This is a genomic window from Thermomicrobiales bacterium (genome assembly GCA_041390825.1).
GTDB lineage: Bacteria > Chloroflexota > Chloroflexia > Thermomicrobiales > UBA6265 > JAMLHN01.
The window spans coordinates 55,921-102,532 of sequence record JAWKPF010000016.1 but is presented as its reverse complement, the minus strand read 5'-3'; the positions used below and the strand labels follow the sequence as shown (position 1 = coordinate 102,532).

The window sequence follows — 46,612 nt, the reverse complement described above, 5'->3', positions numbered from 1 at the left end:
GATCTGAATCGAGCGGTCGAAGAGAAAGAGCCCCACGCCAGACGCTGTACGGGCGAGATAGATGCCCCACCCCCGGCTGCGGTCATGCACGATCAGTCCCGGATTGGCGGTACGCAGGACCCTGCGCAATGCCTGGCGTCCCGGCTCGGGCCAGGGTGCGGAGTCGAGTGACTGTTCGATGCTGGCTGCCTGCTGAGCGATGCGGCGTTCTTTTTGTTCGGCGGTCGTGCGTGTGCCAACGAGCAGCCGGTAGTCTTCGAGCAGGTCGTCGCCATCCGGCAGCCCGATCAGGCATCCCTTGCGCACGCCGATGATGTCCCCGCCGATCTCGATGATGTCATCTTCCAGTTGGCGGATACGCTGGCCGGCCTGGAACTGCGCCAGGCTCTGCTGCAGCATGGTGCGCACACGTTCTCCATGCGGCGGATCCCAGAGATTGAGCACGGTGTTGTAACGAACCGCGAAGGCCGAACGCACCGGCTCAAGCGGCCCGGTGGCGATGGTGAGCATCTCGCGGAATGGCAGCCATGGCGAATAGGGCACGACCACATGGCCAAACGCATCCATCCCCCGGCGCCCCGCCCGGCCCGCCATCTGCTGGAATTCGTTCGGTTTCAGCACGCGACGCCGGCGTCCGTCCCACTTGCTCATTCGTCCGATGACCACCGAACGGGCGGGCATGTTGACCCCAAGCGCGAGCGTATCGGTCGCGAAAACGACCTGCATCAATCCGAGCCCGAAGAGCACCTCGACCAGCTGCTTGAGAACCGGCAGCAAGCCGGCGTGATGGAATCCAATCCCCCGCCGCGCCAGACGGGTGATGATCTTCACTTGTTCCAGTTCGTGGTCCTCGGGACGCAATGCCGCCAGCGTAGTCGCAAGCACCGACTCGATACGAGCTTCCAGCGCCTCGTCGACGAGATTCGGTCGGATGGCGGCCAGACGCTCGGCGAACACCTGGCAGTCGTTTCGGCTGAAAAGGAAATAGATCGCCGGGAGCATGTCGCGCGCGGCCAGCTCGTCCACGATCTCGTGCGCCAACGGTTCGTCCATGGTCGGGGAGTCCTGCTCGGACCGCCCACGCTGCGACGTCCGCCGTCCCACCTGACGGCGCGCCTCTCCACCGAGATTGTTGAACGTCTTGACGACCTCGCCCTGCGGATCGACCACCATATTGAGCTTGGAGTCGACGAAGTAGTAGAGCGACAGCGGAACCGCGCGATCGTAGTGCGTCACCAACCGGATCGGCCGGTGCGTGCGCCCAATCCACCCGGCAATCTCCTCGGCGTTGGAGACCGTGGCCGAGAGACAGACCAATTGCACATGCTCCGGGCAGAGGATGATCGACTCTTCCCACGTCGTGCCGCGCTCCGGATCGGCCAGAAAATGGATCTCGTCGAAGATCACCGTATCGACATCGTCGACATCCCACGGTGTCTGCAGAAGCATGTTGCGCAGCACTTCGGTGGTCATCACCACCACCTGGGCGCCCTTGTTCTCGGTGACGTCACCGGTCAGCAAGCCAACCTGGTCGCCATAGAGCTGACGCAAGTCCCGGAATTTCTGGTTCGAAAGCGCCTTGATCGGCGTGGTGTAGATCACGCGTCCCGTTCGGCGGAATGCGGAATAGACGGCATACTCCGCCACCACGGTCTTGCCAGTGCCAGTCGGAGCGGCCACCATGACCGAATCGCCGTCGATGAGCGCGGCAATCGCTTCCTGCTGGAAGGTGTCGAGTGGAAACGGGTACAACGCGGCAAACTGATCGAGCGCGACCTGCTGAGCTGGCGTCGGTACGAAACGCGAGAGAGGAACGTGGTCGTCGGCGGGAACGGGAACTTCGACCGCAGCCTCGACCTGGTCGACCGGTTTCTTGCGGCGCGCGCGTTTTGGTTTCGGTGCGGTAACGTCGGCGGTCAGGGTGTCCACTCCCGCAGGGGCGGCGAACTCGCGTCCGGGGAAGACGCGCAGGCAACTCGAGCAGCGGCGAGAATACCACCTCGGAGCCGGGAACGATTCGCGCCGGCCCTTGACGGGAACGCATATGCGTATCGGCATCAACGGATTGTTGCTTTCGAATCGGCTTGGATACCGGCAGTCGGGAATCGACCGCTACATACGCGGTCTGCTCTCGGTCCTTCCCGAGGCATTGCCGAACGACGAGTTGATCGTCTACACGAATCCCACCGCCATCGATGCTGGTGGAACTCTCTCCGTCCACACGGTTCCCTCCTTCACCGAAAACAAAGCCCTTCGGATCGTTTGGGAGCAGGTTGGATTGCCGCGCAGCATCCGCGCCGATCGCCTCGATCTCTTTCACGGAACAGCGTTCGCCCTACCATCACGGCTGACCGTCCTGGGCGTTGTCACGATTCACGACCTTGCCTTCCTGCGATGGCCAGATCAGGTGCCCAGAAGCAGGGCGAAGCATCTTCGCCGCGCGGTCGTTGCCGCGGCGAAGCAATCCACACGCCTCATCGCGGTGTCGGAGGCCACGAAACGCGACGTCGTCGAACTCTTGCAGGTCGATCCCGATCGGATCGATGTCACGCCGCTGGGCGTCGACCCAGCATTTCATCGTCCCGCGGGCGAGGCGATCGTCGAGTTTCGGCACGTCAACGAGCTCACGCGCCCGTTCATCCTTACCGTTGGCAACCGCGAGCCGCGCAAGAACCTGCCGGCAATGATCCGCGCTTTCGCGAAGGTCAAAGACGACATCCCGCACGATCTCGTCCATGCTGGCGGCGAAGGATGGAATGCAGACGAGCTCGAGCGCGCCGTCGCTGAAACGAAGCTGGGCGAGCGGTTGCGCTTCGTCGATTTCGTCCCGCATGCCGAACTGCCACTCTGGTACTCCGCGGCCGACTGCTTCGTGATGCCGTCACTCTACGAAGGGTTTGGACTGCCCCTGCTGGAGGCGATGGCCTGCGGGGCGCCCTCGATTGCCAGCAACCGGTCATCATTGCCGGAAGTGGCGGGCGATGCGGCATTTCTCTGCGATCCCGATGTCGATTCGCTTGCCACGGCCCTCGTCACCGTTCTGCACGATGGCGAACTTCGCTGCCGGCTCCACGAGGCTGGACCCAGACGAGCAAGCGGTTTCACCTGGAGGCGAACCGCGGAACTCACCGCCGATGCGTACCGAAAGGCGCTGACGCATGCCTGAGCACGTGCGCGACATCTCGGAATTCGCGCTCATCGAGCGATTGCGGGACGCTTTGCCCAGTGTGGCGCGGTCCAGCGACAGTGTTCCACTCGGCATTGGCGACGACGCCGCGCTCTGGATTCCACCCAACGGCGAATCGGTCTTGATCACAACCGATTCACTGATCGACACAGTCCACTTCCGCACCGATTGGACGAGCTGGCATGACCTCGGGTGGAAATCGCTGGCCGTGAACATTTCCGACATCGCCGCCATGGGCGGATCCCCACAGCTCGCAACTGTCTCGCTAGCATTGACCGGCAATGAACTGGTCGCCGACCTCATCGCGCTCTATCACGGGATGGGGGCGATCGCCGAGCGATACGGTGTGGTGTTGGCCGGCGGGGATATCGTGCGCGCGCCGCATGACTTCGGGATTCACGTCACGCTTCTGGGCGTCACACGCCACGGGAAGCACCTCACCCGAGGCGGAGCGCGGCCGGGAGATGCGATATGCGTCACCGGCACACTCGGGGCGGCCGCGGCTGGTGTTGCGCTCCTGCAATTGCCCGATGACGATCCCCGCCGAACCGCCGCGACGGCGCCGCTGCTGATCGCTGCGCACACCCGACCCGAGCCTCGTGTGGAAGCCGGACGCATCGCGCTCGAAGGCGGCGCCACCGCGGCCATGGACCTGAGCGACGGACTCTTTGGCGATCTGCCCAAGATACTGGCTGCCAGCGGGGTGGACGCGACCATCGATCTGGCCGCTATCCCGGTTGCCGCATCGATCGGCGCGCTCTTCCCGGATCAGCGACTCGAGCTGGCCACGCGCGGCGGAGAGGACTACGAGCTTCTGCTGACCATACCGCTCGATCGGGCGCATGGGCTGCGAAACGAGCTGGAACGGATCGGCCAGACAATGACGGTCATTGGCGGCATCGGCCCGAAATCGGACACGCCAACCCTGTTTGCGCGCACGCCGGACGGCCAAGCCTCTCCGGTCATCCCTGGCGCATTCGACCATTTCCGTTCCTCGACACCACCTGCAGAGTAGGCCGATCTTCGCTACCCTGCCGAGCATTGTTTCCAGCACACCGGATGGGATGGCCAGACCATGTCGAATCCGCGAGAACGCGAACTGGCGCTCGAACTCCTGCTTGGTCAGCGAGCCTTCGTCGATCTGCCAGACATTGATGAAGCGGAAGCGCGCGCGCTCATCCAACGTTACTTGTCCGAGAAGGCCGCTTACGGGCCGATGAATGTGCCAACGTCGGTCCGCGCCAGCGCGACGATCCTGCGTGACCAGCGTGGTGTACCGCACATCTCCGCCAGCGATCCCTACGATCTGTTCTTTGCGCACGGGTATGCCCAGGCACAAGACCGGCTCTGGCAGATGGACTACCTGCGACGCTGGGCCCATGGACGTCTCTCGGAGGTGCTTGGTCCCGAAAAGCTCACGGAGGACATCGTCGCGCGCACGCTCGGCATCACCGAGCTGAGCCAGGAACTGCTCGAGGGGTCGCACGCCGAAAGCCGCGACATGTTTCTCGCGTTCGCCGATGGCGTGAATGCCTGGATATCGGCGCTGCCGGCGGGATTGCCGATCGAATTCGAGCTCCTCGGATACGAACCCGATCCGTGGTCGGCCACCGATTCGGTTGCGATCTTGCGACGCTGGGCGTGGTACCTGACCGGCCGCCTGCCCGTCATCTCGACCCCGGAGGTCGTGCGCGCCACGATTGGTGACCGGGAAGCGGCGTTCTATCAGCCAGATGGTCCGCTCGTCTACATCGTCCCACCGGGATCGTACCTCCCCGAACCGCGCTGGCCGCACTTGCCGATGGCCGACGGACCCGATACCGCCTGGGGACCGCAGGAGCCGGGCGGAAGCAACAATTGGGCAATTGCCCCTGGGCTATCCGCGGGTGGGTTCGGCATGGTCGCCTCCGATCCGCACGTCTATTTCAATCTGCCCTCCGACCTGACCGAGGTGCATCTGCATGGTGCGGGATACGACGTGGTTGGATCGGCCTATGCGGGAGTCCCGATCCCACGGATCGGGCGGAACCGCGATCTCGCCTTTGGCATCACCAACAATATCTGCATGCAGCGCGATCTTTACGTCGAACGGCTGCATCCGGAAGACGAGAACCGCTACCTCGACGGGGACGAATGGCTCCCGATCGAGCATCGGACGTCCGAGATCGCGATTCGCAACCAACCTGCGCGGATGCTCGACATCCGCTTCGCCCATGGACGCCCAATCGTCGACCACATGGTTGCTGACGCAGCCCTCCCACGAAACATCTGGGAGCCAGAACGAGGCGCGCGCACCGCGCTTTCGCTGGCATGGGTCGGATTCGAGCGATCGGACGAACCGAAGGCGTTCATGGATCTCTGCCGGTCGCGCACCGTCTCAGACGGCCGCCAGGCGCTCTCCGGCATTCGTTGCGCCACCTGGAACTACGTGCTGGCCGACACCCACGGCGCGGTGGCCTATCAATGCACCGGTGCCCTCCCCCTCCGCGGGCGAGGCTGGCGCGGGTATCGGGACGCCAACGATCCGATCGACGCCTGGCAGGGATATATCCCGTTCGATGGTCTCCCCAAACTGGACAATCCGGCACGTGGCTGGGTCGCAAGCGCGAACAATCCGACCGCCCCGCCCGATTATCCCTATCCCCTCAACGGCGCCTGGACGGTGGAAGATCGCGCCGCGCGCGCCGAAACCCTGCTCGAAGAGCTGACGCCGCACACCGGCCAGTCCTTCGCCGCGATGCAGACCGACGTGCTCTCCGGTCGCGCCGTGCGAGGCATTCCGCCGCTACTCGAAGCGCTTGCGAACGGCAGCGATCCGCGATTTTCCCATGTAGCCCACATCCTGGAATCGTGGGATCGGAAACTGACCGTCGATGCGATTGGCGGTTCGCTCTACTTCGTCTTTTTCTGGCGATGGCATCAAAACGTCCTGCGCCAGCGGTTCCCGGAACACCTCGCGCCGCTCGTGCAGGATGCCGGTTGGGGCATGAGCGCGGCATTGCTGCACGACGACCCGGACGGCTGGTTCGCCTCTGATGAGTTGCGGCGTGAAACGATCCGGCTGGCGATGTCAGAAGCGCTCGACTGGCTTACAGAGCGGCTCGGGGACGATCCGGACAGCTGGGCCTGGGGACGCATTCACCGGCTCGGAGCGGTGCATCCCGCGGCCCGCACGCCACTCCAGCATGAGTTGCTCGACATCCCACCGAGCCCGACGCCAGGAGGGCCCGGCACCCTCAACAGTTCGCACTATCTCCCCGCCGGCACATTCGATACCCGCATCGGACCGATCTATCGCATCATCGCGACGCTCGATCCCGCGGTGCATACCAATGTCATCAGCTGGCCGGGGCAATCCGGCCACCCCGGGAGTCCGCACTATCGCGATCAGGCGCAAGCCCATATCGACGGCGAGTACTTCGCGATCCCGTTCTTGTGGGACGACGTTATCGCCCAGGCGACCAACGAGACGCAACTGGTTCCTGTGTAGCAGTTTCGCTCCCACTCGTCATCCTGAGCGGGTTGAGGGATCGCTCCGTCGTCTCTCGCTCAGGACGACCCGTGAATGCTGATGAAGGGTCGTTGCCTATCCCAACACCTCTTCCAGCGTCTTCCGGTCACGAGACGCTTGCTGGAAGATCAGACTGAGATCACTGTTGCAAACGATGAAGCGGCAGCCAAGACCGCCCCAGGTCTTGAACGACGCGGCATCGCGGCTCACCATGCCGACCGGTTTGCCGTGTTTCGCGCAGATCTGATTGATCCTTCCGATCGTTTCCTGGAACACTGGATTGTCGAACTGACCATGGATGCCCATGTTGACCGAAAGGTCCTGCGGCCCGACACAGATGACATCGACACCGTCGACCGAGCAGATCGCATCCAGCTCATCGATGGCGTTCGGATGCTCGATTTGCAGGATTACCATGGTTTCGGCATTGCCGTCTTCGACCGACTGCAACGCGGACTTCGACTCGTAGAAATTGCGCGCCATGCCTCCCGCGCCGCGTCGGCCGCGCGGGGGGTACTTGGCATAGGAGACCGCTTGCTCGGCCTGCTCGGCATTGTCGACACGCGGGATCACGATTCCCTGCGCGCCGGTATCGAGCGCCCGGGCAACCGCGGCATACGACAGGTCGGTCACGCGCACCAGCGGTGTCATACCGAACAGATGGGTGAGCTGGACCAGGTTGAGCAGGTTGTCCCAATCGTAGAAGTTGTGCTCCATGTCCCACCAGAGGAAATCGTGCCCGGCCAGCGCCAGCATCTTGACGCCGCCAACCGTGCGGATCTCCTCCACGATCGGTCCGCTAACCCACTTTCCCTCGGCCAGTTTTTGCTTCAGCGTGTTGGTTGCCATTGCCAGTACCCTCTCGCGCAGACGAATCTACTGGCGGCATTGTGGCAGACGAGCCGCCGAAATCAGGGAAAGGAATGCACGTGGACCCCTTGGACCCGCACGTATTGGCCGATCTGGCGCGCGCCAGCACCGCTACGATCACGACCCAGCTGTTTCAGCGCGGCTTCCGCAACACGTTCCTGAACGGCGTGCGCCCGCTCAATCCGAACGCGGCCCGCTTCGTCGGCGAAGCGGTGACCTTGCGCAGCATCCCCGCGCGCGAAGATCTCGACGTTGTCAGCGCGTTCCAGGATCCCAACCATCCGCAACGCAAGGCCATCGAAACGGTCGGACCGGGGCAGGTGCTCGTCATGGATTGCCGGGGCGATCTGCGCGCGGCGAATGGCGGCGGCATCTTGACGACGCGGGCGATGAAGCGCGGCGCCGTTGGGATCGTGAGCGATGGCGCGTTCCGCGACTCGCCGGAAATCGGGCGCATGAACTTCCCTGTCTTCGCGGCCGGAGCATCGGCCACGATCAGCCTCGCTGTGCACCATGCAGTGGACGTCAACGTCCCGATCGGCTGCGCCGGTGTCCCGGTCTTTCCGGGTGACATCCTGGTGGGAGACGAAGAAGGAGTCGTCGTCATCCCGCGCCATCTGGCGGCCGAAATTGCCGCGCCGGCTGCCGAACAGGAAGCCTTCGAGGCCTTCATCCTGAAAAAGATCGAGGCTGGCGCCGCGCTTCCTGGCACCTATCCCGCCAACGCTGAAACGAGGGCGGAGTACGAAGCGTACAAATCCGGCGAGGGCATGTCAGAACAGGAAGCGTATCGATTCGAGCAGTAACGTCCTGTCTCTCACGGTAACGAACCAGCGCCCTCCGTAGCCGCGGCCCTCTGTGGCCGCCGCACTACTCCCGATTTCGGCCATGGAAGACGGCGGCTACGCGGGGAAAAGCGCACGGACCGACCCGCCACACTCGTTCGGATCGGCACTCGCGCGTTACGCCTCGGCTTCGCCGACCTGGAAGTTGGCCAAATCCTCGTAAATGGTCACGAGAGAGGAATGATCCAGCCCTCCCCGGCCAGCCACGGCGAGCGCTTCGAAGAGTTGCTGCACGAGCGCGGTGACCGGCAACGGCACGCCGGTCGTCTTGCCGGCGTTCATGGCGATGTTGAGATCCTTGCGGTGCAGGTCGACCCGGAAGCCGGGGGCGAACTTGCGGGTGATCACATTCTGCCCCTTGAGCTCCATGACCCGCGAGTTCGCGAGTCCGCCGCCCAGCACTTGCAAGACTTTCGCGGGGTCGACACCCGCTTTGGCGCCGAGCACCAACGCTTCGCTCATGGCCGCATAGTTGATCGCGACCATTACCTGATTGCAGGCTTTCACGACCTGCCCCGCGCCGGATGCGCCGACATGCACGATGGTCTTGCCCATCTTCTCGAAGAGCGGCATGGCCCGATCCACATCCTCAGCCGCGCCACCGACCATGATGCTCAGCGCCGCATTGACCGCGCCCGCCTCGCCTCCCGAGACCGGCGCGTCGAGCGCGCGAGCGCCAACGCCAGCCAAGGCGGTCGAAACCTCGATCGCCGTCGCCGGAGCAATCGTGCTCATATCGATGTGCAACGACCCTTCGCCCATCGCTTCGATCAGGCCGTTGGTCCCCAACACCACTTCGTTCACCTGCGGCGAATCGGGCAGCATGGTGATGACGATTTGGGCTTTGCTCGCCACGTCTTTCGGAGACGACGCAGCGATGAACCTGTCCGACTCGCTGGTGAACGTCTTGATCGTTTCCCGATTCAGGGTGTGGATGACAACGTCGTAACCGGCATTAGCCAGATGCCGCGCCATCGGCTTGCCCATGATGCCGAGCCCAATGAATCCAACTGTTTCCGCCATGCGTTCCTCGTGCTTTCTGCCTGCTGCGCGCTGCCTGCCGACCGCTAAACGTCATACCCGAACCGCTTCAACCAGCCCAAGCTCGCTTCGGTGGTCGTCGACGGTTTGTACTCGAGTGATACCCAGCCACCGTAGCCGAGCTCATCGATCTTCTCGAACACGAAGTCATAGTTGATCTCGCCGGTGCCGGGTTCGTGCCGATCCGGGCTGTCCGCGATCTGAATATGCCCGATCTGGCCGATATGGTCGGCCAGAAACGCGACGAGGTTTCCTTCCATCCGTTGCTGGTGATAGAAGTCGTACTGCAGCCTCAGGTTCGGGTGGCCGATCTCTTCGATCAGGGCAAGCATCTGGGTCGAGGTCGGAATCATGTAGCCGGGATTGTCGATCCGGTTCAACGGCTCGACGCAAAGCAGTACCCCCTGGGACTCGCATCGGCTCGCCGCCCAGGCGTAGTTCGTCCTGGCGGTCTCGAACTGGTCAGCAATGGAAACATCAGGCAACTGCCGTCCGATAGTGCTGTTGAACCGTGTCGCTGGCAATGTCCGCTGCACGGAGAGCGCCAGATCGACCGCCGCGCGGTACTCTCCGACTCGCCGGGGGTCGTTCGCCATTCCCCGGTCGCCAGCGGCCTGATTGCCAGACGGCACGTTGAACAACACGAGCTCGAGATCGCGCGCCGCAAGGGCCGCGCGGATCGCTTCGACGTCCTCACCATAGGGATAGAGAATCTCGACACCCCGGAATCCGGCGGCCGCCGCGCGCTCGATCCGCTCCAGAAGCGGATACTCCTGATACAGCATGGTCAAATTGGCGGCAAACTTCGGCATCGAGCTCTCCCGCGGTGCGCCGGGCATCCCTGTCGCGCCATCCTAGGGGTGAGCGGCGGAATGGTCAAATCGAGTCCGGAGCGCAGGGTCCGGAGTTCTGAGTATGGGCGGGATGGCTCCCGCCTGTGGATACTCTCAGGGCTCCGGACTCAGAACTCCGGACCCAGCCTGAACGGAGTCATCGTTGATTCGATCGAGTCTGGCCACAACCCGGCTGCTGCGGGATCGCGGCGTCCGCTATGCGTTCGGTGTCCCCGGGGAGAGTTTTCTTGGATTGCTGGACGCGCTATACGACACGCCGGAGATCGACCTGGTCACCTGCCGGCACGAGGGCGGCGCGGCGTTCATGGCCGATGCGGCGGCCAAGCTGATCGGGCAACCCTCGATCTGCATGGGCACCCGTGGAGTCGGCACCGCCAACCTGGCGATCGGCATCCATACCGCGTATCAGGACTCGACTCCGATGCTCGCGATGGTCGGACAGGTCGAAACCCCGTTTCGGCACAGGGAAGCGCTGCAGGAAGTCGAGCTGGCGCCCTTCCTGGGAGAGATCACCAAATGGTCGGTCGAACCGCCGAGCGCATCTGAGCTTCCTCGCCTGGTCAGCGAAGCGTATCGCTTGAGCATGAGCGGACGGCCGGGACCGGTCGGCATCGTGCTGCGCGGCGACATTCTCGAGGAGGACGTGCCCGAACCCGACCTGCCGATCACCGCTCCGATCGAAACCGCGGTCAGCGCCAGGGTGGCGCGTCAGGTCGTCGAGTTATTGAAGAACGCCCGGCAGCCGGTCATCATCGCCGGTGGCGGAGTGTTGCGCGCGGGTGCGGTACCGGCGCTGGTGGAACTGGCCGAACGAACCGGCATTCCGGTCGCCACCGCATTCCGGCGGCTCGATGCCTTTCCAACCGATCACCCGCTCTCCCTCGGGTCGCTTTCCTTTGGCACACCGAAACTCATCAAGGACCGTTTGGCCGCGGCGGATGTCGTCCTGGCAATCGGCACCCGCCTGACAGAGACGACCACGCTCGGCTATGCGATCCCGACACCAGGGGCCGCGCTCATCCACATCGATATCGACCCGGAGGAAGTCGGCAAGACCTTTCCGGCAACGATCGGCATTGCCGCGGACGCGCGGACCGCGCTCGGGGCACTCGGCAACGCGGCGCAGGAAATCTCCTGGCCGGACCGCGCGTCTGAGCAGGCGGCGCTGAGAGCCGAGCTCACCAAACTGCTCGACGCCCCGACCGTGAGCACGGACAAGGGTGTCGATCCGGCGGTCGTCATGCGTGAGCTGAGCCGCCAACTGGATGACTATGCGGTCCTCACCAGCGACGCCGGCAACTTCTGGACCTGGGCGCAACGCTATGGCTCGTTCAAACATCCCGGAACGTTCCTGGGACCGATCTCCGGCGCGATGGGATACGCGGTGCCCTCCGCCGTAGCTGCGGCCATCGTGCGCGACTCCGCGGCGCCATCGGTTTCCCTCTCCGGTGACGGCGGATTCCTCATGACCGCCAACGAGCTGGCCACGGCGGCGCAACGGAACTTACGTGTGATCTGCGTCGTCTTCAACAACGGCATCTACGGCACGATCCGCGCCCACCAGGAACGCGAATTCCCCGGTCGTGTGAGCGGCACCAATCTTTGGCAGCCTGATCTGGTGAAGTTCGCCGAAGCGTTTGGCGGGCTCGGCATTCGTGTCGAACGGAACGAGCAGGCGGCCGAGGCGGTTGCGGCCGCAAACGACAATCCGGGCATCACGGTGATCGACGTCGTTGTCGACCCGGAGAACATCGCAGCCGGCGTCTCGATGTCGTCGATTTCGAAACGATAAGCGGAGCAAGAATGACGCAGAAACCATTGCAAGCGAAGAAGATCGTCGACCGGATCGCCCCGCGACGGCCAGTCATCAGCCGGGATGGATCGCTGGTTGCCTTCGAGGTCGGCCCCTGGGGCTACAAGGGCGAATCGGACAGCCGAGCGATCTGGGTTTCTCGTGGTGGCGAACCCGCCAAAAAGTTCACGAGTGGAACCGCGCTCGACACCGAACCCGCATGGTCGCCAGATGGCGCGAAGCTCGCCTTTCTCTCGAACCGAAATGACGAGGAGAAGTCCCAAATCTTCGTCATCGCAATGGATGGCGGCGAAGCCACACCACTGGGCGAGACGAAAGGGGATCTGAGCAATCTGCAGTGGTCACCAGACGGTTCGCGCCTTGCGGTGTTGCGCCGGCAACCGGAGACGAAAGAACGCAAGAAACGCAACAAGAAGCGCGACGATGCCGTCGTGGTCGATGGCGAACCGCGCTACAACCGGCTGACCGTGGTCGATAGCGAAACCGGCAAGTCCCACAAGGTCGATTCCGGCGAACGCGAAATCTGGGACTATGCGTGGTCACCCGATGGCAGCCAACTCGCCTATTCCACCGCCGAGGAGGTCGGGGAAGACTCCCCGCTGATGCGTGGCGATCTCTGGATCACCGCGGTGGACGGCAAAGAGCCGCAGCATGTCGCTCAATTGAACGAGGTGCCGATGCGCATGGCGTTCGTGGACGGACCGGAGGGTCCGGCACTGGCGATCGCCAAGAGCGGATTCCGCGAGCATCCGGCTATCTCGGTCTATCTGGTCGACCTCGCATCGGGCGAGGCGCGCGATCTGCTGCCGGAACAGCCATTTGGTGTGGACGGGCTCCTGCCGCTGCCGGACGTCCCCGGTTCGGTGGCGGTGCAAACCGCCGAGGGCGTGCATACCAACCTCTACAAACTGGATGTGGCGTCAGGATCGCTCACGCCACTGGTTCCGGAATCGCTCTCTGGCAATGGAGCCTTTCCATATGCCGCCAGTGTCTCGGCGGACGGGAAAGCGGTCGCGCTGCTTTGGTCTGACAGCGACAAGCCAGACGAAATCTATCTGACACGGGACGCTGGCGAACCGGTGCAGCTGACAGAGTTTGGCAAGAAATGGGCAGGCAAGCTTCGCCCGAGCGAAACGATCTCCTGGCAGTCGGACGATCTGGAGATCTTCGGCCTGCTCACCCTCCCGGAACGCGAGGACGACTCGCCGCTGCCACTGGTCGTGCAGATTCATGGCGGCCCGAGTTGGCAATGGTTGGACACCTGCTTTCTCGATTGGCACGACTGGACGCAATACCTGGTCTCACGCGGTTTCGCGGTCCTCACCCCCAACCCGCGCGGAAGCACCGGTCGCGGATCGGAGTTCCAGCGCCGATTGATCGACGATGTCGGCGGCGGCGAAATGCGCGATGTCATCGCCGGAGCGCAGGCGCTGGTCGATCGCGGGATCGCCGATCCGGATCGGCTCGGCGTGGGCGGGTGGAGCTGGGGCGGCTACCTGACCGCCTACACCATCACGCGCACCCAGATGTTCAAGGCCGCCGTCATGGGCGCTGGTCTCTCGAACATGATCTCCGATCACGGCACGGACGATATTCCCAGCGCCAATCTCTACTACTACCCTGGACAACCGTACGAGCATCTCGACATCTACTGGGAGTCATCCGCCATCAAGCATGTGACCAACTGCATCACACCAACCTTGATCGTGCATGGGGATGACGACTCGCGGGTGCAGGTCTCGCAAGGGGCCGAGATGTATCGCGCGCTCAAAGTGCTGAACGTGCCTGTCGAGTTCGTGCGCTATCCCCGCGAGCCACATGGGTTCAAGGAGCGCAACCACCAGATCGACCTGCTCACCCGCGTCGGGGAGTGGTTCGAGAAGTGGTTGATGCCAGACGAGAAGCCGGAAGCGTCACCCGCCGACTCGAAGGAGTGATGCGCCCACCTCTGTAGCCGCGGCCCTCCGTGGCCGCCCCGCCACTACGCACCTTCCGGGCGGGGGAATGTTCCCCTTCCCGTAGCGCGGCCCTCCGTGGCGCCCCGCCTCCAACCTTCCGGGGGGTTCCCCTTCCGTAGCCGCGGCCCTCCGTGGCGCCCCCCCATCACACACCTTCCGGGGAATGTTCCCCTTCCGTAGCCGCGGCCCTCCGTGGCCGCCCCGGCAATCTCATCCCCCGAGAGAGTGTTCCCTTTCCCGTAGCCGCGGCCCTCCGTGGCCGCCCCCCATCACGCACCTTCCGGAGGGCTCCTTCCCGTAGCCGCGACCCTCCTTGGCCGCCCCCGCCATCACACACCCTCCGGGCGAGCGCGTCCCTTCCCGTAGCCGCGGCCCTCCGTGGCCGCACCTACCACTGCGCACCCTGAGGAACAGCCTCGACCGGGATCTGCTCCATGTCGTCCACCGGCGCTGTACCGTCGCGCGGCGTTCCGTCGAGCGAGAATCTGGCAGAAATGTGGCTTATGAGAGCAGCAAGCGCTCGATGGTGGCGGCGTAGACGTTCGCCTCAGCAACCAGATCGTCGATATAGCCTGCTTCATTCGCGCCGTGCGCGGCCTCGCCGCCCGGTCCGAACCCGACGGTATCGACTCCGGCTTGCCGGTAGAAACGGCCATCCGTGGCGCCAGCCCAGGCGACGAAGAACTCTGGCTCGACCCCTATCTCGTCCCGCACACCTTGCTGTACGGCTTTCACCAGTGGAGAGTCGTCCTCTGTGATGTTGGCCGGGATGAAGTCCCCGTTCGGGTCCTCGATCAGGGTGTATCTGAAGTCGGGATCCTCGGCCGCGACGGCATCGAGCTGGGCTCGAATCTCGGCGACAACCGATTCGCGTGTCTCGCCTGGGATGAGCCGCCGGTCGACGTGGATCTTCGCCTCGCCCGGTACGACGTTGTGCGCGACTCCGGCCTCGATCATGTTGACGCTGACCACGGGTTTGCCCACCGCGGGGTGATAGCGGTCGATATCGCCCTCGATCGCCAGAATGCCCTTGGCAGCTTTTGCCAAGGCATTGATGCCGGTCACGCGCGCGGCAGCGGTGTGACTCGCGCGCCCGTGAAAAACGATCTCCATCTGGAAGAGACCACGCTCGGCATTGCGGACTTTCAGGTCGCTCTTTTCACCGATCAGGCAGTAGTCAGGCTTGACGAGCCGTCCCGCGGCGATCTCGTCCATCAGAAAGACGGTTCCCTGGCTGCCGCCAGTTTCTTCGTCCGAGACCACGTGCGCCTGCAACCGGCCCTTGATCGGCTCATCGCGGAAGAGCTTCATCAGCAGCATCATCACGCCGGTGGAGGACTTCATATCCGACGCGCCACGGCCGTAGATCAGCTTGCCATCGTCGCTGATCCGCGGTTCGTACGGACCAGAGATCCAGGCATCCGGATCGGATACCGGAACGGTATCGAGGTGCCCGTTCATCACGAGGGTCGGTCCATCACCATTGCCGATCGAGATGACCACGTTTGGCTGGGCTTCGTTCTTGGTGAAGACATCGTAGGGGAGCCCATGGCGGTCGCACCAGTCGGTGACGAACGCCATGATGGCGGCCTCTGTGCCGGTCGGCGAGGGGATGGCGATCAGTTCGCTCGCCATTTCCACGATCTCTTCCCGGCTCAGCCGCCGTTTGGACACGTCACCCACCCCTTCGACCTTTCTCGAACATCAGTATCCGGACACATTCCCACTCACGGCAGCGCGTCGGCTGCCAAGGGGCAATCCCAAACCACCCGCCAGAGGGCGATTCTGTGCGCTTCAGGATGACAGATTCAGGTGCAGATTGCGTTCAGAAATCGTCTCAGGACGCAACCTGATCGTGCGTGATGCGCTCGAAGCGAGAGACATTGGCGACGAAGACAATGGCGCCGCCGACTTCGACCTCGAAATTCTCCGGCATATAGAGCAGTCCAGGCTCGAGCGCAGGGGAATAGGGCACCGCAATCTGGGTGCGGCGATGGCACGTGCGCTTGAGCAACGCCATCACACCTGGCACCTTCTCGTCTTCGATACCGATCAGCAAGCTCGTGTTCCCCATGCGCAGAAACGAGCCAGATGTGCTGACCTTGGTGAATCGAATGTTGTTATCGATCAGCTCGGTGGTCAGGGCTTCGATGTCTTCGTCCTGAACGACGGCAATGATCAGTTTCATCGCCCGGCTCCTTTCTCCCTGACGGGGCAGTACGGCAACGCGACCAGCCTCACGTTGTCCCGGGAACCCGCCGTGCCATCGTACTCGGTGCGTTCGGCGTTTTTCAGTCTAGCAGGTGAACGGCAATCAGCCGATGGAAAAGAGGGTGACCGTCGTGAGGACACCGTCCAGATGCTGGATCTTTCCCATGACGATATCGCCGATTTCCTTCGGTCCGGGAGCCTCGACGACCGCGACAACATCGTAGTTTCCCGCCACGGCATCGACCTCGTGAATGCCACCCTCCGGTCCCCAACCGCGCAGTTCGTCCTGGATCTCAGGCGAAGCGCCCACCCGCGTCGTCATCAGCACATACGCTTTCATGCGATCCACCTCCGCGCTCTGCATGCTCGGCCTGGATGGATTCCTACCGGGGAGTCGGGCGCTCCCAGATCGTCTCCATGCCTATGCCGCTGACCATGTCACGAAGAATCTTCTTCTCCTCGGCCAACAGTTGCAAGTACGCGGCCCGTGCCTGCTGCATGAGATCGATTCCACCCAACTCATCGCATCGTTCCATCAGGCGCTCCAGAACGCCCGATTGCTCGAACTCACGCACGCGTTCGGCCCAGGGAGCCAGGGTGATTTCCTCGGGGATCGGCAGCTCCGGCCGCAATCGGCGAAACGAGAGAAGACGCTCTTTCGGAGTCGAGGTCATGCCGTCGACCATCACTGCCGGATTGACCCCCTCGGCGCTGCGAAAATCGAGCACCATCGTGCTGCCGACCCGGACAAAGAAGATGCTCATCACAACCGCGTCTGCCAGCGCGACCTTGAGCTGGTCGGGATAGAACTCGTCTTCGTCGAAGTTCATGCGAAAGCCGTCGCTCCAGAAGTCATCCATCGGACTTCGCCAGCTGGCTGACCTGTCGAACGAGATCGTCCTGGATCAGTCCGTTCGAGCAGATGATTTCACGGCGATACGGTCCGAACGGGGTGCCGTCATATCCCGCCACGATGCCGCCGGCCTCTTCCACCAGCAGCGAACCGGCGGCCAGATCCCATGCGTTCAGCGGACGCTCCCAGAAACCGTCCAGCCTGCCGCATGCCACGTAGCACAGATTCAGGGCAGCCGATCCATCACGCCGAACTCCCTGTGATCGCGTCAGAAACCCGTTCCAGACCCGCGCGTTCTCTCGCCGATCCTCCTCGGAATAAGCAAACCCGGTGCCCAGAAGCGACCGCTCCAGCGAATCGATGCGCGAAACCGCAATCGGGCTGCCATTCAGGGTCGCGCCGCCGCCGCGCTCCGCCACGAAGAGCTCGTCCCGCATTGGGTCATAGACCACGCCGAGAATGACATGGCCGGCATGTTCCAGCGCGATCGACACGGCGAAATGCGGGTAGCGATGGGCGTAGTTGGTCGTGCCATCGAGCGGGTCGACGATCCAGGAATAGAGATCGGTCCCGGCCGGGATGTCACCGGAGAGAAACGTGTTCTCCTCGCCAACAAACCGATGCTCGGGAAAACGATCCAGGATTGCGGTGGCCACGAGTTCTTCCGAGGCCCGGTCGGCGTCGGTTACGAGATCGATGGCCCCTTTGAAATCGATCGTCCGGTCGAGCGACAAACGCTCGCGCAGCACCGACCCGGCAGCTAGCGCGGTTTCGGTCGCAAGTTCACGCGCGCCCGCTGGCGCGGCAGAAACGGTCACGAATCTGATCCTCCGATGGGCAAACGGGAAGCGACATCCAGCTCCCAGCCCGATTGCGCGCCTCGTCTGAGCGCGAAGTATCCGGCGGCGGCCACCATGGCCGCATTGTCGGTGCAATACATGAGCGCCGGCACACGAAGCATAGCCCCCGCGCGCAGATCGACTTCACCGGCGAGCCGTTCCCGCAATGCCCGGTTGGCAGCGACACCCCCAGCCAACACCACCTGACGGATGTCCAGCGCCTCGGCCGCTCTGGCGGTCTTGACCGCCAGGACGTCGACAATGGCTTCCTGATACGAGGCCGCCAGATCGGCCACCGGCAACGTCTCCGCGAAGCGCGGTGGGCGGTGCTTGCGGAAGGGCGCATCGTCCTGGGGTTCCGGCTCGGGATCGGGGAGACGATAGGGCTCGACCTCGCGCAGCAACGCGGTCTTCAGTCCGGAGAAGCTGAAATCGTTGCTCTCGCCAAGCCACGCTCGCGGGAGCGCGAACGCATCTGTTCTCCCGCCGATGGCAGCCTGCTGGATGGCTGGGCCCCCGGGATATCCGAGACCGAGCAGTCGGGCGCCCTTGTCGAATGCTTCCCCCGCGGCATCGTCCAGCGTGCGGCCGAGATGAGCGTATCGGCCGTGCCCGGTCATCAGCATCAGCTCGGTGTGCCCGCCGGACACCAGCAGAGCCAGAACGGGAAACTCGGGCTGCGTCGATTCGGACTCAGGTGGAACCAGCCAATTCGCGTAGAGATGCGCCTCGAGATGATTCACCCCAACGAGCGGAATCGAACGGGCGTAGGCCAGCGCCTTGGCGAAATTCGCCCCGACGAGCAGCGATCCCGCTAACCCCGGACCGCGCGTCACGGCGATGGCATCGATCTCATCGAGTTCCAGCTTCGCCTCGGCCAGAGCTGCCTCGACCACGGGAATGATGGCGGTCAGTTGCGCGCGGGCAGCCAGTTCGGGGACCACCCCGCCATGGTCCCGATGCAGCGCGATCTGCGACGAAACCACGTTCGAGCGGACCTCGGTCCCACCGCGCACGACCGCGGCAGACGTCTCGTCGCACGATGTTTCGATACCGAGCACGTTCACGAGACGACCCGATCGTCGATGCGACGCGAGGCCCATACCGGGGCATGCGGCGAAACTGCCAGTGTGCCAGCCAGCCGCTCGACCAGGCTGTGACGGAGTTCGTCCACCTGATGCAGATAGCCGGGATCTCGCAGCGGCGGAGACCACATCAGATAAGCGTCTTCGCCATTGTCCGAGTAGTAGCGCGGGCGCACGCCATGCACGCTGAACCCATACTTCTCGTAGAGACGGATGGCGCCCTCATTCGAGACCCTCACCTCGAGCGTCATCACGTTCGCTCCGCGGCGCACCGCTTCGTCCATCAGCCGCAGCAGGAGCGCCTCTCCCAGCCCTCGGCCACGAAAGGGCACATCGATGCCGATGGTCGTGACATGGGCTTCGTCATAGAGCTGCCACATGCCCGCAAATCCCGCGATCGGTGGAGCCGCATTGGCCGCACGCCGGGTGAATGACAGCAGGCCAAGCGAGCGCAAATTGCGCCAGTTTTCTGTGAACTCGTCGACGAAGCGGTCACGAGATTGCACCGATTGCGCATCGGAGCCCCGCAACACGATGTAGTAGTTGTGCTCGAGATTGCGCAGCTCGCGACGATAGGCCGCGGTCGGCCACGGATTGCTGAAGCATCGGCGCTCGACCCGGCTAACCTCGGGAACGTCTTCGAGGCGCATCGGTTCGATGGTGAACGGCAATGGCTTGCTCATCCGGGTACGGCATCCATCGATCGGCGGCCATGGGCATAGATCGGCTCGAGCATCGCAGGATCGTCCCGCTCGCCCTGGAGAATGCGCTCCCAGCCCAACCGCGCAATCTGCTCGACGCGCGCTCCCGCAGGGATCACCACGACGTCTCCGATGCCACTCAACGCGGACTCGCTGGCAACAACCGCTTGCTCGGCATGCGCCACCGCGCGCAGCTCCTCCACTGTGGTGTTTCGGGGCGGTTCGAGCGCGCCATCAGCGCATTTGCTCCAGACGACGCGTCCTCGGCCCGCCGGCATGACAGCGATCACGGGGCGATCGACGCAGGTCACGCTGGCGGCGATTGCGCGAGTGGTTGGAATACCAACCAACGGCGCGCCAAGCGAAAAGACGATGCCCTTGGCGATGCTCGCCCCCACCCGAAGAGCGGAAAACGACCCCGGCCCGGTCGCGACGGCCACACCATCGAGCTGGTGCAATGCCAATCCAGACAACCGGAGCACGTGGTCGAGCTGGGCCAGCGTGTCGACCGTATGATTGCGATGAGCCATCCAGGCAAGCACGGCAACTTCGCTGCCGTCGAAGAGCGCAACACCGGCGCGGTCGCTGGATGTGTCGATTGCCGCCACCCAGGATCGCTTCGAATTCGCTCGCTCGTTGGTCCCGAAAGTTGCCATAGTTGTCATTCTGGTGTACTAGTCTTGATAATCTATCGATCCAAAGTTTAACGGTGGCTTGACAAGGCGATGGCTGGCCTTGCCGAGAATTGCACCCTCGGTCACTGACCGATTCTGGCATAAGCATCGAGGCTGAGTTGCAGGGATCAACGTCAATCACGCTGGAGAGTTCCGCGGCCGCCGACCAGGCCCTGCCGGTCGAGCAGACCCGTCGCAAGCGGCGGCCCTGGTCGGAATGGCTGCTCTTCCTGCTCTTCATCGCTCCGAACTTCATCCTCTTCGGGGTCTTCAGCTACTGGCCGATGATTCAAACCGCGTACCTGAGCGGGGTGCGCTGGGACATGATCTCGCCGACTAAACGGTGGGTGGGCGCGGACAACTATCGCTACCTCTGGAACGACGACACGTTCCGCGAAGTGCTCGTGAATTCATTCTGGTTTGCCATTGGCGCCGTCGGCGGATCGCTTGTGCTCGGCCTGACGATCGCCCTGCTGCTCAACCAGAAATTGCACTTTCGCAACTTCGCCCGCGCGTCGGTCTTCATGCCGACCCTCCTCAGTGGCGCCGCCATCGGCATCGTCTGGGTCTATATCTTTGATCCGCGCTACGGCATTCTGGCCGGGTTCCTGAAGACGATCGGCATCCAGTCCCCTTCCTGGTTGGGAGATCCGCAATGGGCCCTGCCAGCCGTGATCATCGTCTACATCTGGAAAAACGTCGGTCTCGCGACCGTGATCTTCCTGGCTGGGCTGCAGGGCATCCCACGCGATCTCTACGAAGCCGCCACGGTCGACGGTGCTGGCCGCATGAGCAAGTTCCGAAATGTCACCCTGCCCATGCTGTCGCCGATCATGTTCTTCGTCGTGGTGACGTCGATCCTCAACTCCTTCCAGGCCTTCGACATCATCAACGTGATGACCCGCGGCGGACCGGTCGATGCCACCAACATCCTCATCTACTACATCTACCAACAGGGCTTTGTGGCCTTCAACGCCGGACGCGCCGGCGCGGCGAGCATGGTGCTCTTCGTCATCATGCTGGCGATTACGTTGATCCAGCTGCGTTACTCAGAGCGCAAGGTGCATTATGGCTAGCATCGAGTACGAACATCCCAACCGCAATCGGTCCAGGATCGATTTTGTCGAGATCCTCTCGTACGTGGGCATGGCGCTGGTCGTCATTCTCATCCTGGTGCCGATCTTCTGGATGCTGAGCGGCTCGCTCAAGACCAATGCGGAGATCATGACCTTCCCGCCAACGTGGCTGCCAACCGACCCGCAATGGCACAACTACACCGATGCCTGGAACGCCGCCCCATTCGGTAGGTTCTACATCAACACCATCATCACGACGCTGGCTGGCACGACCCTGGAGCTCACCAATGCCTGCCTGACCGCGTATGCGCTCGCGTTCCTGCGGTTTCCGGCCAAGAATCTCATCTTCATTCTGCTGCTGGCCGCGCTGATGATTCCGCAGCAAGTCACCATCATCCCGAACTACCTGACGGTCTCCGACATCCTGGGGCAGAACTGGATCAACACCTATCAGGGGATCGTGCTGCCGGGCGCATCGGTGGCTGTCGGCACCTTCCTGTTGCGGCAAGCCTTTATGTCGCTTCCAGGGGAGGTGATCCAGGCAGCGCGGGTCGATGGCGCAAACCATCTGCAGCTGCTCTGGCAGATCGTCCTTCCGATGGCGAAGCCGGTGCTGGTGACCTTCGGGCTCATCTCGCTCGTCGCCAAGTGGAACGACTACCTCTGGCCATTGATCGTCACCAACCAGGACCGGATGCGCACCCTGTCGGTGGGCATTTCGTATCTCTACCAGCCCGAAGGGGTCACCCGATGGGGACCACTGCTCGCTGGCACATTCTTCGTGATCGCGCCGATGATTCTCGTCTATCTCTGGGCGCAGAAACACATCATCGACGGAATCACCGCTGGCGCCACCAAGAGCTAGGCGCCCACAACTTCTCGAATGCTCGCGCGTTCTCCGAGGGCCCACGGGCAACGCGCCGCAGGAATCGACAATGGAGTCGACGGCTTTTTTCGAACGTATGAAAGGGACGGAATGAACACGATCAATCGACGCACAATGCTCAAGGGCACGGCAGCTGCCGCCGCCGGCCTCACGGTGGCCAGCAAGGCCTCGAAGACCTTCGCCGCACCGGCGGTGATCCAGAGCGGCCCGACCAAGATCGTCTACTGGGGTTCCTTCACCGACCAGTTGGGCGAAGCGGAAAAGACGCTCTGCGACAACTTCAACGCGGCGCAGACCGATGTCGCGCTCGAGTACCAGTACCAGGGCACGTACGAGGAGACCGCGCAGAAGCTAACGGCCGCTGTGGCTGCCAAACAGACACCAGATGTTTCGCTGCTTTCTGATGTCTGGTGGTTCAAGTTCTACCTGAACAACACCCTTGCTCCGCTGACGGACATGTTCGCGGCAGCGTCGATCGATACGACCGACTATGTCGACTCCCTCTTCAACGAGGGTGTGCGCGATGGTCAGAGCTACTGGGTCCCGATGGCGCGCTCGACGCCGCTCTTCTACTTCAACCGGGAGCTGTTCGACGGCGTCGGACTCCCCGATGGGCCCGCGAACTGGAACGATCTCGTCGCGGTCGCGCAGGACCTTGTCACCAAGGACGGAGACACGATTACCCGGGCGGCGTTTGCGCACCCGAACGGCGCGTCCTACATCGCGTGGCTCTTCCAGTGCGTCATCTGGCAGTACGAAGGGGCCTACTCCGATCCCGAATTCAACATCCTGATCAACCAGGAAAACGGCGTTGCCGCTGGCAACTTCTATCGGGATTCGGTGCAGGATGGCTGGGCAACGACCCCGGACGATGTCACCACTGACTTCCTGAACGGGTACACCGCTTCGATCATGGCGTCCACGGGCAGCCTGGGCGGCATCAAGCGCGATGCCACGTTCGATTTCGGCACCTGCTTCCTGCCCGAGGCAGCGACCTTTGGCTGCTGCACCGGCGGGTCCGGACTCGCCATTCTGGCCGACAAGTCGGACGAGCAGAAGGCCGCCGCGTTCCAGTTCGTCTCCTGGGCCACCGCCCCGGAGCAGACCGAATGGTGGTCGCAGACCACAGGCTACATGCCGGTGCGCAAGTCGGCGGTCGAAAGCGAAACCATGCAGGGATTCTTCGCCGAGAACCCGAACTTCAAGACCGCGGTCGATCAGCTTCCCAAGACCAAGGCGCAGGACTCGGCCCGCGTCTTCATCCCCAACGGTGACCAGATCATCGGCAAGGGTCTCGAGCGGATCACGGTCCAGGGCGAGGAAGTGCAGCCCGTCTTCGACGACGTTGCCAATACCCTCACGGAAGAGGCCCAGCCGGTCCTCGAAGCCCTGGCAGCGCTGGGACAATAGTCTTCGTACGCACATCGAAACGGGCGACGGCTTCCGTCGCCCGTTTCACATCTGCTCATCCGCACAGCGCGCCTTCACTCGCGGTAGTGGTGAGAGCGGCATATTTCGCCAGCACACCAGACTGATAGCGCGGCGCCGGAGCAGACCAACAGCGTCGCCGTTCCGCAAGCTCGTCCTCGGTGAGAGCGACAGACAGAACCCGCCGATCAGCGTCGATCTCGATCGAGTCTCCGTCCCGCACAAGAGCAATAGGACCACCATCGAACGCCTCGGGCGTAACATGCCCAACGACCATTCCCCAGGTCCCGCCAGAAAATCGGCCGTCCGTGATCAGTCCGACCGTTTCCCCCAACCCACGTCCGATAATGGCCGAAGTCGGCGCGAGCATCTCGGGCATTCCGGGGGCGCCGCGGGGTCCAAGGAAGCGAAGAACGAGTATCGAACCAGATTCGATCGATCCGCCCAGTATGGCCTCCATGGCGGAAGCCTCGTCATCGAAAACGCGAGCTGGACCATGCATTCGCCGAACGCGGAGTCCGCTGGTCTTTGCAACTGCACCAGCCGGAGCCAGATTCCCAAAAAGAATCGAGAGATGGCCCTCTGGGTAAAGCGCTTGGTCTAGCTGGTGAATGACCGATGTTTCTCCTATTGGCTGGTGTGAGAACGCCGCGAGTTCCTCCCCGAGCGATTGACCTGTAATGGTCAAGCAGTCACCATCGATGAGACCGGCGTCCAGCAACTGATTGAGCACGACCGGAATACCGCCCGCTGCATGCAAGTCAGTCGCCATGAAGTTCCCCGAGGGCTTGAGATCACAGATCACCGGCACGCGCTTGCGCACGCGTTCGAAGTCATCGAGCGTCCACTCGACCCCAGAAGCGCGCGCAATCGCAAGCAGGTGCAGGACTGCGTTCGTCGATCCTCCCACCGCCATGACCACTGCTGTCGCGTTTTCTATCGATCGCCGGGTGATGATCGTTCGCGGCGTCAGTTGTTGCTCGACTGCCTGTAACAAGAGTCGTGCGGATTTCGCTGCACTGTCTGATTTCTCTTTCCCGACGTTGGTCATCGTCGAGGAACCGAGCAGTGACATCCCCATAGCCTCGAATGCTGCTGCCATGGTGTTGGCGGAGTACATGCCAGCGCACGACCCAATCGTCGGAATGGCGGCGCGCTCCACCCTGGTGAGTTGGTCCCGGCTGATTGTCCCGGCCGCGCAAGCGCCAACTGCCTCAAAGGGCGAGACAATCGAAAGCGCTTCTCCATCGAGTACCCCGGGTGTTGCGGTTCCTCCGTAGACATAGACAGCGGGAACGTTCGCGCGGGCAATGCCGATCATGCCGCCTGGCAGATTCTTGTCACAACCACCGACGACCACCAGGCCATCGAGCCACTGACCGCCGGAGACAGTTTCGATGCAATCAGCGATCACCTCGCGCGACACGAGCGAGTATTTCATTCCCTCGGTGCCCATCGACATGCCGTCGGAAATGGTGGGAACGCCAAACGTTTGAGCCTTTCCTCCCGCAGCCTCTACGGCTGCGGCAGCGGCATCGACGAGCTTCTGCAGACCCGCGTTGCACGGCGTGATCGTGGAGTGCCCATTTGCGATACCAATGAACGGCTTGGCAAAGTCATGCGGCTGGTACCCGAGTGCGTAATACATTGAGCGGTTCGCCGCCCGATCGATGCCCTCGACAATGGCGGCGGACCGTTTGGCCGTCTGGCTTGGCAGCCCAATTGGCATGTCTCTCCCCTTCTCCATACGCTCAGAGACAAGCGCATTTCATCGATTCACGTATCAATCACAAGCGCCATGGCCGCCACGGATGCTCGTTGCTCGAACCAGAGAGATCCTTCAAGGCGGTTCAGCAAAGTGATTGGGCCATCGACATCCGGGCAAGACATCCGACTCTCGCCGTCGAGCCTATCTGGTAGTCAAGATGATGTGAAATATATGATCCCCAATAGTTTGATATGGTTTCCATATGAGCGAGCACCTCGGAGGCCGGTTCAGTCTTCGACAATTGGAGCAATTCGTCACACTGGGGGAGGAGTTGCACTTTGGGCGAGCCGCTGCGCGGCTCGGGATGCATCAGGCGCCGCTGTCCCAGGCCATTCAGAAACTCGAGGTCGAACTGGGGGTTCAGCTGTTCGAGCGGACCCACCGGCATGTGGTACTGACCCCAGCAGGAGCGGATCTGCTGAGACATGCGCGGACACTCGTGGAAGACGCGAAGTCGTTCTCTCGACGCGCTCTGCGCCTCGCTGGAGGCGTCCAGGGAACCTTGACAGTTGGGTTCGTATCGACCGCTGTTTACGGCTATCTGCCCGACCTGCTTCGCGTTTTCCGCGATCGATATCCTGACGTTGCACTTCGCTTGCGGGAGGCGACAACCGATGTGCAGCTCGAGTTGCTGCTCCATGGAGAGATCGATGTCGGCCTTGTCATCGATAGTCCAACGAGTGCCATTCTGGGGATACAGAGGCATCCGGTTCGGACCGATCGGCTGATCGTCGCCCTTCCCGCAAGTTGGGAAATGGAGCGATTTACAGATGGAATGGCCGGGAATATCGATCTGCGCTTGTTAGCAAGAGAAGAACTGATAACGATCCCTCGCCAGATCGGTCCGGCACTGTTCGAGGCGATAGTCTCGTGCTTCGCGAAACATGACATCGTACCTCGGCGTGGTCAAGAAGGGATCCAGATGCAGACGATTCTCGGCTTGGTTGCTGCCGGATTGGGATACGCAGTCGTGCCTGAATCAATGCGTTCACTCGCGCGTTCTGACGTGCACTACTTCGACATTGCGGGGGATGTTCCCAATGTGGTGCTCAGCATGGCTTGGCGGCTGCGGGATCCGAATCCTGTGTTGGGGAATTTCGTGCAGATCGCCAGCGCCCTTCAGAAGGACGACGTGGACGTGAAGCGTGTCCCCAGACCAATGGGTCGCAGTCGAATCGATCGCCGGTCGGGGCCGACCGGGTCGAGCTCGACCAAAAGATAGGCGTCGGGCAGCGATCCGGCGGCACGCTCGGGCCATTCGACGAGCGTGATCGCCACTGGATCGCTCATCAGCTCTTCGAAGCCGAGCGCATCGAGCTCAGACGGGTCGTCGAGCCGATAGAGATCGATGTGGCGGAAGGTCGCCCCGCTTGGAAGCGGGGTATCGACAACGAGCGAAAACGTTGGGCTTTGCGCCAGCTCTGTCATTCCCAGCGCCGCGCCGATCCCCTGAGTGAGGGTCGTCTTGCCAGCTCCCAAATCCCCATGCAGGAGCAGCACGTCGCCCGGTTCGAGCAGCGCGGCAATGCGCGCCCCAAGCGCGCGCGTCTCTTCCGCGGATGCGGTTTCAAAGATCAGACCGCTCATTCAGGTGATGCTGGCGGAAAGGTCAGTACAGCGCCACGCACCGTAATCCTGACCTCCTCACCCGGTTGGAACCCGGCATAGGCGTTGGTGCGCGCGTGGATCACTGTCCCATCGGACAGGAGGCAATCGAGCATCTGATCGTGGCCGAAGAAGGCACGCGCCCGCACCAATGCGGTCACTCCTTCGGATTGCGAGCTGGGGGCAAGCCGCAGGATTTCTGGCCGTACCATCACATCGACAGGCCCGCTGGCGGAGTTCACTGAGGGCAAGCGTCCCAACGCACATGTCACGACTCGACCTTCGCTGGAGCCCGGAAGAAACTGGGCTTCCCCCACGAACTCGGCGACCCGCCGGGAAACCGGACGAAGATAGAGTTCGTCCGGACTCGCAATTTGAAGGATGCGCCCCTCCCACATCACTGCCACTCGGTCTGCCATGCTGAGAGCCTCCTCCTGGTCGTGCGTGACCAACAGCGCCGTCACACCAGTCTGCAGGATGATCTCGCGCACATCTGACTGCAATCGTCTTCGCAACGCCGCATCCAGGCTCGAAAACGGTTCGTCCAGCAGAAGCAACGATGGCTTGGGCGCGAGCGCGCGGGCGAGCGCGACCCGTTGTTGCTGTCCCCCGGAAAGCTGATGCGGCATGCGCGATCCCGCCCCCTCCAGACCGACCAAACGCAACGCATCCTCGACCAACGCATCTTTCGGACCGTTCCCGATCCCAGTTGACATTCTTCGCGACACTCAGGTGCGGAAACAGCGCGCCGTCCTGGAAAACCATGCCCACATTGCGCCGCTCGGGAGGAAGCGACCGCGTATCATCGGCCACCACCACATCGTCGATCGCGATCGAACCGCGATCGGGATCCTCGAACCCGGCCACCATGCGCAACGCCGTCGTCTTGCCGCACCCACTCGGTCCGAGCAAGGCCAGGATATCCCCTTCGGCCACCTCGAAGTCGACTCCGTCGACGGCCTGAACCAATCCGAACCGCTTGGCAACCCTGGTGCATGCCAGCGCGGTCATTCTGGAATGCTCTCGATACGATCGGGGCGGGTGCGATTCAGCAGCACCAATGCGGGGACCACGGAGATGAGCATCAGCACGATCGCCGGCGCCGCGGCCCGTCCGAATCCGCTGCTGGTTTGCTGCGCACTTCGTGCCAGGTTTATTCTAGAAGGCCGCAGGAGCAAGGTCATCGGCAGTTCCTTGACCACGGTCAGGAAGATCAGCAATGCACCGGCGCCGATACCCGGAAGCGCCAGTGGAGGGTCACTCTGCGCAGCGTCCCGTGAGCGGTTTCACCGAGTCCCCGGGCGGCATCCTCGACATTGGGTAGCGATCTGCAACAACGACGAGCGAGTTGCCCCCACGGCTTGTGGGATGAATCGCACCAGATAGGCCACCAGCAAGAGCGGCACGGTTTGATAGAAGCGGGGCAGGTGTCTGGCCCGGGATGAATATCGAATGTAAGGCCAATCGTAAGACCCGGCAGACCGTATCCGACAGTGTTAACCGCTCGATCGTCAGCGAGAAACGGCTGCGATAGCGAACCGCCAGCACCGCGACCGGGATGGCCAACAGCGTCGCGATCGCCGCCCCAAGGACGCCGAGCATAAGCGTGTTCCAGGTTGCTGCGCCGAGTTGCCCGAAGTCGTCGCCGCGGCGCCAGGCGCGCACGAGCCAGTTTGCCAGCACGAGCACCGGCAGCGCGAGCGATAGTCCAAGCACGAGCAGCACATACGCCAGCGCGGGATAGCGCCACCGTCCAAGTGCGATCCTGCGAGCCCTGCGCGAGACACCGGGCCTCGAGTCTGGCTTGTCGCCCTGATCCCCGCAACTTCATCTCTGCGAAGAGCAGCGTAAGGGTGAAAAAGAATGAGCACCAACGACAGCGCCGCCGCGTAGGAGCGGTCGAACGATGCGCGGTATTGCACGTAGATTGCGCGGGTGAGGGAGTCGTAGCGCAACAGCGTCACCACGCCAAAGTCACTGACGGTATAGAGAGCGGACAGGAGCATACCGGCAAGGATCGACGGCCGCAGCATCGGCAGAGTGATTCGGAAAAACGTCGCCAGCGGTCCCCGACCCAAGCCGCGCGCCGCATCCTCGATCGAGGGATCGAGACCGGCCAGGGCCGCGCTGACATTGAGATAGACGTAGGGATAGGTGAACAGGGAGAGGATCAGCCACGCGCCGAAGAAGCCATAGATCGACGGAATCGTCTCGATACCGAACCAACCTTGCAGCCATCCGTGTAGATCGCCGCGCGGTCCGAGAGCGGCAACGTATGCAATCGCCCCGACGTACGACGGGATGACAAGCGGCAGAATGGCAACGGCTGCAAAGACGCGTCGCCCCGGCAGATCAGCTCGCAAGGTGAGCCACGCAAGCGGCACCGCGATAAGGGCTGCGGTAACCGAGACCGCGCCAGCCAGCAGGGCCGTGTCCACGATCAGATCGACCGTACGCCGCCGGACCAGAGGTGAAAGACACCCTCGTCAGCCTGGCTCGCACGATAGATCAGGTACGCCAGGGGAAGCAAAACCAGCGCCGTCACCAGAAGTGACGGCGCCAGCAACTCGACCGGCATCGACCGGGTCGAGCGGCGGCGAAAACCCCAACGAAAGGCAGTTCCCGCCGGTTCAGATTGCCCAATGGGAGGATTGGGCACGGTGTTCCTCTACAAGACGCGATGCCTGGAACAGCTGGCGAAACATGTGCCCCTGGACCGACGTCCTTGCGTAGGCGCCGCCCGCCGTGGCCGCCAAAATCGACTCACCACGAATGGGCACATGTTCTCGAACCAACGCTAGACGAGACCAACCTCGGCCAACAGCGCCAGCGTACCCTCCAGATCGGCAAGGCGGCTAAGGTCTATGTCGGGTGAATCGAGCTCGGCCAGCGGTGGAAGCCCTTCAGCAGTGGGGACTCCGGCCAGCAGCGGATACTCATACGTGTTTTCGGCGAAATACGTTTGCGCTTCTTCACCGAGCAGGTAGTTGGCGAGCGCCAACGCTCCCTCGGGGTTTGCCGACGTGTTGAGCACGCCGAGACCGGAGATGTTGACGAGCGAACCGATGTTTCCCCCTTCGAAGAAATGGTTCGCCACCGGAATCTCGCCTTCCTCGGCCGTGATCTCGTAGATGTAGTAGTTGTTCACGAGACCGGTGGCGATCTCGCCGGCTGCGACTGCGCGGACGATATCGCTATTGCCCTCGAACACGACCGCGCCGTTGTCGATCATGCCCTGCAGCCATGCTCGCGTAGCGTCCTCACCCTCGGTGACGCGCATGGCTGTTATGAACGCCTGGAACGAGCCATTGGTTGGCGCCCAGCCGACCTTGCCCTCCCAGGCGTCGCCGGTCAGTTCCTGCACGGTGGCAGGCAGCGCATCGGGAGCGAGTTCATCGGTGTTGTAGACGAGCACCCTGGCACGTCCAGTAACGCCGACCCAGTTGCCGGCGGACGAACGGAATCGTGAATCGACGATGTCGAGCGTTTCGGCCGGCAGCGGAGCGAAAAGACCCGCCGCCTCGATTGCGCCGAGCGCGCCGGCATCCTGCGCGTAATACACGTCGGCCGGGCTGTTCTCGCCTTCTTCAAGGATGGCCGCCGCCATCTCGGCGGTGTTGCCATAGCGCGCCTCGACCGCAATTCCGGTCGCCTCGCTGAACATCGCCAGTACCGGCGCAACCAGATCCTCGGAACGGCCGGAATAGACCGTGATCGTTCCGCCAGCGGTGGCGCTCGCTTCTGGAGTTGCCTGCGCAGCTGCGCCCAGCCGGCCGATCGCCAGCGCGCCTGCGCCAACTCCCGTGGCCATGAGCAGACGACGCCGGTCGATAGCCCATGTCACGGTTCGGAGCGCCGTGCCGTTTGTTGCCCGATCTGCCAAGGTCGAAATCCCTTTCCCGAATGATGAGAATATCCGATCAAACAACTCGGAATTAGCCTAGCAATTCGCGAGCGGCAGCGTCAAGTGATGCGTTGTTTTCGTTGATGGATTCCGCGATATCGATCAGCGATCAAGGACGCGCAAAGACCTCGACGGCCGCGGCGACCAGTTCGGCATTGCTCGCAACGCGTTTGTTGCGTGGCCCGGTGAGGGTATCCTCGAATCCAATGCGGGAATCCCAGCGCCGGCGTTTGGCATCGCGCAGGGCGAACCAGGCGAGTGGCCCGTCGGTATGTTGCATGCGCGGATTCATGGCGCCCAGCCGGTCGAGTTGCGCGTGGAGCTCATCGAACCGCGCGCCCGCAGCCTCTTCATCAGGCAGACTGTCGCCGTCCGGCTCGATGAGCAGGCGTACCACCCCGTTCGAAAAGATCAACATCGAGCGGGCGAAGACGTCTATATCTTCCATACTGCCGATGCCAACTTCGACCCCGATGCCGGCCGCAATGAGCGCCTGCATGATCATCACGGCCCCCTCTTCCGAGCAGTTCACCGACGCGTAGTCGGGTCCATACCAGCTGCGAACGAGGGCAAGCCGTTTCTCGAGATCGGGCTCGATCCAGGCGCCGGTAGATACGCCAACCGGCACACGGGCGGCTTCCTTGACCTGCCGGCAGACTGCAAAGATCGTCAAGGGATCGAGCGTTTCCAACCCAGCGGCGTCACGCGGATGCAAGTGAATGGCGGACGCGCCAGCGGCTACGCATGCGGCCGCGTCCCGGGCGAGTTGGTCGGCCGAGCAAGGCAGCCCCACATGCGCATCACACCGTCGTGAACCATTGAGCGCCGCCTGGATCATCCAACTACCCCCGCAAGAGCACGTCCACCATGGCATCACCGACCGCTTTGGTCGTCGCGACACCGCCAAGATCGGGTGTCCGCGGACCATGTTCGGTGGTCCACTCGATCGCGTGCATGACGCGCTCCGCCTCGACGCGCAGTCCCAGATGCTCGAGCATCATGGCCGCGCTCCACACAGCAGCAATGGGATTGGCGATGCCAAGCCCGGCGATATCGGGCGCGGAGCCGTGGACCGGCTCGAACATGGACGGATAGCGCCGCTCCGGATCGATGTTCGCGCTGGCGGCAATGCCAAGGCTCCCGGCAATCGCCCCGCCCAGGTCGGACAAGATATCGCCAAACAGATTCGACGCCACGATCACATCGTAGGCTTCCGGGCGCAACACCAGCTTGGCTGCCATGGCGTCGACCAACACGGATTCTGTTTCGATGTCCGGATAGTCGAGCGCCACCCGGGCGAAGGTCTCATCCCACAGCGTCATGGCGTATTGCTGGGCATTGCTCTTGGTGACACTGGTCACTTTCTTGCGTTTGCGGGTTCCCGCCAGGTCGAAGGCATAGCGAATGATGCGCTCGCAGCCAAGGGCGGTGAACAACGCGGACTGAACCGCAACCTCGCGATCGGGTCCGCGCGCAGCCAGATTCCGCCCACCCAGACCCGCGTATTCGCCTTCAGAGTTTTCGCGCACCACTACGAAATCGATCGTCTCCGGCGATCCGTTGCGCAGCGGGCTCTCGATACCCGGCAGGAGCACGCCGGGCCGAACACAGGCGTATTGGTCGAAACCCTGGCAGATGTTCAGCCGTAGCCCCCAGAGCGCGATATGGTCCGGCACCTCCGGCCAGCCGACCGCGCCGAAGTAAATCGCATCGAAGTCCCGCAACCGGTCGAGTCCGTCTGCCGGCATCATGACCCCATGCTCGAGGTAGTACTCGCATCCCCAGGGAAAGTCTTCGAACTCGAATGCCAACGTGCCGTCGCTCGTCTGCGCCAGCGCTTCCAGCACCTGCTGACCGACCGGCACAACTTCCTTGCCGATCCCATCCCCCGGAATGACCGCAATCCGAAACACTTGCTTACTCATCTTGTCCCACCGATGGCCCGTCCGCAGGGCCGATTGCGACGATCGAATCGCCAACATGAATCGTGCCGCCCCGCACGATGCGAGCGCGTAAACCGCCGGTGCGCACAAGCGACTTCATGACCGCCCTGCCAGTCAGCTCTTCCAGATGCACACATGGCGGACAAGCGCGCACGCCTTCGCAGACCACCGGGCCGATCGCGAAGGCTTTGCCAATCAACGCGTCGAGATCGATGCCAGTGGTGATGAGGTTGCGGCGGCATTCGCGCGTTGCGAATGGCGCCCCGGAATCCACGGCCGCCTGCGCCACTGCGTCGGTATCGATCAAGGTCAGCTCCCGCGCGCCTGACGTTGTCGGATTCTGCGAGTAGAACCCGATACCCAGCGCATAGCGATCGCCGGCGAGTCCCTGTCCTGGCATGGCGTCTGCCTGGGTCTGCGCGGCCATCGGCGCGCCTGCCACCGGTGTCGTGAAAATCTCGAGCACTGTGCCCGCAGTCATGCTGGCCCTCGTTTTCTTTGGATCGAGCCTCCAACGCCTGGATCGAGGCGTGACCGTCGTTTTCTCAGGCTGCGAGTATGATCCATGCGGCATTCTCGCGGTTTTCGTGAAACGTGGCGCGCATGACTTCGAGCCGAACGATCTCGGACGACATTTACTTCCTCGGCGATTTGCTCGGCGATGTCATCACCGCGCAGGCAGGATTGGATGGATTCGACCTCGAAGAATCGGTGCGCGCGCTCGCCAAGGCGCATCGCTCGGGCGACCCCGCGGCAGGAACCGAGCTCAACGCGCTCATCGCAGGATTGAGTATCGACGAAGCGGTCTTGCTCATCAGGGCTTTCACCAGTTACTTCCAGCTCATCAATCTCTCCGAAGACAACGAACGCGTGCGTCGCATCCGGAAGCGCGAAGCCGAAACCTTTCCCGCGCCCCGCCGCGGCTCCATCCGTGAAGCGCTTCAGGTTCTCAAGGATCGCGGCATGAGCGGCGAAGATGTGGCCGCGCTGCTGCAACGCGCCCAGGTTCGGCTGGTGATGACCGCCCATCCCACCGAAGCACGCCGCCGCACGATTCTCGAAAAGCAAGCGCGCATTTTCCGTACCTTGCGCGACATGGACGAAGCGGATCTGCTGCCCCGCGAGATCGAGCGGGTGCGCGACCGGCTTGCTGCCACAGTGGCCGAGCTCTGGAGCAGCAGCGAGGTGCGCGCGGTGCGCATGAAGGTCAGCGATGAAATCCAGGCGAACCTGATCCATTTCCGCACGAGTCTCTATCACATCGTGCCCGAGATCTACCGCGACCTCGAAGAGGCCGTCGCCGATCTCTATCCGGATGACTTCATCCCCGTGCCATCGTTCCTCACGTTCGGCTCCTGGGTTGGCGGCGACCGGGATGGGAATCCGTTCGTTACCCCGGACGCAACCCGCGAAGCCCTCGTCATGATGCGCGATTCGTGTCTGACATCGCTGGACGAGCGGTTCGGGCAAGTGGCCGGACGCATTTCGGTTTCGACCATGATCGCTGGCGAATTTCCGGAACTGGACGAGCTCTTGCACGCCAACCGGGAGCGGTTCCCCGAGGTCGCGGCGCGGTTGATGGCGGAAAACGTCGATGAGCCGTTCCGTCAGCTGCTGACGCTCATGCGCGAGCGGGTGCGCGCCACTCGTTTCGAGCTTCCCGGCGCGTACAGCGGCCCAAGGGAGCTGTTGAGCGATCTTCGCCTTATCGAGCGGACCCTCATCGACCGGGGCGAAGCGCTCATCACCGGAGGCGATCTGCACGATCTCATCCGGCAGGTAGAGGTCTTCGGTTTTCACTACGCCAGCCTCGACATTCGCGATCATTCCCGCCGCCACGAACGAGCCGTCGACGAATCGTTCCGCCTCACCGGTATCGCGCCCGACTACGCATCGTTGCCGGAGACCGAGCGCGTGCGCCTGCTCTCGCGAGAAATCGAGAGCTTGCGCCCGATCGTGCCGATCGACCTCGGCCGATATTCGCACGAAGCCGCCGAAGTGATCGAAACCTTCCGGGTCATCCGCGAAGTGATGGACGGGAAGCATCAGGACGCAATCGGCACATACGTCATCTCCGCCGGAGAAGCGGCGTCCGATGTGCTGGAAGTTCTCTTGCTCATGAAAGAAGCCGGTTTGGCGGGGCCCGGCGGTGTGGATGCCCGGTTGCCCATCGCCCCGCTTTTCGAGCAAGGCGAGTCGCTGGCGGCAGCGGATAGCGTCATGCGTGATCTGCTGATGCAGCCGGTCTATCGCACTGCGCTGGCAGCGCAAGGCAATGCGCAGGAAGTGATGGTCGGTTACTCCGACTCGAACAAGGAACTCGGCTATCTCGCCTCGTCGTGGGCGTTGTACGAAGCACAGGTCAAACTGAAAGACCTGTTCCTGGCCTTTGGCGTCGACTTCACCTTTTTCCACGGACGAGGCGGTTCGGTGGGGCGCGGCGGAGGCCCGTCGAACGTCGCCATCCTGGCGCAACCAGCCGATACCGTGCGCGGACGCATCAAGATGACCGAGCAAGGCGAAGTCGTGGCGGGACGCTACGGTCTGCGGGAGATCGCCCATCGCGAGCTGGAACTCGTCACCGGCGCTGTGCTGGTTTCCATGGTTGGATTGCTCCATGCTCCTGAAGGCGATCAGCTCGCCCGCTTCGAGCAAGCCATGGCCACCATGGCGGCCAGATCGACCGAGGTCTACCAGGCGCTGGTCTACGGAGACGAGGGATTCATCTCCTTTTTCGAGCAAGCCACCCCGATCAGGGAAATGAGCGAGCTCAAACTCGGCTCTCGTCCGGCGCGGCGCACCACATCGCACCGCATCGAAGACCTGCGCGCGATTCCCTGGGTCTTCTCCTGGACCCAGGCGCGCATTCTGCTGCCGGGCTGGTATGGACTCGGTTCGGCGCTGGAGACCGCGCGAGAGCGCTACGGACTCGAATTCCTGCAGGAAATGGACGAGGGCTGGCCCTATTTTGCCGCCGTGCTCTCGAACGCAGAGATGGCGCTGGCCAAAGCGGACATGCGCGTGGCAGAGCTGTACATCGGGTTGGTGGAACCCGTCGAATTGCGCGAACGGATCTGGACCGACATCACAGCCGAGTTTGCACGCACGGTCGAACTCCTGCTCGCGGTCACCAGGCAAACCGCCCTGCTCGACCGAGATCCCGTCCTGCAACGTTCGATCGCGCGGCGAAATCCGTATGTCGACCCGCTCTCCTTCATCCAGGTGGAACTGTTGAAACGGTTCCGGGAGACCGGAGATGTCGACGCCTTCCTACGCCCGGTGCTCTTGAGCATCAACGGGATAGCTGGAGCGCTCAAGAACACCGGCTAGCGCAAGGGTCCGTTCGTACCCATTCGGGCACCCAGGAAACCTTTTTGCCCCTCCGCGCGCTGTGTAGAATGAACGTGGGGAAACTGGGTATTGTTCTTGGGATTCGTCGATTGGGGTCGACGGGAAGGGTTTACATTTGAAACGCATTGCCTCGCTGGTGCTCCTGTTGTCGTTGCTGGCAGCACTGGCGCTTCCTGCATTCCAACCGGCGTACGCCGCGCTCGCGCAACCCGAGGGTTCCGTCGTCGCTGAACAGGAAGGCGAAGAGCCGCCTCCCGTCGAGGAGGAGGTTCCGCCGACCGAAACGCCAACTGAGGTACCGGCGCCCACCGAGCCTCCCGTTCCGACCGCAACCAACACCGAGGTTCCACCAACCGCGGAGCCATCTGCCACGGACGAACCAGTTCTTCCGGCCGAGACGATGACCGCCTCGCCGACAGAAACGGCGACCACCGAGCCATCGGCGACTCCATACAAGAACTTCGTGTACGGCGATCGTTTTGTGACCACCGCGCGGGTCAACTGCCGCGTTGGTCCGTCCGTCGCCGACCAGGTGATCAAGGTTGCCTACAACGGCGAGTCAGGCGTCTTCCTCGAGTACGCCGTGCTGGCTGGCGGCTATGACTGGATCAAGGTCCAGTTCCTGGACGCTGCCACGACGCAGTGCTATCTGGCTGGGAAATATGTCGATCTGGCGGAGCCGGGATACGGCGTTCCTCCGACGATCACGCCAACTCCGTCGAATACCCCGACCAGTACGGTGACCAGTACTGCCACTGTGACGGAAACGGCAACCGTCACCGAGACACCGACGATCACGACAACGCCGACCGAGACGCTGACACCAACGGTCACGTTGACCCCGACCGAGACTCTCACCCCAACGGTGACCAACACACCGACCGTCACCAACACGCCAACCAACACACTCGTGGCGACGCTGACGCCGACGCCGACCTACCGCAACATCCACGCGGGTGACCTGGTCGCAGCCAATCAATCGCTCAATTGCCGTTCGTCCGCCTCGACCTCTGGAACCGTCACCCGCATCCTGGAGAAGAACGAGCGCGCGATCGTCATCTCCGATCCGGCGTCGTCTGGCGGCTATTGGTGGTCCAAGATCAGACCGCTCGGCACCACGATCGAGTGCTATGTCGCTGCGCAGTACCTCGATGTGATCCAGGCTGGTGGCGGCGTGACACCGACGGTTTCCGGCACGGTCGTTACTGGCGGACCGTACAAGGTCGGCGACATGATCGAGACCACCGCCACGGTCAACCTGCGCACTGGCGCCGGCACCACGAACCCGGTGGTGAAGACGATCTCGTCCCGGACCGTCGGCACAGTCATGGCCGGATATCAGAAAGTCGGCAACGACGACTGGATTCAGGTGCAGTTCCCGACGGGGAACGGCTGGATAGCAGCCCGCTACACCAAGCTGGTCGGCGGCAGCACGCCGGGCGGTCCGTTCGCCGCGGGCGAAAAGATCGTCGTCACCGGTCCGGTCAACCTGCGTGTCGGTCCGAGCACTTCGAGCACCGCGCTCGGTCAGCTCAACAAGGGCAACCAGGGCATCGCGCTTGGTGTGCAATCCAAGGTCGGCAGCACCACCTGGGTGCAGGTCGAGTTTCCGCTTGGGACTGGCTGGGTCTCGGCCGCCTATCTGCAGAAGCTCAGTTCGGTCACACCCACGGTTGGTCCGCAGGCGGGCAGGATTGCCGTCTATATCGACTGCACGTCGAACCCCGAACGTGTGCTCGTCACGAACACCAATTCGCAGTCGATCAAGGTCATCAGCATCGGTTCGATCTACCAGCCGAGCGGCGCGGAGCCATTCTCGGTTGGCGACAATGTCGGACCGAACGTGACGCTTTCGTACTCCGCCGGCAGCGCGGCCAGCGGCATCCGCAAGCTCACGTCCAGCCAGATCTTCGATGACAGCGCCGGAAGCGCCGAGGGAGTGATCGTCAAGACATCGCTGGGCGACATCACGGCCTACTGCCCGGCCGTTACCAGCGGCGAGAAATGGATCGAAGTCAACCTGAGCACCCAAACGATGACCGTTTGGCGCGGATCGACCGTCGTGTCCAGTTCATTGGTCAGCACCGGCAAGCCCGGCTTCAGCACGCCGACCGGCACGTACTACATCTCGACCAAGTACCCCTCGGTCACCATGGCCGCGTGTGTCAACGGCGAGTGCTGGAACACTCCGGGCGTCCCATGGGCCATGCTCTTCCGTGCTGGCGGGTTCTACATCCACGGCGCCTACTGGCACAACGACTTCGGTAGAGTGCGGAGCCACGGATGCGTCAATCTCCCGGTGCCGTATGCCGAGTGGCTGTACGGTTGGGCGCCTTCGGGCACGCGCGTTTGGATTCACTACTAGCGATCCCCACGATCGCACAGATAGAACGGGGTGTCCCTCCCGGGGATGCCCCGTTTTTTCGTCCCTTGCGCATGGATCCCTCCTCCGTCGATAGTTCGCGCCGGCAAGTCGCCGGCAAGTCATCGCCAACGCCCTGAGTTCCGCTCGTGATCGATCCATCGCCCGATTCAATCGACCCCGTACCTGCACTCCTGGCTCACGGTGAGACGGAGAGCGGGTCCAGAAGCGCTCGATCGGAAATGCTGGTCATTCCTGCAACGGAGCGCACCAACCTGATGACAGGCGATTTGGCTCAAATCAACCGCGCTTCGGTCAATGGGCGCGCGTGGATGTCCACCGCCGCCACAATCTTGCGCACCTTCGAGGCGGGTGAACGTGTCGAGCTGTTGAGCGATCCGATACGCTCCGAGGGGCGCATTTGGGCCAGGGTGCGGGAAGATTCCGACGCAACCGGCGCTCCATGCTATGTCGCCACGCGCTACCTGGACCTGGTCGAGGCCCGGGCAAGCGTCCCCCTCACAGTCTCACGACCGGACGCGCCCGGCGATCGTGCGCTCGCATCGTTTCGACCCGGCGACCTGGTGCGCCCCCGGGTTCGATTGAAACTGCGTGCGCAACCTAATGCCAGAAGCACAGTCCTGCGCGAGCTGTCCACCAACACGCTCGCCACCGTGCTGGACACTGTCGACGGCTCCAGTGAGTCCGACTGGATCCACGTTCAGTTGCCGGAGGTCGAGGGTTGGCTGGCGACCAGATACATAGAGCTTTTCGGCCGAACGAGAAATGGATCGAGGTCGACATCTCGAATCAGACGCTGATCGCCTGGAACGACCGTGAACCGGACGCCCGTCTGATCATCAGTTCAGGGAAGCCCGGTTTTCGCACCCCACTCGGAGCCTTCACGATCTCGCAAAAGGTTCCAGCCAAGCGAACGGTAGCCACCGTCAACGGCGAGCATTGGGACATTCCGGGTGTGCCCTGGATCATGGTCTTTCGCTCGGGCGGGTACTACATCCACGGCGTTTATTGGCATGAAGACTTCGGCAATGCCGTCAGCCATGGCTGCGTCACCCTGGCCGTGCCTGATGCCGAGTGGCTCTACCAATGGACCCCGCTCAGCGCCCCGATGCTCATCCACGAATAGGTCGTGGCGTCGTTTACAGCACCGCCGCGCTGGCCGTGCGAGCGGTCTGGCCCTTCTCGCCGGCGGTATATGGGTTGTGCCAGGCGGTTCCTTTTTCCACGAACCGGTCGGGAAGGAAGTAGCTCAGATCGAACCCGTGGTTCCTGCCCGTGATCTCATCGGCAACGATCTTGCCGTTGATTGCGCCCCAGGAAAACCCGCCGCCGTTGAATCCGGCCACGATCGTGAGTCCCTGCATGATGCTGGTGCGTCCGATCAATGGCAGTCCGTCCGGTGTAAATCCCATGATTCCGGCCCACATGCGCACCACGCGCACGCCTTTCAACACCGGGAACAGCCCAACGAGCCGCTTGCCGATTCCGCTCATGACCGGCAGCGTGACCCGCTCTTCGTAGAGTCCGAGTCCTTCCTGCTCATCCAGGCGGCGGAATCCCCCGCAAACGATGGGGCCACCGGGCACCTGACGGCCGTATTCCTTGTCGAAGTTATTGCCCCAGGCGAGCGGCAAGATAGGCGCGACCGGCTCGGTAGCGAGAATCTGGCCGCGTGCCGGAACGATGGCGCCCGCTGGCAATTGGCGCAAGAGCAGCGGCGTGTACGAGTTGGTCGCCAGCACGACTTCTTCGGCATGCACACGTGAGCCGTCCAGCAACTCGACGCCGGCAGCGCGTCCTGAATGCTCCAGAATCTTCGCAACCGGGGTATGTGTGCGAATCTCGGCACCGAGGCGGGCAGCCGCATTGGCAAACCCGTCGACCAGCGCAAATGGCCAAAGATGACCGGCGCTGCGTGTGTACTTGGAACCGTAGATGTCCTCGGTCACCGCAGGCATCAGTTTGCGGGTCTCTTTCGCGTCCAGAAGTTCGGGGCTTGCTCCAGCGGCGCGCTCGATTTCATATCGCTCGACCATGTGGTCCCACTGCGCTTTGGTTTGCCCGATCTCGATCGTGCCCGATTTTCGCAGCTGGAAATCGACCCCCAGTTCGTCCGGCAGCTCCTGCAACATGCGCCAGTTGGCCGAGGTGATGTCATAGAGCTGGCGTGCGCCATCGCTATGCATGCGCGCGCCCTCGCTGGTCATGCCGCCGTTGCGACCCGACGCTCCGGAACAGATGCCTCGCTGGTCGAAGAGATGCACCTTCTTGCCCGCCTGCGCCAATCGAAACGCAATCGAGCAACCATTGACACCGCCACCAACCACGATCACATCTGGACCAGACATCGCCGTCTTCCTCTCGTTGCCGCCGAACTCCCGGAAGTCTATCAGTCCATACCGGCCACGCTCGCCAGGACGACCGGCTCCGCGATTGGGAAAGAACGGACTGGCGGGCAGCATGCGGCCCGCCAGTATTCGAACAGACCGACAGGTCATCCCACGGTGACCGCAGAGTCGGACGTCCTCGCCGACTCCACGTGCACCCTTGGGAGCCACTCGAGCCGGTGAGGGAGGTACCAGTTCCAGTCGCCGAGCAAGCGCATCGAAGCAGGCACGAGCACCAGCCGAATCACGGTGGCATCGAGGAGTATCGCGACCGCCAACCCGAAACCAAGCTGCTGGAACATCACCAGATCGGCTGTAGCGAATGCGGCGAATACGACCACCATGATTGCCGCAGCACCGGTGATGATGCGCCGGGTGACATGCAGCCCATCGGCAACGGCCAGCGAATTGTCGCCGGTCCGGTCCCACGCTTCCCGAATTCGGGATAAAAGGAAGATGTGGTAGTCCATCGACAATCCGAAGAGGATGCTGAAGAGAAAGATTGGGATCCAGGCCTCGATGGTTGGTGTTCGTTGGAAACCGAATAGCCCGACACCATGCCCTTGCTGGAAGACGAAAACCATCGCCCCATAGGCTGCACCGACCGAAAGCAAATTCAGCAGAAGCGCCTTCACCGGTACGACGATCGACCGGAATGCCAGTAGCAGCACCAGGAATGAAAGCCCAAGAACGATCGCCAAGACCCGCGGTGTCCACAGGCCGACCAGCGCATCGAAGTCGGCCGTTTCGGCGACATCCCCGCCAACCAGGACGCACGCGTCGATCCCGGCAAAGGCCGTCGGTATCAGGTCGACACGCAAGCGCTCGATTGCGGCATAGGCCTCGGGCGTGTTTCCGTCGATGGTGAGTGGCACTTCGACCAATGCCAAGGTGCCTGCATCGTTCCATGCTTGGTCCGTCGGCGGGGCGAACGCGGAATCGGCCGCGAGACCGTCCAGCAGTCGCTCGATGGCGCCGTTGGTCGCGTCGTCATTCGATCCGGCAACCACAATTTCGACCGGATCGGTCAGGCCGGCAGCGAAGTCGCGAGCCAAAATTTCGTATCCAGCGCGTAGATCGCCAGGTGGCATCGATTCGATTCCGGCAGCCCCGCGTTCCATCGACAGAGCTGGCAAGGCAAGCAGGAAGAGAACTGCAATGGCAGCCAAGGCGCTGATCCCCGGCCGTCGCAGCACCAAACGGACGAGCCGGTCCGAGTGCGTCGCCCTTGTGCGCGCTCCAAGCCATTGCGGACGACGCGGCCAGTCGAGCCTGCTCCCCGAGATCGCCAGGCGCCGGAAGCAAAGTGAGCGTCGCCAGGAGTGCGACCACGACCACCAGGATTGCTCCAGCACCGAGACTGCGAAAGAGCGTGGTGGGGAGCAGGAGCATGCCCAGCAGGCTGATTGCCACGGTCGCCCCTGAAAAGAGGACCGCGCGCCCAGAGGTAGCGGCGGTGCGCGCCATCGCTTCAGCCGGTGCATGTCCCATCCGGCGTTCTTCCCTGAACCGGTCGACGATGAAGAGCGCGTAGTCCACCCCGACCGCCAGACCAATCATGGAAATCATGTTGAGCGCGTAGACCGACATCGAGGTCACCCGACCCAGGAGCAGCGTCAACCCCACCGCCCCGGCGATGGAAACGATCGACAACACGATCGGAATTCCAGCCGCCACCAGCGCGCCGAACACAAGGATCAGCACCAGCAAAGCCGCTGGAAGACCAAACACTTCCGAACGGATGAGATCGTGTTCGGTCATCTCGTCGACTGCGTCATCGAAACGATCTTCGCTGACGAAATGCACCAATGACGCCACTCGGTGGCTGCGGCAAGCACCGCGGCATCAGCTGCATCGCGTTCGCCACTGGGACGATATGGGATCAGGGTGGTCGTTCCATCGGCTGACCTCAGCGTGTCTGCCCGCTCATCCCCAGCTTCGTTCGCTTCGTACCAGGTGATGGCGGTCGCTCCATTCGTCTCGAGCGCCCGCGCCAGCGATTCCACCGCGGTGTGGTAGGCGGGGTCATCCAGTGTCATTCCAGCGGATTCGACGACCAGCAGCTCGGGATAGTCGTCTGATTGATCTTCCGCTCCCCACTCGCTCTCGAGGAGCCGATCGGCCTGCACCGATTCTGGCTCTGAGATGAACTGATTCTCTGTACCGAGCTCTCCGCCGGCCACCGCGGCAAGCGTGACGAGCAGCACCAGTCCAGCCATCCAAATCAGGATCGTACGTCGCGGAGAGGAAAATGAATATCGAGGCAGCGCCTCCTGAAAACCGTTCAACATGGCGGCAGTCATCCATCAACGAAGCCAATCGGCGCTGATCAGCGCCCACACTCGTTGTATCGGCGGGAGATCGACTTGCCGACCGCCGTCCGATGGAATTCGCTCTCCGCTGTTTGGTGGTGATTCAGGGGAGCAGGTCAGCGGAATGTTGTAGAAGGCCGGTCGCCAGCCGGGAACCGTTTTTCTGCGCGACTGGCGATGCAGCATCTGGGCGATCAGTCGTCGAGCGTAACGAGTCCCTCCCCGAAGGCCGTAGAGCGTCGCCTGCGTACGGCTGGCAAGTCCCAGCTTGCTCAGGATATGGCTGATGTGGGTGCGCACAGTAGCTTCACTGAGCGGTGCGCGGCTACTCTCTGGTTCGAGTACTTGCCACCTCGCGCAGCACATCGAGCTCGCGGGTGGTGAGCCCATCGGTGGCCGGAGTTGCCGATGCCGCTTGACTGAGCGCGCTCATGATCCGACCCGCGACCGACGGGTCGATTGGCGATTCGCCTCGGTCCACCTGGCGAATCGCCCGCACGAGGTCCTCCGGTGAGGAGTCCTTGAGCAGGTAGCCGCGCGCCCCAGCGCGAATCGCCGGGAGCACCTTTTCATCGGTGACGAAGCTGGTCAACGCCAGAATGCGCGCCTCGGTGACCAGGGTTGCCCGGATGGCGCGATCGCCTCAGTTCCTTCCATTCCAGGAAGAACGGGGTCCATGAGCGTCATCTGGGCGCAACACCAACGCACCCGTTCAATGGCGACAATCTCCCCGCTTCGCCAATGACTTCGACGCGTCGGGTTCGGTCGAGCAGCGCGCGAATCCTTTGCGCACAATTGCATGATCGTCGGCAATGAAATAAAGCGTGACCAGCAGCCGCAGCGGCGTCTCACACCCGCACGCGGGTTCATTGCCTGGATCCGACACGACAGTAAACGTTCCGCCGAGACGTTTCGCCCGTTCACGCATGCGCGCATGCCGCCAGATCCGATCAGCAGCGGCGCCGGTTTCGATCCCAACCGCCGTCATCCTCCACGTCCAGCACCAGCGATCGCCCGTCCCTGGCGAACCACGACGCGTACATTCGACGCGCCGCTGTGCCGTACCGCATTGGTCAACGCCTCGATTGCGATGCGCTCGAGCTCGATCGGTGCAGGCGGTACATCGCTCAACGTCGTACGTGATCGTTGCCTGCAGACCGGTACGGCGCTCGACGGTGGCCAGTCGATTCTCGAGCGCGCGTTGCAGTCCGAGCTCCTCCATCTCTGGTGGGCGCAGCTCGTAGATCAGCAGGCGCATCTCCGCCTGTGCGGTGCGAGCGGCTTCGCTCATGGAATCGAGTTCCTCTACGAGACCATCGTGATTGCCGCTCGCAAGGTTGCGTCTGGCCGCTTCGCTGCTGAGCACCAAACCATAAAGTGACTGACTAACTGAATCGTGCAACTCGCGCGCCAGCCGGTTGCGCTCTTCCACAATCGCCAGATTCTCGATCGTTGCGGCACTCTCGGTCAGTTGGCGGTTCGCTTCCTGCAGTTCCACGACGAGGGAGCGTGCCTGAACCTGCACGCTCTCTCTGCTCGGTGACCGTCGCATAGGATGCAATGAGAACGTATCCGACGATGTACAACAAGATGATCGCCAGCGAGCTGCGGCCAGAGCTCCTGAAAAATCAGCAACCCCGCAGTCATGACCGCGAAGGTCGCTGCGAACCAGAAACGCCGCCAGCGGCGATCGGGAACGAGCGCAATCTGCGCGCTTATTGGAATCAACAAGACTGGAAAAAAGTCGAGCTCGGGCTGGGCCACCATCGCCGCAAAGACGATCGTGAGCTGCAGCCCGAAATAGAGATGCTCATACCAGTGAAAGCGGCGACTCAGCCGGTCGCCGGTGACGAAGAGCGCCAGATAGACCAGGAGCAACAGAAGAGTCAGGGGTTGCCGATCCGCATCCCCGTCCGCATCGAATGACCGCAGCACGACCGCCAACCAGAGCGGCAGACTGACCAAATAGAAGAACCGTGGGCGACGTCCGCCCAACCCGGTTTCCGGTGTGATTGGCGGCTTGGAAGCAGGCAGATCGATCGGCATCGGCGCGTGGAGCCCGATCGTCCCGGGCTACTCCTTTTCGTAGCGGGCGCGGCAGGCTTCGATCACATCCCAGGCAAAGGATGCGTCATGCCAGCCGAGCACCTCGGTCTGCTTCGGTTCGAGCAGCTTGTACGTGGCGAAAAACGTCTCGATCTCGCGCAGCCAATGGTCGCCAAGATGCGAGAGATCGGATACATGCTGATAACGCGGGTCGCCTACCGGGACCGCCAGCACCTTGAAGTCGGAACCCTTCTCATCCGACATGTCGAGCCCAATCGGCCGCGCATCGATGTAGCAGCCGGGGAACGTCGGTTCCTGCATGAGCACCAGGATGTCGAGATGGTCTCCATCCTCGGCCAGGGTATCGGGAATGAACCCATAGTCGGTGGGATAGTGAACCGAGGAGTAGAGCACCCGGTCGAGCCGCAGTCTCCCCGTGGCCTCGTCGAACTCGTACTTGTTGCGACTGCCGCGGGGAATCTCGATGAATGCGAGAACGGTCGATCGATCGATTGGATTGGACGGATTGGACACGCTACTCCCTTATCCCATGGTTGATTCGATGGTGGATACATCTTCGCCGCTTTTGCAGTTCACTGCCGGAGGTTACTCTGCTGTGCTGGATCTCGCCCGTCGACCGTCGATGCCCGGTGCCCCGGCGACATGCCGAACCGCCTGTTCCACCGCGTTCCATTCGGCGCCCTGCGGCTCGTCTTGATAGCGATAGTCGTGCTTGCGGATGACTTCTCGCAAGTCGGCCCGCAACGTCTCATGCGTGCGAAGCAGCCGCGAACGCAGCGCATCGAGCGCCTCCGCGCTCGGTCCGGCGCAGAGCGCATGATTCAGATGCGAAACGCACAACCCATCAGACGACAGGTATCGCTCGCGGAAACTGGCGGTTCGTAGTCCGTCGAGCAACTGCGCGACGAGCTCGCGCTCCTGTTCGGCGCGCGTCACGCAGAGTGGGCAGGGGCGCGCTTCCACCAGCGCTGCGCATTCCCGATTCGTCCGCCCGCCGGAGATGCGAGAACCAAGCTGCCCTCGCAGACCGGTTCGTGTCGGTGAGACGCGTTCCAGCTCT

Annotated in this window: 43 protein-coding genes and 1 pseudogene (1 of these 44 cut by a window edge); 13 read left to right on the top strand and 31 right to left on the bottom strand. The window is 62.7% G+C overall.

Translation table 11 applies throughout. The annotated features are described in order from the left end of the window. Positions 1 to 2,058 (bottom strand): DEAD/DEAH box helicase (locus R2855_10480; protein ID MEZ4531446.1); only part of this gene is annotated, 2,058 nt, incomplete at its 3' end. Here R2855_10480 and R2855_10475 point away from each other — a divergent pair. From R2855_10475 to R2855_10465, 3 genes are read left to right on the top strand one after another with little or no spacing between them, the layout of a single operon-like run. Continuing rightward, the gene (locus R2855_10475) at positions 2,045 to 3,166 is read left to right on the top strand and encodes a glycosyltransferase family 1 protein (GenBank protein MEZ4531445.1); all 1,122 of its coding nucleotides are present in this window, start codon (positions 2,045 to 2,047) and stop codon (positions 3,164 to 3,166) included. The genes R2855_10480 and R2855_10475 overlap by 14 nt on opposite strands. Then, complete coding sequence (thiL, locus tag R2855_10470; GenBank protein ID MEZ4531444.1) at positions 3,159 to 4,202, top strand: thiamine-phosphate kinase; 1,044 nt, start codon at positions 3,159 to 3,161, stop codon at positions 4,200 to 4,202. The genes R2855_10475 and thiL overlap by 8 nt, the downstream gene beginning before the upstream one ends. Positions 4,203 to 4,262: 60 nt before the next feature. Beyond that, the gene (locus R2855_10465; GenBank protein MEZ4531443.1) at positions 4,263 to 6,677 is read left to right on the top strand and encodes a penicillin acylase family protein; all 2,415 of its coding nucleotides are present in this window, start codon (positions 4,263 to 4,265) and stop codon (positions 6,675 to 6,677) included. A 96-nt stretch (positions 6,678 to 6,773) separates the two neighbouring features. Here R2855_10465 and R2855_10460 read toward each other — a convergent pair whose 3' ends face one another. Then, positions 6,774 to 7,547 carry an aldolase/citrate lyase family protein gene (locus R2855_10460; protein MEZ4531442.1) on the bottom strand — a complete coding sequence of 258 codons (774 nt, stop codon included), beginning with the start codon at positions 7,545 to 7,547 and terminating at the stop codon, positions 6,774 to 6,776. A gap of 80 nt (positions 7,548 to 7,627) precedes the next feature. Between R2855_10460 and R2855_10455 the strand changes: the two genes are divergently transcribed. After that, entirely contained in the window at positions 7,628 to 8,374 is a 747-nt protein-coding gene (locus R2855_10455) for a ribonuclease activity regulator RraA (protein MEZ4531441.1), read from the top strand. 156 nt (positions 8,375 to 8,530) lie between these two features. Here the strand turns inward: R2855_10455 and R2855_10450 are convergent. Then, positions 8,531 to 9,439 (bottom strand): annotated as a pseudogene (locus R2855_10450) (2-hydroxy-3-oxopropionate reductase). A 41-nt stretch (positions 9,440 to 9,480) separates the two neighbouring features. Next, positions 9,481 to 10,266: a TIM barrel protein gene (locus tag R2855_10445; protein MEZ4531440.1), complete on the bottom strand. Its 786-nt coding sequence runs from the start codon at positions 10,264 to 10,266 to the stop codon at positions 9,481 to 9,483. A gap of 184 nt (positions 10,267 to 10,450) precedes the next feature. Between R2855_10445 and R2855_10440 the strand changes: the two genes are divergently transcribed. After that, positions 10,451 to 12,100 carry a thiamine pyrophosphate-binding protein gene (locus R2855_10440; protein ID MEZ4531439.1) on the top strand — a complete coding sequence of 550 codons (1,650 nt, stop codon included), beginning with the start codon at positions 10,451 to 10,453 and terminating at the stop codon, positions 12,098 to 12,100. Positions 12,101 to 12,111: 11 nt separating this feature from the next. Further along, on the top strand, positions 12,112 to 14,058 hold the full coding sequence (locus R2855_10435) for a S9 family peptidase (GenBank protein ID MEZ4531438.1): 1,947 nt from the start codon (positions 12,112 to 12,114) through the stop codon (positions 14,056 to 14,058). A gap of 522 nt (positions 14,059 to 14,580) precedes the next feature. Here the strand turns inward: R2855_10435 and R2855_10430 are convergent. The 8 genes from R2855_10430 to tsaB form a co-directional block, all read right to left on the bottom strand. Beyond that, a complete protein-coding gene (locus tag R2855_10430) occupies positions 14,581 to 15,753 on the bottom strand; it encodes an ArgE/DapE family deacylase (GenBank protein ID MEZ4531437.1) in 1,173 nt (390 codons plus the stop codon). Between the two features lie 163 nt (positions 15,754 to 15,916). Further along, the gene (locus tag R2855_10425) at positions 15,917 to 16,267 is read right to left on the bottom strand and encodes a cyclic-di-AMP receptor (GenBank protein MEZ4531436.1); all 351 of its coding nucleotides are present in this window, start codon (positions 16,265 to 16,267) and stop codon (positions 15,917 to 15,919) included. Between the two features lie 126 nt (positions 16,268 to 16,393). Then, on the bottom strand, positions 16,394 to 16,630 hold the full coding sequence (locus R2855_10420; GenBank protein MEZ4531435.1) for an Lrp/AsnC ligand binding domain-containing protein: 237 nt from the start codon (positions 16,628 to 16,630) through the stop codon (positions 16,394 to 16,396). A gap of 43 nt (positions 16,631 to 16,673) precedes the next feature. Then, the gene (locus R2855_10415; protein MEZ4531434.1) at positions 16,674 to 17,150 is read right to left on the bottom strand and encodes a hypothetical protein; all 477 of its coding nucleotides are present in this window, start codon (positions 17,148 to 17,150) and stop codon (positions 16,674 to 16,676) included. Continuing rightward, the gene (locus tag R2855_10410; GenBank protein MEZ4531433.1) at positions 17,143 to 17,961 is read right to left on the bottom strand and encodes an inositol monophosphatase family protein; all 819 of its coding nucleotides are present in this window, start codon (positions 17,959 to 17,961) and stop codon (positions 17,143 to 17,145) included. The genes R2855_10415 and R2855_10410 overlap by 8 nt, the downstream gene beginning before the upstream one ends. Further along, positions 17,958 to 19,049: a tRNA (adenosine(37)-N6)-threonylcarbamoyltransferase complex transferase subunit TsaD gene (gene tsaD / locus R2855_10405; GenBank protein ID MEZ4531432.1), complete on the bottom strand. Its 1,092-nt coding sequence runs from the start codon at positions 19,047 to 19,049 to the stop codon at positions 17,958 to 17,960. Before tsaD ends, R2855_10410 begins: the two co-directional genes overlap by 4 nt. Then, positions 19,046 to 19,750 (bottom strand): ribosomal protein S18-alanine N-acetyltransferase, encoded by a 705-nt coding sequence (gene rimI / locus R2855_10400; protein ID MEZ4531431.1) that lies wholly within the window; start codon positions 19,748 to 19,750, stop codon positions 19,046 to 19,048. Before rimI ends, tsaD begins: the two co-directional genes overlap by 4 nt. Next, positions 19,747 to 20,424: a tRNA (adenosine(37)-N6)-threonylcarbamoyltransferase complex dimerization subunit type 1 TsaB gene (tsaB, locus tag R2855_10395; GenBank protein MEZ4531430.1), complete on the bottom strand. Its 678-nt coding sequence runs from the start codon at positions 20,422 to 20,424 to the stop codon at positions 19,747 to 19,749. Before tsaB ends, rimI begins: the two co-directional genes overlap by 4 nt. 137 nt (positions 20,425 to 20,561) lie before the next feature. Here tsaB and R2855_10390 point away from each other — a divergent pair, with 137 nt between their 5' ends. The 3 genes from R2855_10390 to R2855_10380 all read left to right on the top strand — a co-directional run bounded on the left by R2855_10390 (position 20,562) and on the right by R2855_10380 (position 23,814). Further along, on the top strand, positions 20,562 to 21,518 hold the full coding sequence (locus tag R2855_10390) for a sugar ABC transporter permease (GenBank protein ID MEZ4531429.1): 957 nt from the start codon (positions 20,562 to 20,564) through the stop codon (positions 21,516 to 21,518). Continuing rightward, positions 21,511 to 22,383, top strand: coding sequence for a carbohydrate ABC transporter permease (locus R2855_10385; GenBank protein MEZ4531428.1), 873 nt, complete (start codon positions 21,511 to 21,513; stop codon positions 22,381 to 22,383). Before R2855_10390 ends, R2855_10385 begins: the two co-directional genes overlap by 8 nt. Before the next feature lie 111 nt (positions 22,384 to 22,494). Beyond that, positions 22,495 to 23,814: an ABC transporter substrate-binding protein gene (locus R2855_10380; protein ID MEZ4531427.1), complete on the top strand. Its 1,320-nt coding sequence runs from the start codon at positions 22,495 to 22,497 to the stop codon at positions 23,812 to 23,814. A 55-nt stretch (positions 23,815 to 23,869) separates the two neighbouring features. Here the strand turns inward: R2855_10380 and ilvD are convergent, their stop codons facing one another. The 11 genes from ilvD to R2855_10325 all read right to left on the bottom strand — a co-directional run bounded on the left by ilvD (position 23,870) and on the right by R2855_10325 (position 33,533). Next, the gene (gene ilvD, locus R2855_10375; GenBank protein ID MEZ4531426.1) at positions 23,870 to 25,561 is read right to left on the bottom strand and encodes a dihydroxy-acid dehydratase; all 1,692 of its coding nucleotides are present in this window, start codon (positions 25,559 to 25,561) and stop codon (positions 23,870 to 23,872) included. Between the two features lie 121 nt (positions 25,562 to 25,682). Then, complete coding sequence (locus tag R2855_10370) at positions 25,683 to 26,240, bottom strand: hypothetical protein (GenBank protein MEZ4531425.1); 558 nt, start codon at positions 26,238 to 26,240, stop codon at positions 25,683 to 25,685. 479 nt (positions 26,241 to 26,719) lie between these two features. Next, positions 26,720 to 27,187: a tRNA (adenosine(37)-N6)-threonylcarbamoyltransferase complex ATPase subunit type 1 TsaE gene (tsaE, locus tag R2855_10365; GenBank protein MEZ4531424.1), complete on the bottom strand. Its 468-nt coding sequence runs from the start codon at positions 27,185 to 27,187 to the stop codon at positions 26,720 to 26,722. Next, positions 27,184 to 27,921, bottom strand: coding sequence for an ABC transporter ATP-binding protein (locus tag R2855_10360; GenBank protein MEZ4531423.1), 738 nt, complete (start codon positions 27,919 to 27,921; stop codon positions 27,184 to 27,186). Before R2855_10360 ends, tsaE begins: the two co-directional genes overlap by 4 nt. Positions 27,922 to 28,212: 291 nt before the next feature. After that, the gene (locus tag R2855_10355) at positions 28,213 to 28,425 is read right to left on the bottom strand and encodes a hypothetical protein (protein ID MEZ4531422.1); all 213 of its coding nucleotides are present in this window, start codon (positions 28,423 to 28,425) and stop codon (positions 28,213 to 28,215) included. 291 nt (positions 28,426 to 28,716) lie between these two features. Continuing rightward, entirely contained in the window at positions 28,717 to 29,643 is a 927-nt protein-coding gene (locus R2855_10350; protein ID MEZ4531421.1) for an ABC transporter permease subunit, read from the bottom strand. Positions 29,644 to 29,645: 2 nt separating this feature from the next. Next, the gene (locus tag R2855_10345) at positions 29,646 to 29,864 is read right to left on the bottom strand and encodes a hypothetical protein (protein ID MEZ4531420.1); all 219 of its coding nucleotides are present in this window, start codon (positions 29,862 to 29,864) and stop codon (positions 29,646 to 29,648) included. Positions 29,865 to 30,002: 138 nt separating this feature from the next. After that, the gene (locus tag R2855_10340) at positions 30,003 to 31,088 is read right to left on the bottom strand and encodes an iron ABC transporter substrate-binding protein (protein ID MEZ4531419.1); all 1,086 of its coding nucleotides are present in this window, start codon (positions 31,086 to 31,088) and stop codon (positions 30,003 to 30,005) included. 130 nt (positions 31,089 to 31,218) lie between these two features. Continuing rightward, positions 31,219 to 31,947, bottom strand: coding sequence for a 3-keto-5-aminohexanoate cleavage protein (locus R2855_10335; protein MEZ4531418.1), 729 nt, complete (start codon positions 31,945 to 31,947; stop codon positions 31,219 to 31,221). Between the two features lie 4 nt (positions 31,948 to 31,951). Then, positions 31,952 to 33,034 (bottom strand): tartrate dehydrogenase, encoded by a 1,083-nt coding sequence (locus tag R2855_10330; GenBank protein MEZ4531417.1) that lies wholly within the window; start codon positions 33,032 to 33,034, stop codon positions 31,952 to 31,954. Then, positions 33,027 to 33,533 (bottom strand): MOSC domain-containing protein, encoded by a 507-nt coding sequence (locus R2855_10325; protein MEZ4531416.1) that lies wholly within the window; start codon positions 33,531 to 33,533, stop codon positions 33,027 to 33,029. Before R2855_10325 ends, R2855_10330 begins: the two co-directional genes overlap by 8 nt. 122 nt (positions 33,534 to 33,655) lie before the next feature. Here R2855_10325 and ppc point away from each other — a divergent pair, with 122 nt between their 5' ends. The 3 genes from ppc (at position 33,656) to R2855_10310 (ending at position 39,912) form a co-directional block, all read left to right on the top strand. Continuing rightward, on the top strand, positions 33,656 to 36,382 hold the full coding sequence (gene ppc / locus R2855_10320) for a phosphoenolpyruvate carboxylase (protein ID MEZ4531415.1): 2,727 nt from the start codon (positions 33,656 to 33,658) through the stop codon (positions 36,380 to 36,382). 136 nt (positions 36,383 to 36,518) lie between these two features. After that, complete coding sequence (locus R2855_10315; GenBank protein MEZ4531414.1) at positions 36,519 to 38,768, top strand: SH3 domain-containing protein; 2,250 nt, start codon at positions 36,519 to 36,521, stop codon at positions 38,766 to 38,768. A 739-nt stretch (positions 38,769 to 39,507) separates the two neighbouring features. Continuing rightward, positions 39,508 to 39,912, top strand: a complete 405-nt coding sequence (locus tag R2855_10310) for a L,D-transpeptidase (protein MEZ4531413.1) — start codon at positions 39,508 to 39,510, stop codon at positions 39,910 to 39,912. Between the two features lie 13 nt (positions 39,913 to 39,925). On the opposite strand, the gene R2855_10305 is transcribed toward R2855_10310, so the two are convergent. The 6 genes from R2855_10305 to R2855_10280 all read right to left on the bottom strand — a co-directional run bounded on the left by R2855_10305 (position 39,926) and on the right by R2855_10280 (position 45,010). Next, positions 39,926 to 41,134: an FAD-dependent oxidoreductase gene (locus R2855_10305; protein MEZ4531412.1), complete on the bottom strand. Its 1,209-nt coding sequence runs from the start codon at positions 41,132 to 41,134 to the stop codon at positions 39,926 to 39,928. Between the two features lie 146 nt (positions 41,135 to 41,280). Further along, positions 41,281 to 42,228, bottom strand: a complete 948-nt coding sequence (locus R2855_10300) for an MMPL family transporter (GenBank protein ID MEZ4531411.1) — start codon at positions 42,226 to 42,228, stop codon at positions 41,281 to 41,283. After that, entirely contained in the window at positions 42,164 to 42,934 is a 771-nt protein-coding gene (locus R2855_10295; protein ID MEZ4531410.1) for an MMPL family transporter, read from the bottom strand. The genes R2855_10300 and R2855_10295 overlap by 65 nt, the downstream gene beginning before the upstream one ends. Continuing rightward, positions 42,931 to 43,392 (bottom strand): hypothetical protein, encoded by a 462-nt coding sequence (locus R2855_10290; protein MEZ4531409.1) that lies wholly within the window; start codon positions 43,390 to 43,392, stop codon positions 42,931 to 42,933. Before R2855_10290 ends, R2855_10295 begins: the two co-directional genes overlap by 4 nt. 418 nt (positions 43,393 to 43,810) lie before the next feature. Further along, positions 43,811 to 44,077: a hypothetical protein gene (locus tag R2855_10285; protein ID MEZ4531408.1), complete on the bottom strand. Its 267-nt coding sequence runs from the start codon at positions 44,075 to 44,077 to the stop codon at positions 43,811 to 43,813. A 120-nt stretch (positions 44,078 to 44,197) separates the two neighbouring features. After that, entirely contained in the window at positions 44,198 to 45,010 is an 813-nt protein-coding gene (locus R2855_10280; GenBank protein ID MEZ4531407.1) for a histidine kinase, read from the bottom strand. Between the two features lie 35 nt (positions 45,011 to 45,045). Here R2855_10280 and R2855_10275 point away from each other — a divergent pair, with 35 nt between their 5' ends. Then, positions 45,046 to 45,411 carry a hypothetical protein gene (locus R2855_10275; protein ID MEZ4531406.1) on the top strand — a complete coding sequence of 122 codons (366 nt, stop codon included), beginning with the start codon at positions 45,046 to 45,048 and terminating at the stop codon, positions 45,409 to 45,411. Between the two features lie 147 nt (positions 45,412 to 45,558). Here the strand turns inward: R2855_10275 and R2855_10270 are convergent, their stop codons facing one another. Both R2855_10270 and R2855_10265 read right to left on the bottom strand, forming a co-directional pair. Further along, complete coding sequence (locus R2855_10270; GenBank protein ID MEZ4531405.1) at positions 45,559 to 46,065, bottom strand: inorganic diphosphatase; 507 nt, start codon at positions 46,063 to 46,065, stop codon at positions 45,559 to 45,561. A 72-nt stretch (positions 46,066 to 46,137) separates the two neighbouring features. Next, positions 46,138 to 46,612 carry the 3' portion of a DUF6062 family protein gene (locus tag R2855_10265; GenBank protein ID MEZ4531404.1) on the bottom strand. The gene runs 257 nt beyond the window's last position, so only the last 475 of its 732 coding nucleotides appear in the window; its start codon lies beyond the right edge, outside the window; the stop codon is at positions 46,138 to 46,140.

What these genes read in the sequence shown, in the direction of transcription:
- ilvD (MEZ4531426.1), bottom strand. Translation starts at nt 25,561, where the DNA reads ATGCCAATTGGGCTGCCAAGCCAGACGGCCAAACGGTCCGCCGCCATT.
- R2855_10420 (MEZ4531435.1), bottom strand. Translation starts at nt 16,630, where the DNA reads ATGAAAGCGTATGTGCTGATGACGACGCGGGTGGGCGCTTCGCCTGAG.
- R2855_10380 (MEZ4531427.1), top strand. Translation starts at nt 22,495, where the DNA reads ATGAACACGATCAATCGACGCACAATGCTCAAGGGCACGGCAGCTGCC.
- R2855_10275 (MEZ4531406.1), top strand. Translation starts at nt 45,046, where the DNA reads ATGAGAACGTATCCGACGATGTACAACAAGATGATCGCCAGCGAGCTG.
- R2855_10305 (MEZ4531412.1), bottom strand. Translation starts at nt 41,134, where the DNA reads ATGTCTGGTCCAGATGTGATCGTGGTTGGTGGCGGTGTCAATGGTTGC.
- R2855_10465 (MEZ4531443.1), top strand. Translation starts at nt 4,263, where the DNA reads ATGTCGAATCCGCGAGAACGCGAACTGGCGCTCGAACTCCTGCTTGGT.
- R2855_10330 (MEZ4531417.1), bottom strand. Translation starts at nt 33,034, where the DNA reads ATGAGTAAGCAAGTGTTTCGGATTGCGGTCATTCCGGGGGATGGGATC.
- R2855_10325 (MEZ4531416.1), bottom strand. Translation starts at nt 33,533, where the DNA reads ATGACTGCGGGCACAGTGCTCGAGATTTTCACGACACCGGTGGCAGGC.
- tsaE (MEZ4531424.1), bottom strand. Translation starts at nt 27,187, where the DNA reads ATGAGCGGTCTGATCTTTGAAACCGCATCCGCGGAAGAGACGCGCGCG.
- R2855_10415 (MEZ4531434.1), bottom strand. Translation starts at nt 17,150, where the DNA reads ATGGATGACTTCTGGAGCGACGGCTTTCGCATGAACTTCGACGAAGAC.
- R2855_10435 (MEZ4531438.1), top strand. Translation starts at nt 12,112, where the DNA reads ATGACGCAGAAACCATTGCAAGCGAAGAAGATCGTCGACCGGATCGCC.
- thiL (MEZ4531444.1), top strand. Translation starts at nt 3,159, where the DNA reads ATGCCTGAGCACGTGCGCGACATCTCGGAATTCGCGCTCATCGAGCGA.
- ppc (MEZ4531415.1), top strand. Translation starts at nt 33,656, where the DNA reads ATGACTTCGAGCCGAACGATCTCGGACGACATTTACTTCCTCGGCGAT.
- R2855_10445 (MEZ4531440.1), bottom strand. Translation starts at nt 10,266, where the DNA reads ATGCCGAAGTTTGCCGCCAATTTGACCATGCTGTATCAGGAGTATCCG.
- tsaB (MEZ4531430.1), bottom strand. Translation starts at nt 20,424, where the DNA reads ATGGCAACTTTCGGGACCAACGAGCGAGCGAATTCGAAGCGATCCTGG.
- R2855_10460 (MEZ4531442.1), bottom strand. Translation starts at nt 7,547, where the DNA reads ATGGCAACCAACACGCTGAAGCAAAAACTGGCCGAGGGAAAGTGGGTT.
- R2855_10335 (MEZ4531418.1), bottom strand. Translation starts at nt 31,947, where the DNA reads ATGATCCAGGCGGCGCTCAATGGTTCACGACGGTGTGATGCGCATGTG.
- R2855_10370 (MEZ4531425.1), bottom strand. Translation starts at nt 26,240, where the DNA reads ATGGAGCAGCAACTCGAGCTGCACATCGGTTGTCGCCTCCCGCAAGCG.
- R2855_10385 (MEZ4531428.1), top strand. Translation starts at nt 21,511, where the DNA reads ATGGCTAGCATCGAGTACGAACATCCCAACCGCAATCGGTCCAGGATC.
- R2855_10475 (MEZ4531445.1), top strand. Translation starts at nt 2,045, where the DNA reads ATGCGTATCGGCATCAACGGATTGTTGCTTTCGAATCGGCTTGGATAC.
- rimI (MEZ4531431.1), bottom strand. Translation starts at nt 19,750, where the DNA reads ATGAGCAAGCCATTGCCGTTCACCATCGAACCGATGCGCCTCGAAGAC.
- R2855_10360 (MEZ4531423.1), bottom strand. Translation starts at nt 27,921, where the DNA reads ATGTCAACTGGGATCGGGAACGGTCCGAAAGATGCGTTGGTCGAGGAT.
- R2855_10425 (MEZ4531436.1), bottom strand. Translation starts at nt 16,267, where the DNA reads ATGAAACTGATCATTGCCGTCGTTCAGGACGAAGACATCGAAGCCCTG.
- R2855_10290 (MEZ4531409.1), bottom strand. Translation starts at nt 43,392, where the DNA reads ATGGCTGGACTGGTGCTGCTCGTCACGCTTGCCGCGGTGGCCGGCGGA.
- R2855_10295 (MEZ4531410.1), bottom strand. Translation starts at nt 42,934, where the DNA reads ATGACCGAACACGATCTCATCCGTTCGGAAGTGTTTGGTCTTCCAGCG.